Source organism: Paraglaciecola arctica (assembly GCF_018861065.1).
Taxonomy (GTDB): Bacteria; Pseudomonadota; Gammaproteobacteria; order Enterobacterales; family Alteromonadaceae; genus Paraglaciecola; species Paraglaciecola arctica_B.
The window spans coordinates 1-57,671 of record NZ_JAHKQO010000036.1 but is presented as its reverse complement, the minus strand read 5'-3'; the positions used below and the strand labels follow the sequence as shown (position 1 = coordinate 57,671).

Genomic DNA, 57,671 nt, shown 5'->3' with positions numbered 1-57,671 from the left:
TCAGTTGCAGCTAGAGACAGATTAGCGAATAATAGAGTGACGCAGATTAGCAGTGCTCTCATGATATAACCCTCGTTGTTGTTTGATCTAAGCAATTTACTGATTACAACCTACCAACCCACCAATTTTTTGCTGCTGGTTTTACGTATTTCAGTCTCGTCAGCCCATTCAACTAAGCCACTCTCTAAGTCCATTAAGCGCATTGTAAATTTATAATATACGTCTGATTTATCCGAACTGGTTTTGACTATACTGGCTAAATTCCCATACAACATATATTCAGCGCCGACTTGTTTACCAAACTGGAGAGCTTTGTCTGGATTCACTAAGCCACTTTCATTTTGATAATCGATTTGCTCACGCACGGCGTTCACTTTATCCATATCGACAAAGCGAAATTTACCCGAGCGCAGTAATTGAGTCGAGATAGAGTCTGATAACGACTCAGTATCAATATGTTCGCTGGTTTTGTTTTTAATAGAATCAACAAACACAATCGGGCGGGAATGGGTTGTCATGGTTCCTACAACCGGAGATTGTATAAGTGACTCAGTCATTTGCTTGGCAATGGTTTGTAAATCGGTTGAGCCAAAATTAATATCGGTAGTTTCCACTGCTTGGGCATCGCCATAACTTACCACGGTTTTATTGGCACAACCTGCTAATAGACTTATTGATAAACCCACAACGCTTAATAGCAGTAACTTTTTCATTAACTTTTCCTTCTATTCATTTTATTTTGGTCACCTTGTTCGTTTACATAAACAATCTGTATGCAGATGACCTTGCCATAGATGTGGGCACTACAGGGGTTGATATCAATGGCGACATGTTCAATTCTAGTCATATCGGCGCTGTGGCGAAAGTATCAGATAGGACGTTTTTAGTCTTAGTTTCACAACGATGTAAACTTATGACCTTGAAAACTTCCAATAGTTGTCATATTTAATAACCCAATTCGATTAGGTCGGATCTCTACTTCAATTGACTGCGTTTTACCGCCAACACGAACATCAATTTGTTGCTTTCCTGCGGGTAAGGTCAGTCTTAATATTTGCACTTCGTCAGGTAAGGTTAGCCAACTGCGAGTATCTGCTTGTTCGGAAGTTGCGTTGTACAGCACAGCTAGAATATTACCTATCTCTCCACCTTGTTTACTCATGGAGCTGCGAAGCTGCTCTTTGGCAGCAAGTCGCATGGCTTGACGAGTGACTAGGCCTGGCATTTGTTCCTGAAGTTGTTTGGAGGCCAGAGATTGTAATCTGACTATTTGCTCTGATGAATAGTTTTGTCCTCTAACATTGATTTGTAATGGGGGATAGCTAGTCAAAGCACCGGTATAAACCGGTAACGCTAAACTAAAGAGTCGCGGCTGATTAACGCGACTATAAATAGGCAGATTGATTCTCACTTCTTGTTTAGGATTGATCGCGCCATTTTCGACGATAATAACAAGCTCTCCACCGCCAGCAATGTCACTTGATTGGTACGCACCAAATTGACTAGTAAATAATGCTAGATCATCCTTCATTTTGAGTTTACTGGCCAAACGAAGTACATCTTGCTGCAAATAGTGGTTGTTAGGATAAATTTCTAATGCGCGTTTGTAATCGATGTAGGCGTCATTAGGCTGTGAAGCGGCTTCATACAAAATGGCTGATAAATAAAAGGTGTAGGCATTCTGAAAACCATTCTTAATATCACCAATCATGGCAGACATTGATGGGTACGCTTGTTTTAATGAGTTGTTATCAAAGCTTGTTTGTTCGCTTAACAATGCTTGTTGGTTTTGTTTCAGCGCGTTTTCTTGCACTAAATTCGCCCGCCGTACTTCAACTAAGGCACTTTCAAGCTTTCCTAAAAATAGATAATTCAGAGCTTGGTAGCTATGTAACATTGTTTGTTCATACGTTGGCACTTGGTATGTTATGACATTGTCACTACTGACTAAAGCCGCCACGTTTGAGATGCCTTTACTGACTCTAAGCTTAGCCTTATTTGCTTCTTCATCTAATACTTTGGAGACCAACGCAAAATCTTGGCGGCTTTGCTCCCAGTCATTCGCCAGATAATGTAAACGAGCCTTCTCGAGTAGATTTAAGGTGTAGTTATTTTGATTGGTTTTAGGCTCTACTATCATAGCTGCAGCGGTTTTAAAGTCCCCCTTTAATTGTGCTGTTCTGGCATTTCTGAGTTGTTCGGCATAATCAGAAAATAATTCGGTAAACCCCATGCTGCTGCAGCCAGCGATACTCAAAATTACGCAAAAAGTTGCTAGGGCTCTCAATGAGTAGGGCTTGCCCAGAAAAGTAAAGGTTAACGATGACATAAAGGACACAATTTTAGAATCATGTAATAACAGACTTTAATCTTATTCAAATAAAAAAGCCCCGATAATTTTTGCTATCAGGGCTTCTAAATTTCAAAATGACAATTACTCGTCTAAGAAACTTTTAAGTTGCTCAGAACGGCTAGGATGACGCAGCTTACGCAACGCTTTTGCCTCGATCTGACGAATACGCTCTCGGGTAACATCAAACTGTTTTCCTACTTCTTCCAAAGTATGGTCGGTATTCATATCGATACCAAAACGCATTCTAAGAACTTTCGCTTCTCGGGCAGTTAATCCGGCTAATACTTCTTGGGTAGCATCTTTCAAGCTGCCACCTGTCGCCGAATCTAAAGGCTGCACTATAGTGCTATCTTCAATGAAATCGCCTAAATGTGAATCTTCGTCATCACCTATTGGTGTTTCCATTGAAATCGGTTCTTTGGCAATTTTTAAAACCTTACGTACTTTGTCTTCTGGCATTAACATGCGTTCTGACAATTCCTCAGGAGATGGTTCACGACCCATCTCTTGCAACATTTGACGAGAAATACGGTTAAGTTTATTAATCGTTTCAATCATATGCACAGGAATACGAATAGTACGGGCTTGGTCGGCAATTGAGCGGGTGATAGCCTGACGTATCCACCATGTTGCATAAGTCGAGAACTTATAACCACGACGGTACTCAAACTTATCTACCGCTTTCATCAAACCAATATTACCTTCTTGGATAAGATCCAAGAATTGTAATCCACGGTTAGTGTATTTCTTCGCAATGGAGATAACCAAACGCAAGTTGGCTTCGACCATTTCTTTCTTTGCGCGTCGGGCTTTGGCTTCACCAATAGACATACGGCGATTGATATCTTTGATATCAGCAATAATTAATCCAGTTTCATCTTCAACTGAATTCATTTTGCCAATTGCTCGTTCTAGTTCTTCTTGGTGAACTCGCATTTCTACTGCATAAGGCAAAGTTGAGTCTAGTATCTTGAACAACCAGTCAGTCGATGTTTCATTACCAGAAAAGGCTTTAATAAAGTCTTTTTTCGGCATATTCGCTGTGTCTACACAGTGTTTCATCACTATGCGCTCTTGAACACGAATTCGATTCATCATGCTTCGCATGTTTTTAACCATGCGATCAAATTGTTTTGGCGTCAGTCTAAATTCTTTAAATACTTCGCTTAGTTCAAAAATTTGAACTCTGGCTTCTTTGTGTGAACGACCTTTGGCATTGATGACGTCTCGTGCCTTTTCGTATTGAACACGAAGTGCTGTGAATTTTTCACGAGCTAATTCAGGATCTGGACCTGTATCTTCTTCTTCATCTTCATCGTCACTGTCGTCGTCTTCATCTTCTAACTCTTCTTCAGATAATTCAGAACCAATATGTGTGGCGGTTGGCGCAACGTCTTGTTCGTTTGGATCAACAAAACCTATTATAATATCGCTAAGGCGAATTTCTTCAGCCTCAAATAAGTCCCATTGGTCAAGTAAATAAGTAATCGCTTCAGGGTATTCAGCTACAGAACACTGTACTTGATTGATCCCTTCTTCTATACGTTTGGCGATAACAATTTCGCCTTCACGAGTCAGCAATTCAACTGTACCCATTTCTCGCATATACATACGTACTGGGTCAGTCGTTCGACCAATCTCACTTTCTACTGTTGATAGAGCTTGAGCTGCGGCTTCAGCGGCTTCATCATCAGTATCGCTTTCTTGCATCAAAAGCTCATCTTTATCTGGGGCAGTTTCAAATACCTTGATGCCCATGTCATTGATCATACGGATGATATCTTCCATTTGATCTGAATCGACAATATCTTGGGGTAGGTGGTCGTTAACTTCCGCGAAAGTCAAATAGCCTTGTTCTTTACCTTTAGCAATGAGGAGTTTTATCTGCGACTGCTTGCTTTGCACCATATAACTTACGCTTCTCGAATTAGTTGAATATTCATCAAAATCTCTCTGTGAGAGGATTCACGCTCTAACTTGTTTAATATACCCAGTAAATACTTTGTATTTAGTGCGGTGTTAGCGAATTCGCCAGTATAGCAGACTCACTAGGCTTTGGGCTAGATCTTGGGTCATTTTTGTTCTTTTACAAGGCTACTTTTGTTCTTTTATTAATAGGTTGAGTTCTTGTTTTTCTGCATCGGTTAATTTGCTCACCCTAGATTTGGAAAACAGTTCATCCATACGGCTTTGTAAATGCCAATCAAGTAGCTTAGCGAAACTATCTTCAAATACTGCGGCTTGGTTTTGTTCAGCATATTCCCACATCATTAATTTAGCCAATTGTGCACTTTGGGCATGACCTCGAAAATGTTCCAGAACTTGGGCTGTGTTGGCTTGTGGTTTGGCTAAACAATATTGATAAAGTTCAATTAACATGGCCATACCTGGAATGCCTATTGCGGCTAAAGGAGAAGGGTCTGCTGCAATACATTTAGTCGCTAAACCAGGATCATCTAACAATAATCGTATCATCATACGAACCGGTGATATGGTGCTCTTGTTGGGCGTATTAAAATCTAACTTTTTGGGATTGGTTCTTAGATTGGCTTGGGCAATGTCACGCTCTAATCGATGTTTGTTTTGGTCACCCATATGATTGCTTAAATCAGCAAATAAAATTTCCTTTATGTTTTCACCCGCTATTTGCTCAATTAATGGTAATGCTTGAGCTTTTAACGCTGCTTTACCTTCGTGACTGCCAACATGATGGCGTTGTAATAAATTGTCAAAAAAGAACTTCGACAAAGGAACCGCGTCCTTTGTTAGGGTGTTTTCAAAAGCTTCTTTGCCAATTTTACGCACTAAGGTATCTGGGTCTTCACCGTCTGGTAAAAATAGAAATTTCATTTCTACACCGTCTTTTAAGAAAGGCAGTGCATTTTCTAATGCGCGCCAAGCCGCTTCTTTGCCTGCACGATCACCATCGTAACAACACACTACTTCAGAGGTCGCACGGAATAACATTTGAATGTGCTCTGGTGTGGTGGCGGTTCCTAGTGATGCAACAGCGTAGTCGATTCCAAATTGACCAAGGGCAACTACATCCATATAACCCTCAACAATCATCACGCGAGCTAAATTGCGGTGAGCTTGTTTAGCTTGATAGAATCCATATAGCTCATGGCCTTTATGAAATATTCGGGTTTCTGGCGAGTTTAGATATTTTGGCCCGCCGTCTTCCAATACCCGACCGCCAAAACCTATGACTCGCCCGCGTTTATCGCGAATTGGGAACATGATACGGTCGCGGAAAAAGTCGAAACGTCTTCTGTTATCATTTTCTGTTATGAGTTTGAGATCGAGTAATTGTTCTTGGTAAACAGGGCTTTTTCCGAAGGTTTTTAACACCGAATCCCACTCAGGTGGTGCGTAACCCATATCGAAAGCTTTCACTATTTCTCCGCTCAGCCCTCGTTTTTTTAGGTAATTTACTGCTTTGTCTTTGTCGGGATGAACTTTGAGTTGCTGGGCAAAGTATTTAGCGACTTTTTCCATTAGCTCGTAATCGTTTTCTTTTTGTTGTTTTTGCTCTGCTGAAGGAGCAGGTGCACTGCCTTTTTCTCGAGGCACTTCAATACTATGGTATTGGGCTAACTCTTCGATTGCTTCCGGAAATTCTAGGCGATCAAATTCCATTAAAAATGAAATGACATTGCCATGTGCACCGCAACCGAAGCAATGATAAAACTGTTTGTCTTGGCTAACCGTAAATGAAGGACTTTTTTCGTCGTGGAATGGACAGCAGGCTTGGTGGTTGCGACCCGCTTTTTTCAGGCGAACGCGACTATCAATTATTTCAACAATGTCTGTACGAGCAATAATGTCATCAATAAACTCGCGGGGAATACGACCAGACATTATACCTTCTTAAATACTCAAAAACGGGTGAAACATAATGCCATAAAGTTTGAAAACTTTATGCACTTAAACAAATAAACCGCATCTGCGTGCGGTTTATTATTATTGAACTACATATGAGTTTGCTATGAATTAAGCTTGGCTTTTATTTTCCCACTTAATTTGCCCATATCAGCGCGGCCTTGAACTTTAGGTTTTAACAAGCCCATGACTTTACCCATATCCTGCATACCTGACGCACCTGACTCTTGCATCGCTTCCACGATTAACGCATCAAGCTCTTCTTCGCTAAGGGCTTTGGGCATAAACTCTTGTAAAATTACAATTTCTGCTTGTTCAATATCAAGTAAATCTTGTCGACCAGCTGTTTCATATTGGCTGGCTGCATCTTTTCGTTGTTTTACCATCTTGATTAAAATAGCAAGCACACCATCATCATCTAGCGCAACATAATCGGCATTAGTACGCCCATCGATTTCATGTTGCTTTACGGCAGACAAAGCCATACGAATAGTACCAAGACGAATTTTGTCTTTGGCACGCATAGCGTCTTTTTGTGCATTTTTTAAATCATCTAATAATGACATACAATGACTCTGTAAAAACGGAAAAAGGATGTTTGATAAGATATGTGATAAAACGACTTAAAGCGCATTATTTACAACAATAACGCGCTCCAGAAGAGATTTAGTACAATCTAATGCGACGAGCGTTTTCGCGAGATAACTTCTTCAAAAGACGTTTCTTAGCGGCAGCTTTCTTACGCTTACGTTCCCAAGTAGGTTTTTCAAAAAATTCGCGACGACGAACTTCAGAAAGTACACCTGCTTTTTCACATGAACGTTTAAAACGACGCAATGCAACATCAAAAGGTTCGTTTTCTCTAACTTTAACGATTGGCATTCAACTCTCACCTCAAAAAAATAAAAACATATCGGCCGGTATAAGTAATAGCCAGCTCGGTTAAAAATGGTGCGGAATTCTAATCCTATCCTCAAAGGATGTAAAGTCCTGTTGAACTAAAAATCCTAATAATTGTAACAAATGTCAGATTAGATTGGAGGTTTATGCGCTAATCAGTAAAATGCCGTCAGTTTAAAACGTTTGTGTTAGAAATTGAATATGCGTGTATTAGGTATCGAAACCTCATGTGATGAGACTGGTGTTGCCATTTACGACGAACAACAAGGCTTGTTGTCGCACCAATTATATAGTCAAGTAAAATTGCATGCAGATTATGGTGGCGTGGTGCCAGAGCTTGCGTCTAGAGATCATGTTCGTAAACTTGTGCCTCTAATAAAACAGACTTTATTAGAAGCAGACTGCAGCGCTGAGGACATTGATGGAATTGCTTTTACTAAAGGACCAGGTCTAGTAGGGGCTTTATTGGTTGGCTCATCGGTTGCCCGCAGTTTGGCTTATGCTTGGAACAAGCCGGCAGTAGGTGTACATCATATGGAAGGGCATTTGCTTGCTCCAATGTTAGACGAACCAGCGCCAGCGTTTCCTTTTGTCGCTCTTTTGGTTTCTGGTGGTCATTCGATGATGGTGAAGGTTGCGGGTATTGGACAATACCAGGTATTGGGCGAATCAGTCGATGATGCCGCTGGCGAAGCCTTTGATAAAACTGCAAAACTATTGGGATTAGATTATCCAGGAGGCCCCTTATTGGCAAAATTGGCTGAAAAGGGAGAAGCGGGGCACTACGATTTTCCGCGGCCTATGACTACGAAACCTGGCTTGGATTTCAGTTTTAGTGGTTTGAAAACCTTTGCCGCGAATACTATTAGAGCATCAGACGGCTCTGAGCAAACTCAGGCCAATATTGCTTTTGCCTTTCAAGAAGCCGTAGTTGATACCTTAGCTATCAAGTGCAAGCGAGCTTTGAAACATACCGGATTAAAACGTTTGGTTATTGCCGGTGGGGTTAGCGCCAATAAACAACTACGTGAAGACCTAGCCATTATGATGAAAAAAATTAATGGTGAAGTGTTTTATCCACGATTAGAGTTTTGTACTGACAATGGCGCGATGATAGCGTACGCAGGTCTACAAAGGCTCAAAGCAGGTGAAATTGAAGCAATGTCTACTAAGGCAAGACCTCGTTGGTCGTTGGAAGAGTTGCCGCCAATCTAGTGGTTATTTTTCTGAGATATTTTACTTTCTTGCCCGTGTAACAGCCGAATAATATTATCTTTGTGACGTAGCACTATTAAAAGGCTCAATATAGCGACGGGTAAACTGTATTCTGGTTTTAACAACCATGTGAAAAAAGGTGCGAGACTGACAGCTACAATCGCAGCTAAAGAAGAGTAGTGAGTGAGTCGCACTACTATTACCCAAGTCACTATTAATATTGCCGCTAGGTCTAAGCCTAGTGGTAGAATGGCACCAAAAGCGGTAGCCACAGCCTTACCCCCAGAAAAACCAAAGAACAAAGGGTACATATGGCCTAAACACGCCATCACTGCAACAAAGGCTAGATTAATTGGCTCCAATCCCAAATAATAACTTGCCCAAACTGGCACGGTGCCTTTCAGTACATCGAAGATTAACACTAAAATTGCTGGCAGCTTTCCACCTAAGCGCAATACATTTGTTGCTCCAGGATTACCTGAACCTTGTGCTCTAGGGTCACCTAATTTAAAAAGTCTACAAACTAAAATGGCGCTGGAAATAGACCCCACTAAATAGGTGCAAGCAAATATTAAAATTGTAAGTGCTGTCATGTACTTGTATTAAGAATGGGTTACAATTTAGCAGAATATACCAAACACCAATAAAATGCAGCGCGGATCACTAATGGATAAAATTCATATTGAAGGGCTCGAGGTCTTAGCGTTAATTGGCGTATATGACTGGGAAAGAAAACATCAGCAACGTTTAATAGTTGATGTAGAGCTAAGTGCCGACCTTTCAATGGCGGCACAAACAGATGATGTAGAAAAAACACTTAATTACGCCGAAATAGCCCAAGGAATAACTGTTTTTGCAGCCAATAGCCAATTTAAATTAATTGAAGCGTTGGCTAGCCATATGGTCGACTGGTTGTTACAAACTTTTCCTTTGCTGAAAGTTGTGCGATTAAAACTAAGTAAGCCAGATATTTTAGCTAACGCTAAAAACGTTGCAGTCGAATTTACTAAGGAACAAACTTTTTGAGTATTGACGCTGAAACATCACATACTATTTATATCAGTGTCGGTAGTAACGTGGAAAAAGAAAAACATACCAAAGCCGGTCTACAAGGCATGTATCAAGCATTTGGTGAATTAACTCTTTCTTCTGTTTACGAAAGCGAGTCTGTCGGGTTTGAAGGTAACAACTTTTACAATTTGGTGGTGAAGGCCAATACCCAATTGTCTATTTCGGACGTGTGTCGTGTCCTTAAAAAAATAGAGCAAGATAATAAACGCCAGCGTGGCGAACAAAAATTTGCGCCTAGAACCCTCGACTTAGATTTGCTTTTATACGACACTTTAGTCACTTCTCAGCCAATTCTATTACCCCGTCCAGAGATCCTTTTTAACGCATTCGTATTAAAACCACTGGCCGAAATTGCTGCTGAGCAAATTCATCCTGAAGTGAACAAAAACTACAGCAAACTTTGGCAAGAATATGACAAAAGCCAACAGAAACTGTGGGCAATTAAATTTGAATGGAGTCCAAGCAATACATGACGTTAATTGAAATTATTATCTTGGCTATTATACAAGGGGTAACTGAGTTTTTACCCATCTCTAGTTCAGCCCATTTAATTTTACCCTCGCAGGTATTAGGCTGGAATAATCAGGGCATGGCTTTTGATGTGGCCGTTCATGTGGGAAGTCTGCTAGCAATTATTATCTATTTTCGTGACGATATCTGGCGTCTTGCTGGAGCTTGGTTTGGTCACGGCCTTAGTTCACAGCAAACCCCAGACAGTCGCTTGGCATGGTGGGTTATAATTGGCACATTACCCGCTATATTCTTTGGGTTTGTTTTTAAAGACTTTATCGAAATTTATACACGTTCGGCTCTAGTGATTGCTATCACCACCATAGGATTTGGTTTGTTACTTTGGTACGCAGATAGTAAAGCCTCACAGACTAAAACCGTACATCAAATTACTTGGAAAAACGCGATTTTTATCGGTCTTGCGCAAGCCATTGCAATTATACCCGGTACATCACGCTCCGGAATAACGATGACTGCTGGATTGATGATCGGTCTAAACCGTGAAAGTGCCGCCAGATATTCCTTTTTATTGTCTATCCCGGTTATTTTGGGGGCAGGGCTACTGGCTACTTTAGACTTATTACAAAACCCTAATCAGGTTGATTGGAATGCGTTATTGTTTGGAGCACTCTTTTCATTTGTAAGTGCTTATGGATGTATATACTTATTTTTAGCGTGGATCTCTAAAATAGGAATGCTGCCATTTGTAATCTACAGGTTGATATTAGGCTCAGCATTATTATTGTTTATTTTCATTTAGGAAGGAAAAACTATGAGCGCAACGATTTTTACTAAAATAATTAATAAAGAAATTCCTGCTGATATCCTTTATGAAGACGAATTGGCATTGGCATTTAGCGATATTAACCCCCAAGCTCCGATACACTTTTTGGTTATTCCCAAAAAGCCCATCAAAACCATAAATGACATTGAAGACACCGATAAAGCTTTAGTGGGCCACCTTTATTGGGTCGCGGCACAACTAGCGGAAAAAATGGACTTTGCGAAAGACGGATACAGAGCAGTCATGAACTGTAACGAAAACGGTGGGCAGACTGTTTATCACATCCATTTGCATGTATTAGCGGGTAAAGCCATGGGCTGGCCACCCTATCAAGAAACTATAAAGTCAGCTTAAGTATGATGCTTGAAGTAACGGCTTTTTTACAATCGTAGTTTTGGTGAGTTTTGGGTTTTCGCCAATCGAAATCCCAAAACCAAGATGTTGAATGCTCACAAAGTGACTAAAATCCCCGCCAGTCCATTGCCGAATAACAAGTAGCCCAGGTCCTCATAATGGACTTGAGCTGTTGCAGGGGATTTAGTAATCAAATAATTCTTCGTGTTAAAGGATTAAGTTATTTTAATCCTAAGGTGTGTATTCCTTGCTTGAAATCTATATCGACTGGAATATCGGCAGCAGTTAATCGATCAAGGTCTTGCTGCAGTTGTTCCTTGATAATGCCTTTGTCAGCTACTAACTTAGCAACCCCATTATAGTCGCCATCTCCTTGTAGAGTGAGAATGGTATTTGATAAGGCATCAATCGCTTTGCTCATATTCTGCATGTCGACTTGATATAATCCATCATCTCTACGACTAAAAGCTTGATATTCTTGGAAAAAATTGAATCTGATCATGTTGGCTTTGCCATGAGCACTGGACGCACCAAATCGAACCGAACGGAAAATCCCTGCCATAAAGGTCACATAGTAATCTTCTAACATACCCTCATCAATTACCCCTTTGGCTAGCAACTGCTGGACCATATACAGCCCTAAAATATCGGCTTTACCTTCTTCTAAAGCAGAAGCATGTTCTTTAAGTGCCTGTCGAACAGTTTGTTCACTATCTAGCACTGACTTGATGCCTAGTCCATGGGCCACTTCATGAAACATAGTATTGGCGAAAAACGCGTTGAAAGTAATATGTTGGCGTTGCTCTGGCACGATCAACTGTTTCGAAATGGGCACTAAAATATTATCGAACTTTGCTTGCATCGCATTTTTGAGTTGTAGCCGTCGAGTCCCTTTTTTAAGTTGCACTTCTTCATCGTTAGGCAAGTTGATGGCAATAGTTTTACTTCCCGCATTTGAATGCCCGGCATAATAAATGACATCGTAGGCATTTAAATCAGCATTGGCACCGGGCATTTGTGCCTTGTATTTCTCGGCAACGGGCAGGCCTTGCTGCAATTCAGGTAAGTAGGATGCATATTTACTGAGTCGTTCGCTCCATGCCAAGTCTTTTAGTAAAACGTAGGATTCAAATGCGGCTCGATAACCAAATAGTTGATCTTCATAGGTCTCAATGGGTCCGTAAACCAATTCAATAGGGTTGGTTTTCATATCCATCCAAGCATAATCAGACGCTTGGTAATTATTGGTTAATAAGGCTTCGGCGCGTAAATTAAGATAGTCGGCAAAACTCTTATCTTCTGCCAACGTGGCTGCTTTCTTAAGGAGCTGAGCTGCGCGTTTTAGCTCTTCAGCAAAATAGCTTGAATAGGGGATCGCGGTTAATTCACCTTGGTCGTTTCTGCGAACCATCGAATACAAACCATCTTTGTCAGCAAAGTTACTGTTTTCAAATTCTTCCTTGGTCATATCAGCGGGGTAAAATCGGGCACCCAATTGTTTTTCAGGTTCGCCGCTTAAAAATACTTTGTCTCCATTCAATCTGTCCCAAGGACCATAATTTATGTCCGCAAAGTTTTTGACTGCAGGGTCGCTAATGCGTGATAAAAAAGCTGCCTTATCTTCGCCAAATGCTTGTTTCCAAAATAAGTCGTCCATTATTAGCGATGCATCAATTAATACGGCCAACATTTGCTGCTGGTTATCACTTAAATGACTGATGTCTGCAGAAAGAGTAACCGGGAAATAGATATTAAGTCGGTTTTTGTACTCTGGGGTCAATGTCAGTTCTGAGGCGTTTAGGTCAGATTCTTGTACCTCGAGTGAAGTTACAGTTGTGTCATTTTGTGGTTTATTGCAGGACATAGTCAGTGTTGAACAAACTACTAATGCGATAGCTGAAATATATGATTTTGAAAGATTTTTCATTGAGTCACCTTTTTTATTGTTGTATTGCTCTAATTATCTTAATTCGAATGGAATATAACAAATTTTTCGCTTTTATTGCGTTTATCATCTCTAGTTTGCGCTATAAAGTATGCTAGCATTTACATTCTTTTACATTTAGCACTAACCTTGCTGAAATGTTCAGGTGAGACACGAAATATTTTCATCGACTTGTTCTCTAGAGGTCGATTGGTTTTGACAGGATATAGGTAAACACATGGCTACAGAAAACGCACTTCTCACTATCTTGGTAGAAAAAATTAACAACGATACATTGGTTCTACCCACCTTACCTGCGATTGCACTAAAAGTAAGGAAAGCCGCGGATGATCCAGAAATCAATTTAAACGCGATGGCCGATGTAATCAGTCAAGATCCGTCACTAAGTGCTCGAATGATAAAAATATCAAATAGTGCATATCTAGGCAGAACCGTCAAAGTCACCTCAGCGCAGCAAGCCGTTACTCGTATCGGTTTGAGACAGATTAAAAATATTTCTACCGCTTTGGCAATGGAGCAATTATTTGTTTCTAAAAACGAAATAGTAAAACAGTATATGTCGCAAATTTGGTCTGACACTATTGAGATTGTCGCTAATTCAATGGCCGCGCTGCAAGTTCATACAAAGCTCACTAAGAATCGAACTCTTAATCTTGATTCTATGATGTTAGCCGCACTGGTTCATAACATAGGGGTGTTACCTATTTTGACAGAAGCAGAGCGTCACGCAGATGTGTTTGCTAATTCAACATTCTTGGATGTTGCGATGGACAAAATGGCAGGTAAAATTGGCGCTAGCATCATGAAAGAGTGGGGATTTGAGCCAGAATTTGTGCATGTTGCTGAGAATTGGAAAGACCTTTCTGTTACGTCCGACAGTGTCTCTTATTTAGATTTAGTCAGATTAGGTGCGGCACTATGTGGCAAATTTGAGAGTCATAAAGATCAGATATTTGAAGCGTCAATCAAAAAAGGTATCGTAGAAAATTTATCTCAATTACTCACTGATGAGTTCGAAGACTTACGAGAAAGTGCAAAACTCATTTTTCAATAAGATTTAATTCATAAATCGATAAGATGCTGGATCATCCCAGCATCTTAAAATCCAAAACCTCGCTGTTAACTGACTTTTTCATCGTCTAAGTTAAATATCTCTTTCAGTCGTTTGGCAAAACGCACCACTTCACCAGACATCAAAGCAAAATTGGCATCTAATCGAGCTAACATTTGATCTTTGGGTATATCGTCATTTTGTTCTCGTATCACATCAGTGAACTTCAAACGTTTGATGCTTAAGTCTTCTTGAATAATGGCTGTGAGTGTTTCGCTCCATTCTACCGCAAGTTTCTGAACAGACTTCCCTGCTTCCAAATGATGCTTGATTTCGTCACAGTATAAATCTTGGTTTTTACAACGGATAATCGCACCTTCATCTTCTTGCGCTTTAAGTTCCGCTTCTTCTAGTACAACTATATCTGATGGCGCTGAGTCGTCTTTTAACCACGCCGTTAATTCGCCTTGAACAGAATGTCTGGCTAAAGGAACAACAGGTAAGGATCCGATGGCTTTACGTACCATCGCCAAGAAGGCTTCAGCTTTGCCGTCTGCAGAAGAGTCAACGACCACCAAATTATCTTTAGTTGAGATGAAACCATGTGTATAGCTATTTTTGGTGAAGGCCTGAGGCAATAAACGTTGAATGATTTCTTGTTTTAAATCTTGCTGTGCCTTTTTGCCAACAGGAGAGCCAGTTTCAGCTTCAATCAACGCGACTTTGTCAGCCAGCTCTGCATTAACAACCACAGCCGGCAGTATACGCTCTTGTTTCTTTAAGGTTAGCCAGATCCTGCCCGCAGTGGCATGTATTAATGCTTCGCCTTGATTGAAGGGAGAGGCCCATCCCATAGTTGCTAATTCTTGACTACCGCAGGGGCGAAATTTGAATTCACCCAGCTTGTCTTCAAAGTCTTGTTCGTCTAAGTCCATATCTTGGGTAATTGCGTAAAGCTTAAGATTTTTAAACCACATGAAAATAATCCGCTTATAGTTGAGGCTGTTTACATTTCGCGTTAAACGTCAGTATTTTCAAAGCGAAATTGAGTGCTTTGATTGCGAAAAATACACAAGCCATCTGCGCTGAGTGCGCGATTAAAAATGGCTGTAGAGGTTATCAGGAATTAGGCTTTTCTACTATGTGAAAAGGGCAGAAATATACTTAAATAAATAGCGCCCTAACCAATAATGTTGGGTTAAAAAGGGATAGTGATTTTGTACTGCAGGCCTTTGTCAGGTTCGCTGAATACTTCTATTGAGCCGCCTAAGGTTTGGGTGACTAAGTTATACATTATGTGTGTGCCTAAGCCGCTGCCACCTTTACCGCGGCGCGTGGTGAAAAACGCGTCGAAATGTCGCGCCAAAGTGCCTTCATCAAGACCACGACCATCGTCTTTATAATCGATAATCAAGTTGCCGTTTTGATCAGAAATGTCCAGAGTTATGGCGCCTTTAGGTTTATCCTCGAAGCCATGAATTAAAGAATTCATTATCATGTTGGTTAATATTTGCGCCAATACGCCAGGCGCACATTTGATTGAAATATCATCTGGGCAATGAATATCAATAGTATGCTGAGTTTTCTTAAAATTAGGTGCTAACGACTGCACTACTTCAGTCAAATATTCACTGACATTTATTTCTCTCACCGCTTCACTGGTTTGATCAACGGCCACTTGTTTAAAACTGGAAATGAGATCCGAGGCACGATTCAAATTGTTGGTTAGTAGTGTGATAGTTTGTTGAGCCTCAGACAAAAACGATGTCATAGTACTGCCAGTAAGCTTCTTATCATCATAGGCGTTTTGAAGTTTTTGGACTCTGTCTTGCAAAAAGCTGGTGGCAGTGACACTGACGCCTAATGGTGTATTGACATCATGTGCGATGCCAGCCACTAGGCCACCAAGAGACGCCATGCGTTCTGATTCAACTAGCTGATCTTTGGCCATTTGAATGGTTTCCATTGAAGTGGCTAATTCAGTATTTCGCTTACGTAGTTCATCTTCAATAAATTGGCGGTTTTCATTTTCTTGGCGTAATTCACGTTGATTGATTATCAACTCGTCTTTTTGTTGTTCCAAGTCCAACATTATTCTGCTTAATGTGGCGGTTTTTTTAGCCACTTCTTCTTCTAAAGATATATTTTGATCATCTAATCTTTGATTGGCTTGCTGCAATTCATTCTGGGTGCCAGACAACCTCGATTGAAATGCAATAATTTCATCGATTAATTTATTGTATGAGGTCTCTAAAACTTTCAGTTCATTTTCTTCCGTTATACTTAAATCCAGTTTGGAAGACTCTGGATCGTCGAGATTAAAGTCGGCAATTTGTTGGGTTAATTCGTTCAAGGGATTGGTTAACATAGTGCGAAACGCACTCATAAATAGAAAAACTAAAAAAGCGGTTTTGACTATGGCATTGCCTATTAAGAAAAGTATCCCCACTTCAATTCTGCTAAAGATAATGGTGGAACTAGAATACAAAGTCACATCGCCAACCAATGACGTCCTACCAGAGAATTCAAAAATCAATGGGAAACTATAACCAAAGGTTCCGCCAATATGATCTCTCACGACACCTTTAGTAATCGATTCGTTGTGTAGTTTAGTGGTGCGCCCTAAATCAGCGATATAGTTACTGTTCTCATCGCGAATTTGTACACCTTCGACTATGGGGAGTTCCATTAGTCCTACCGCGATGGATTTTGCTTGGATTGTATTCAATTCCCAAATGGCTCGGGTTAAACTAGTGCTGAAAGTATTTTTTAGGGTTTTCAGTTCATCTTCAATGTGGCTTTTGGCATTGAGATATTCAGTGAAAACTTGCCCTGCTGTCACAATAAGAGTTAATACAAAATAAACCGACAGCACCCTTGCTAAAAGTTTTTTGGATAACCCTTGTTTGACGTTTGGCATCGAAATTTTTATTTCCTTAAGTTTGAAGCGCACATTAAAGAACACAAAGAATATGCGGAAAAAAAAAAATAAACAAGGCATGGAGCTAAAAGGTTGATCAACAATGTGTTTTGATACCTTGTTGAAAGTTCGCAACTTAGCTTTGTAAACGAATAAAATGTTGTTTTTATAGACTAAATGTTAGCTAAAATGCCGACCGTAATAAAAGTGTCACACAAAATCTGAATAATCTAGGGCGTTGTTGGTGTAGCAAGGAACATAAAATGGCAAAACGTATTTTACTGGTGGAAGATGAAGCTCCCATCCGTGACATGTTGAAATTTGTATTAGAACAGTCTGGTTATGAAACTGTTGAGGCCGAAGATTTTCAAATAGCGCTTGAAAAAATTGTTGAGCCTTTTCCTGATTTGATTCTATTAGACTGGATGTTGCCAGGTGGAACAGGTGTGCAATTAGCGAAAAAACTTAAACAACACGAATATGCGCGAGACATACCTATCATTATGTTAACTGCTAGAGGTGAGGAAGAAGACAAAATCCGAGGTTTGGAAGCTGGCGCTGATGATTATGTCACTAAGCCGTTTTCACCCAAAGAATTGATAGCCCGAGTCAAAGCTGTGATCAGGCGTGTGTCGCCTACCTCGAGTGAAGACGCCATTGATTATCAAGGTTTGAAACTCGACCCGCTTTCACATCGTGTTACCTCTAACGAGACGCCCATTGATATGGGGCCTACTGAATTTAAACTTCTACATTTCTTTATGACCCATGCAGAGCGTGTTTATAGTCGTGAGCAGCTTCTGGACAATGTGTGGGGCACCAACGTTTATGTCGAAGACCGAACCGTTGACGTGCATATTAGAAGGTTACGTAAAGCCTTGTCTGAGTATGCCCATGATAATATGATTCAAACAGTTCGTGGCGCAGGGTATCGTTTTTCTAGTAAAGTGTAGAAATAGTAGGCTAAGTGGTATGCAGCCGGTTTATGGCTTGGGTTAAATGGATAGGTTAATCATTCAAAGAGGAATAACACCCTAATGCAAAGCTCTTATCCATGGTTGAGAAGTGTTGTTGGAGTCGTGATTTTTCTGACTTCTTGCACCTTGCTTGGCTTATATTTTAATCAGTTACTCCTTGCCTTATTGATTGGCGCGTTTTGTTTGCTAGGCTGGCATTATTGGCGTCTTTACAGACTTAACCATTGGTTATGGCATAGTAAGAAAATTTCTCCTCCTACTGCGAGGGGAATTTGGTCAGATATATATCAAGGAATATACAGCTCTAATTTAAGAAGTCGTGATAAACGTAAAGCATTAGGTGAAATCATTCGCCGTTTTCGGCAGGGTTCAGAAGCGCTGCCTGACGCGGCAATTATAATTGATAAAAACGCTGAGATTACTTGGTGCAATCGACTCGCTCGCATTGAATTAGGCCTAAGTTGGCCTGAGGATATGGGAAAGAAAATTTACGAGCGTATTGATGATAAGCAGTTTATTACCTTTTATCATGCCAACCGTTTCGAGCAACCCATAGAGATTACGTCGCCAATCAATCCAAATAAAGTTTTGGAATTTAGAATGGTGCCTTATGAAGATGATAATTTGATGGTTGTCGTTCGTGATGTAACGCGCCTGACTCAAATAGAAAAAATGCGCAAGAATTTTGTAGCAAACGTCTCACATGAACTAAAAACCCCGCTAACCGTTATCAATGGATACTTAGAAATGTTGCCTGAAAATGGTGACATGCCAGAGCCAATGATGAAAAAAGCCATTTCTGAAATGCGCTCTCAATCGGTACGAATGCAAAGTTTAATTGAAGAATTGTTGGTGTTGTCTCGTATTGAAGCCAGTACCGAAAGAGCATTTGAAAAACTGGTCAATGTCCCGCAATTATTGTGGCAAATTCAGGTTGAGGCAGACGCCCTAAATAGAGAAAAAAAGCACAAAATATTTTTTGATATCTCACCCATTTTGTATGTCTATGGTATTGAAACTGAACTTCGTAGTGCGTTCTCAAATCTTATTTTTAACGCGATTAACTATACCCCCAACGGAGGGGTCATCGAAGTAAAATGGACGCTAGAAGGCAAGCAGGTCAAATTCAGCGTAAAAGATAATGGTTATGGTATTGCCTCAAAACATATTGAACGTTTGACCGAGCGTTTTTATCGCGTAGACAAAGCTCGATCGAGAACTACCGGTGGCTCAGGTTTAGGTTTGTCCATCGTGAAACATGTACTGTCACACCATAATTCTTTATTAACTATCCAAAGTAAGTTGGGTAAAGGCTCCACTTTCTCGTGTAGTTTTTCACCTGAGCAAACTTATATAGTTGAAAAAAACTCGAGTTCTTAAACATCCTCTAAACATCAAATCTGCTTAATCTCTCACTTTTGATGGGTCGTCTTTCTTTCACAACGTTTGTGATCCTATAGTTGTGACTTTTGACCTATTCATTTTTTAAATTTATATGCCATGATTGTTAAAACATCTCTTAGGCTTTTGTTTTAAGAGGCAGAGTTGGCAATATAAATACTAAATTATGCAGAGGTTAGGGTGACGGATAAAAGTGAGTTATTGCAGCAGCTTAAACTAGACAGAAATCAAACACAGCAAAACACTGGTACAAAGGTGTGGAAAATAGCGCTGCTATTGCTTGTTTGCTGTGCATTGTCAATTTGGATCACCCTTAGCTATTTTGTGCCAGAGCAATCAGGTTTACAACAGAATAAGCCAGAGGTTCAAATCAATAAGGTTCAAGCTGAGTATACAAAAGTGACAGAGACTGCTTCCTCAGAAATACAACCAAGTGACACGATTTTAAATTCCTCCGGTTATATTACCGCAAGGCGAATGGCAACCGTTTCTTCTGAAGTCATGGGGCTTATTACTCAAGTTAATGTCGAAGAGGGTATGAATGTTGAAGAAGGGCAAATACTGGCGACGTTAGATAGCAATTTGGCTAAAGTCAATTTTGACTACGCTCGAGCGCAATTAGATGTGTTACAAGCAAGGCGTAAAGCGATTCTCGTTAATCTCGAAGAAGCAAAAATCAATTATCAGCGAATTCTTAAAAACCCTTATTCAAGTGAAGCGGAGCGCACCAGGGGATTCGCTAATCAACAAAGTTTGATGGCCAATTTAGAAAGCGCTGAAGCGGACCTTCAAGTCGCTAAAGTGGAAATTCGCAGGCAACAAGAGCGACTAGAAGACCATACCATCAGAGCGCCCTTTAGCGGCGTAGTGACACAAAAAAATGCACAACCTGGAGAAATAGTCGCGCCGTCATCTGCGGGAGGTGGATTCACCCGCACAGGTATTTGCACCATAGTGGATATGAATTCATTGGAAATAGAAGTGGATGTCAACGAATCCTTTATTGGACGTGTGTATCCCGGTCAAAAGGTTAATGCCACTTTAGACGCTTACCCTGACTGGCTGATACCTGCCTCTGTTATCGCAACTATTCCCACCGCAGACAGGGCGAAAGCCACAGTGCAAGTTAGAATCAAAATAGAATTAACAGACTCCAGAATACTCCCAGAAATGGGCGTCAAAGTTGGGTTTATGAAAGACAATTAGTTTGCCAATTGCGCCGCAAATTAAAGGATAATCAAAGGATAAGAAAATGAGTAATCAAAATTTATTTGAATTAAATCAAGTAGCAAAGCGATTCACTAAAGGTAAGGAAACCATCAGCATTTTTCAGGATTTGAATATGCAAATTAAAGACGGAGACTTTTTAGCCATTATGGGGCCTTCGGGATCCGGAAAAACGACTCTGCTTAATTTACTCGGTGGCGTAGACCAACCCACAGAAGGGCAAATTACCTTCGATGGACAGCGTATCGACAACCTTAGTGAAAGCCAATTGGCAAAATGGCGTGCCAATAATATTGGGTTTATTTTTCAATTCTACAATTTAATGCCGATGTTAAATGCTGCACGAAATGTTGAGTTACCTTTGCTACTGACTAACCTAAGCCGCAGCGAAAGACAAAAACAAGTGAAAATAGCCTTAGAGTTAGTTGGGCTAAGTGATAGAGCGGATCACATGCCGAGCGAAATGTCAGGTGGTCAGCAGCAACGCGTAGCTATAGCGAGAGCGGTAGTGTCTGATCCTAAGTTTTTACTTTGTGATGAGCCAACGGGCGACTTAGACAGACAAACCGCGGATGAAATTTTACAAACACTTCAGCTATTGAATGAAAAGTTTGGCAAAACCATTGTTATGGTGACCCATGACCCTTCGGCTGCCAAATTTGCGAAACAAACCGTGCACCTCAATAAAGGCGAGTTCGTTAAAGCCGAGGAGTTATCGGCATGAAAGATTTGTATTTAGTCTACAAAAACTTAACCCGAAAAAAGATGCGCTTGTTTCTAACTACCTTTGCCATCTTTATCGCGTTTCTTATTTTTGGGGCCATTATGACACTTCGTGGCGCCTTAAACTCTGGAGTTGAAATGTCCGCTGACAATCGTTTGGTGGTGGTACATAAAACCAACTTTACCAATCCTTTACCCTATTCCTATGTGAATAAAACCCAGGCAATTGAAGGCGTTAAACAAGTGACTCACGCAAACTGGTTTGGCGGTTACTACCAAGAGCCCGCAAATCAAGTGGTGACCTTTGCAGTTGAGCCAGAAAGTTACTTGGCTGTGTATCCTGAGCTAGTGATTGAGCCCGAACAACGTAAAGCATGGCTGAATAATCAAGCAAGCATATTGGTTGGAGAGCGTATTGCTTTAGCCAATGGTTGGAAAGTAGGCGACCGCATTCCGCTTTCATCGAATATTTTTTCTCACAAAGAAGGCGGGCAAACTTGGGATTTTGTCATCGAAGGTATATTTAGAGGAGCAGAACAAAAAACCGATACCAGTTATCTGTTGTTTCATTATAAATATTTCAAAGAAACCCAATCTTGGGGAGGCGACAGCATTGGTTGGCTAATTCTAACCACAGAAGACGCAGCAATGAACGAAAGCGTAGCCAAGGCCATAGACAATAATTTCGCTAATTCCAATGCCGAAACTGATACCAGCACCGAGCAAGCGTTTAATAAAGCCTTCATAGAACAAATAGGCAACATTGGACTGATTATCTTTGGCGTTGTGTTTATGGCATTTTTTACGATTTTAATAGTGGTAGGCAACACTATGGTTTTGGCCATTAGAGAGCGAACTGCCGAGATTGCAGTGTTAAAAACACTGGGTTTTGCATCGATACGTATATTTAAAATGGTTTTAATTGAGTCTTGCTTGTTGGCCTTTTTAGGTGGGCTACTAGGATTAGGCGGGGCTTATTTATTGATACAAGGTGCGTCAGAAAACTTAGCGAGGTTTTTGCCCAATTTAGTGTTGGACCAAAATATTCTGCTTCAAGCTTTAGGGTACATGCTGCTGCTAGGTTTAATTACTGGAATTGCACCGGCAATAAGCGCCTTGAAACTCAATATTATTACTGCATTTAATAGGGGCTAATTATGAGTAATCTAATGTCACAAAGTACCGCTGTCATAGTGATGAATATTCGTAGCTTGCCTAGACGGTTATGGATGTCACTGGCGATGGTTTTTGCCAGCGCAGTGGTGGTCGCGATTTTATTAGCCTTTTTAGCTATGGCTAAAGGCTTTGAAGCCACCATGCAAAGTGCTGGATCTGATGATGTCGCCTTTTTTATGCGCACCGGGTCTGCCGCAGAGTTAAACAGTTCTGCCTCAAGGGAACAGGTCAATTTAATCGAAAATGCGCCAGGTATTCTCAAAGATGAACAGGGGCCGTTAGTCTCGCCCGAGTTATATGTGATAGTGGACGGGGTAAAGAAAAGCACGCAACAGGAAGCGAATATTCCTCTTCGAGGCTTAAGTCAGCGAGGCGTGGACATGCGCAATGGCTTTACTTTAACTGCAGGGCGAATGTTTACACCCGGCACAGATGAGTTAATTGTTGGCGCGGGCATATTACGTGAGTTCGATGGTTTTGACTTAGGTCAGGAGATTCGATTTGGTAAATATACGTGGAAAGTAGTCGGGGTGTTTTCAACAGGTGGCAATGTGTTTGAAAGCGAGTTATGGGCAGATGCTAAGGTGATTCAAAATTTGTACAACCGTGGTAGCTCCTATCAGACGGTGAGAGCAAGAATTGGTTCATCTGATGATCTAACGGCCATAAATGAATATTTAGAATCAGAACCCAGGCTGACACATGAAGTGCAAACTGAATCCGCTTATTTTGCCACTCAAGGTAAAAGCCTCGAATACATGGCAATTTTTGGCTGGGTGATCAGCTCAATTATGGCGTTGGGAGCCTTAGCAGGCGCGCTCAATACTATGTATACCTCAGTCTCTGATAGGTCTATGGAAATCGCCACATTACGTGCCATTGGTTTTAGTTCTTTGTCGGCCTTTATCGGCACTATGGTTGAGGCTATGACGTTAGCTGTAATTGGTAGTTTAGTGGGGGCGTTAGCCGCGTTTATATTTTTTGACGGTATGAATGCGTCCACGCTAGGAGGCAGTTTTACCCAAGTGGTGTTTAGTTTTCAGCTTACCTCAGAGCTGTTTATTCAAGGTATCACTTTGGCCTTAATTATTGGATTTGTTAGTGGTTTTTTCCCCGCTTGGCGAGCTGCCAGAGTGCCAGTGATAGTGGCGTTTCAATCTGCAAGGTAAGTGATGTTAACTTGCTAAAACTAGGCCTTAATAAAAAGCCGAGCATTCAATACTCGGCTTTTTTGGTTTTGTGCACTCTTCGATGGTTTTTTATCTAAGTCTCATTTAAGGTGATAGCCTAAAGCTGTATTTTGGCGCTGTACAAATGGGAAGAAAAAATGATAAAAAAACTAAGTGTAAAAGGCATCGGTCTTGGCTTTTTGATTGTAGTGTTAGTGTTATTGGTTATCTATCAAAAAAACCTTATTCGTTTGTATACAGCCGTGACCTTATACGATGAAGATAAAATAGCCGCTAATTTTTTATCTATGTATGAGTCATTTAATTCAACTGTTATTCCAGCCAGCACCAATGCTTTTGAATTCCCCGAAGAGCCTAAACCGCTCCCCAAAGTATTTACTTATAAAGGACAGCCCAAGTCTTTAACTGAATTTCTAGATGAAACGCAAACAACGGGATTCTTAGTATTAAAAGAAGGCAAGATCGTTTACGAAAATTACTGGTTAGGTCATGGGAAAGACAAACAACATATCTCATTTTCGGTGGCTAAATCTTTCGTTTCGGCCTTAATGGGGATTGCAATTGAAGAAGGCTATGTCTCCAGTATTGAAGAGGCGGTCACTGATTATGTGCCAGAATTAGTGGGCAGTGGCTACGAAGGCGTGAGTATTAAAGATGTTTTACAAATGTCTTCTGGTGTGCGTTTTAATGAAGACTATGGTGATTTTAATTCTGATATTAATCGGTTTTCTCGTGCCACAGCATTTGGTACTTCTTTGGATGAGTTTTCAGCATCGCTTGTTCGCGAACGAACTCCAGGCACCTATCATCACTACGTAAGCATAGATACCCAAGTCTTAGGTATGCTGTTAACTCGTGCCACAGGGCAAAGCTTAACTCAATATTTGACTGACAAAATTTGGGAGCCCCTTGGCATGGAATACCCTGCATATTGGTTAGCAGATGACAATAATATGGAGCTCGCCTTAGGTGGCTTAAACGTGACACTCCGTGACTACGCGAAGTTAGGTTGGTTGTACCTTAATCAAGGTGCCTGGACTGATCAGCAAAATACTACACAGCAAATAGTACCCAAACAATGGGTGGTGGATTCAACCACAGCCGATGCGCCGCATTTACTTCCGGGCGAAAATAATCCCGACTCATCGTCTTCGTTTGGTTATGGGTATCAATGGTGGTTGCCACTTGGCGCAAAAGACGAATTTGCGGCTCAGGGTATTTATGATCAATATATCTATATTGATCCTGATCAAAAGTTGGTCGTAGTAAAGAATTCAGCTAATTATCGTTTCACAGATAAAAGTTTAAATTGGAAAGCCAAACACTATGCTATGTTTAGGACCATCAGTGAGCATTTTTCTGAGGGGCGATGAAAACTGCAGAGAAATGCAGAGGAGGGCAGAGGAAAGCTGAGAAGGGCAGAAAAAGCAGTGAATTGAAGTTAGTAGATAGTAGCTAGTAGGTAGGGGTAGCATCAAATCATCAATACTTTTTATAGAAGGAATTTAAACGTGAAGGTATTTTTAAAATTAAGTGTAGGAATCGTTATTTTGTCTTTGTTATCCGCATGCAGTAGTACAAAAAAATCTGAGTCATTCCCCCGTTTATCACAATTAGATGTCGCGGCACCTAAGGCTCAAGTAAAACCTCATCAAGCTCAGTATCATGGGCTAACCCTAACCGATAATTATCATTGGCTTAGAGATCAAGATTACCCCGAAGTAAACGATAAGCCAGTGCTTGATTATCTTAACGCTGAAAACGACTACTACGGAAAATTTGTAGCGCAGCACAAACCATTGATTGAGACGCTATTTGAGGAATTTAAAGGTCGAGTGGACGAAACTGATACCTCAGTGCCTTGGCAAAAAAACGGCTATGAATATCGCTGGTACTTTCAGCCTGGAAAAGAATACAGAACGTGGGTTAGGCGCAAATTAGATAGCGACGTTGAAGAGGTATTTTTAGATGAGAACCAGCTAGCACAAGGGCATGAATACTTTTCCTTAGGTGATTAGGATATTAGCCAAGACAATACACTCCTCGCCTACTCGATTGACACTGACGGTAGCGAACGAAGTATCATCAAAATCAAAAATTTAACGACCAATGAATATTTTGCCGATGAGTTAACTGATACAACTGGTGATGTTCAGTTTAGCCAAGATAGTCAAAGTCTTATTTATTCGTTATTACGACAAGAAAAATGGCTACCACTGAGCGTGAACCTGCACACTCTAGGAACGCAACAAAGTACCGATAAAGTCTTAGTGACTGAACAAGACGAATCCTTTTACTTGGGATTTGAAGTTACCAGTAGCGAGCAATATTTACTATTGCGCACGGGTGACTCTGATAGAACAGAAGTGTCAGTTGTGCCTATGGCCGATTTAACCCAACCCCCAAAAATGCTCAATACCCGAGAACAAAACTTTAAATTAGACGTTGATCATGGCAACGGCTATTTTTATATGTTGCTCAATGATACCCACGTTAATTTCAGAATTGCCAAGACGCCAGAAAAGCAAATGCAATACGAACACTGGCAGACAGTTTTTGCCGGTTCAGACAGCCGATATTTTAAAGGCCTCCAAGTATTTAAAGACTTTGTGGCTATTAGTCAAAGTATTCAAGGGTTAGAGTCAATCAGTATTTTACCTAATCAAGGTAAGGGTTATGAAATCGAATTGCCTGAAAAAGTAGCGAGTGTCAGTTTGGGGAATAATCCTGAGTTTTCACAAAAACAACTGCGTATAAACTACGAATCCATGATTACTCCTGATAGCACCTATGATTACGACGTGACCAGTAAAACGCTAAATTTACGCAAAGCTAAAACTATCCCTTCTGGTTACGATAAAAGTTTATACACCACAGAGCGTATAATGGCTGACGCTCGGGATGGCGTTAAAGTACCTGTTAGCATAGTGTACAAAAAAGGCTTTAAAAAAGACGGATCTCAACCTTTGTTCCTATATGCGTATGGTGGTTATGGTATTGGCATGCCCCCAAGTTTTTCTACGATTCGTTTAAGTCTGCTCGACCGAGGTTTTGCATTTGCAATTGCTCATGTGCGTGGTGGCGATGAAATGGGTTACCAATGGTATTTAGATGGTAAATTGGATAAAAGAACCAATACCTTTAATGACTTTGTTGATGTGGCACAACACCTAATCAATAAGAAATATGTTGCTAAAGGTAACATATCTATCAAGGGAGGTAGCGCTGGTGGTAAGTTAATGGGCGTGGTAATCAATCAAGCGCCAGAGTTATGGCGTTCGGTCACCCTTGCCGTGCCATTTGTTGATGTACTCAATACCATGCTAGATGAAACCTTACCATTAACACCTCCCGAATGGGGTCAATGGGGTAACCCTCTGGCAAGCAAAGAAGTGTTTGAATATATGCAAAGTTACTCCCCCTATGACAACATTCAAGCCAAAGAATATCCACCTATGTTAGTGACTGGTGGTCTGAACGACCCTCGCGTAACCTATTGGGAGCCCGCAAAATGGACCGCCAAAATGCGCGCCACCAAAACCGATAATAATTTACTGCTAATGCGCATGAATATGGGAGCAGGGCATTATTCGAATACCGGCCGATATGGGCGTTTAAAAGATTATGCCGAAGAATATGCTTTTGCTCTTGCTGCACATGGGGTTGATAAGTAAATCGTTAACTAGCCAGATGGATGTTCTTTTAGTTTGCGCAGTGTTCCATTAAATGAGGTTATGCTATGCAAGAATGTTACTCTGGCTTTTTGGTAAGTGTCTTAAAAAATCGGGTTGTTTTGTAGTAGCAAATCACAAAAAAGTAACAACGTACATTGCTTTTATTAAAGAATTAGTAAATTGATTTACAAAAAGAAAGTTATGATTTTAGATTGCTGGGTGATGAACAAAGCAAAACGATAGTTTCTGTATAAATTGCGTGTTTATTAGTGATTCAATACGGTACAATTTTGCTCAGTGTATCAAAAAATCAAAGGCATTCAGACATAACTGTCAACGAGGTCTTTTGAGTTAGGCGTGAAGTAGTGGACGAACAAAAAATTAGACAGGAAGTCGCAATTCGAAAGTTGCTGGACAGAATGCCCCAACATGTTGCGCAAAGTTTTACTGAAGAACAATTATTGCACTTAAAAGTAGCATTAGGTGCAAGGAAATGGGGCCGACACAAGGTTGATGTGCGTGGTACCCTTAAAGTGCCTTTTATCCCGCAACAACTGTATTACGTTTTTTTAATTGGGCGTAATTATCGATCCCTTTCTCGCCGCGAAAAACGTATATCTGCATTTATGGTCACCCTCATAGCCAGTTTATGGCTTTGTTTTTGCATCTTATTTGGTTTGCTAGTGTTGTATTTAGTTAAATCAGCGCTGGGGATAAACTTATTTGAGGGATTTTCATTGGGTATTTGGGGATGGTTTAAGGAATTGATTAAATGAATCTTCGATTAGCATACCTGGTCATCTTGAGTCTGTGTGCCAAATTTGCAACTTCTCAAGAAGTTGGGCTTACGCCAATGGTTGATTTAAGTGTCCATCAAGATAGCAATATTTATCGTACTTCAGCCGAAGTCGACGACACTATTATCAAAGTTGCTCCTGAATTTGCCTATGCCACTCAATACGGTAAACACGATTTTCAAGCTCTCTACAAAGGAAATTACGCCAAGTACCAAGACAACAGTAGCCTAGATTATTTTGAACATGAGATGTTTGTTAAAGCAAAATTAGATCTGAGCCATAAGTTTGCCAGTGATCTTGGTTTTGCTTATCAAGATAGTATCGAGCAACCCGGCAGTACTAATGCGTTGTCGCAGAAGTTAGACGAATTAAATCAACGCACTACCAAAGGTATATCTGCTTCATTGTTTTATGGCACTAAACAAAGTACTGGGCAGTTAGTGGGGAAATATGCCTACAAACAACTGGAATACACAAATAATGGTCAAGAATTTCGTGATTACAATAGTGATACGGTCACAGGTACTTTCTTTTATCGCGTTGCACCTAAAACTAGGTTGTTGTTAGAAGCCAGCGCTGTACAACTTGACTATCAAAATACCCAGTTTGTTGATAATTCTAGTCGCCAAACATCTTATCTTGTTGGGGTTGAATGGAACGCTACTGCTATTACCTCGAGTACATTTAAAATCGGCTATCAAGATGTAGATTATGACGTGGAAAACTTAGCTGATCTCTCAGGTTTGTCATATTTCTTAGATATGGTGTGGAAACCAAACACCTATTCCATTTTAAAAATAGGCGCTAGCAGAGCTGCTAGAGAAAGCGCAGAGCAATCCTTAGGTGGTTATATCAGTAGTGAATATGACATTAATCTAGCGCATGAATTTACCAGTAACACTCAATTTAGTATTGGTTATCGGTATACCGACTTTGATTATAATAATAACCAAAGCCGCAAAGATGAATTGAAAAATTTAACGGCAAAACTAAGCTATCAATCAAAATATTGGTTACAGCTCTACGTCGAATATAAAAACAAAAAAAGAGACTCTGAATTGGAGTTTTACAACTATGACGCAAGTATTGTAACCCTAGGTGCCAATGCATCGTTTTAAAGTATTTAAGAATAAGTTGTTTCAAAAGGAGTCGTAATGAGGAACATATGTAAACTATTGCTAGGAATACTGTTTTTACAGTCTTTTGTGGTGTTAGCGCAAGAAGGAAAGGTGTATCGATTGTCGACCGGTGACGTGATTTCGGTCACTGTTTTTAATGAACCAGAACTGGGCTTAAAAGAAGCCAAAATATCTGACGACGGCAACATTTCGGTACCACTGTTAGGTCAAGTGCAAGTTAAAGGTAAAACAGTTATCGAAGTAGAAGCCCTTTTGACGAAATTGTTTGGTGATGACTATTTAAAAAAGCCTAGCGTAACCGTTGCAGTATCTGAATATCGCCCGTTTTATATTAACGGCGAAATAAAAAAACCTGGTAGTTATTCCTATAGAACCAATATGACAGTGCAGATGGCGATAACAATTGCAGGGGGATTTACTGAAAGAGCCTCTAAAAAAGAGATTTATCTGCTACCAGAAGGTAATGAGTCACAAAGACGAAAAGTCACTTTAGGGGACGAAGTGCAACCTGGTGACGTGATCACCATAGATGAAAGTTTCTTTTAGAATTGAGTCAGTAGATAAGGGCGCAGTAAATGGCATTTCAACAAACTAGTAATATGGAAATGGATAAACTTATCAATCAAGAAGAACAAGTGATTGATTTTAGTCAATATTGGCGAATTATTAAACGAGCTAAATGGGGGATACTATTTGTTACCTTATGTTGTTTGTTAGTGGGTGTGTATATTGCGAGTACAGCCACTCCTATTTATCAAGCTACCACTAAAATATTGGCCGATCCACAACAACCTAATGCGGCTCGTGAGGAACAGTACATCGCTTCGGCGCTAGTTTTTTTATTTTACGAAACCCAATACGAAATAATTCAGTCTCGCTCTATTGCTGAAACGGTAGTGAATAAATTGGATTTAGTTGAAAAATACAAAAAACAACAACAAGAAAATAAATCCAAAGAAAAGTCGCTTATCAGCGAAATCAAAGCAGAAGTATCCGCTTTATTTGGTAATGCCGAAAAGAAGGAAGCCCCCAAACCTTTATCAGATATCGAAATTAAAGTGATGTTAGCCGCAGAAATTCAATCGGGGTTAGCGGTAAGCGGCGGCAAACAAAGCCAAGTGATTAATCTAAGTTATCAATCGGATGACCCGCAATTAGCGACCGAGATAGTAAATGCGCTTAGCCAAGCTTATATTCAATTTGGTTTAGAAGCCCGACTAGGTGAGGTAAAAAATACCGAAGCGTGGTTAAGCGAACAATCAGCCGATTTAAAAAATCAACTTACCGCCTCAGAAAACAAGTTGCGAGACTTTAGACTTAAACAAGGCATGGTTGATACTAATCTGCAGCAACAAGATGCTAATTCACGTATGCAGAGCCTGAATAATCAACTGATCAATGCCCAAACAAAATTGGGCAGTGCCGAAGAGTCATATATGCAAGTTAAAGATCTACCTGCAGGCTCACCGGTATTTTATTCTCTTAATGCGGTATTACAAAATGGTACAGCCAGCGCCTTAGTGAAACAGCAAGCTAGCGCTCAAAGTAAAGTGAATGAGTTAGACGAACGATACAAAGCCAAACACCCTAAAATGATCGCAGCGGTGAGCGAATTAAAAAGTGTTAAAGCTAGTTTAAATGCTGAAATTGCTAAAATAGTCGAAGGTATCAAAAGTGACTTTAATCTAGCGCGCCAACAAGTGAGCAATATAGAAAACCTAATTGATAAGGAAAGGGCGAGCATACAATCATTGCAAGGCTCTAATTTCACGTTAACAGCATTAGAGCGTGAAGTAGAAAACAATAGGCGTATTTATGAGTCTTTTATTGGGCGCTTGATGGAAACCAATATTCGCGGGGACTTTAATGCCTCAAATGTACAGGTTATCGATTCAGCGACTGTGCCCAAGTTACCCATTAAACCTAACGTAAAACTGATCATATTACTGTCTGGATTATTTGGTATTTTTTTTGGTGTGGTACTTGCGTTTGTACGTGAGACAATGCACAACACCTATCGCACCACAGACGCGGTAGAAGAAAACCTTAAAGTACCCGCATTAGGCGTTACTATGGTTCTGAAGAAAAAAGATGCCCATGGTATTCCTGAGATGGAATACATAAACGATACTCGCAGTGTATTTGCTGAGAGCATCAATACTATTCGCACTGGTCTGCAGTTTTCTAATATCGATAACCCCCCTAAAACCATACTAGTGACTTCGGCGACTGGTTCTGAAGGTAAATCGACATTAGCTATGAATCTAGCTGCTGCTTATAGCCAAGTGGGTAAAACCCTGTTACTGGAAGTGGACTTACGTAAACCCAGTGTTATTAAAAATCTTAAACTAGAAAATAAACTGGGATTAACTGACTTATTGGCGGGTACCGCTAATTTTGGTGATTGTATTGTTAACCCAACAGGCAAAAAAGAGTTTAACGTGATGCCTTGCGGCACAATACCTCACAATCCAATTGAGTTATTAACCTCTGAAAAATTCACTAGTGCCTTAATGTCTTTGAAGAAACATTTTGACCACATCATTTTAGATGGCCCGCCAACCCTACCAGTGAGCGACGCCTGTGTTATCGCTAATAGTGTCGACGGAGTAATCGTTGCCGTTAAGGCAGAAGAAACCAAAATCAAAGTCTCAAAAGAAGCGGTATCTCGCCTGCGCAGACTAAACGCCAACGTAATTGGCGCAGTACTCACCCAAGCCGAACCCCAAAAAATGAGTTATTACGGCGATCATTATTACTCAGGCGAATATTATGGCACTGAAAAAGACTAAAATAAGAGTTTTACCACAGAGTGCACAGAGCACACAGAGGTTTAGAAAGGTAAAACAAGTTGCGATATGACAGTAATTAGATTGGTTACAAGCGCAAGCGTTTCAATCCATTGGTTAGTTTTGTTGAATTGAAGTTGATAATTAGCCCAGTTTTAATTTTACTAAGTTTTAAATAGGTTAGGGTTTGTGCAATATGAATGGGTGAAATTTTATCTGTCGCTTTTAACTCAATGATAAGGGTGTTTGGAATTAAAATATCGATACGATAACCATTATCTATATTTATTCCTTTATATTGAAGTGGCAGAAGAACTTGCCGCTGAGCAGGTATTTTGTGATTAGTTAACTCGTAAACTAAACAAGACTCATAACTTGACTCAAGTAAACCGGGTCCCAAAGTTTTGTGAACTTCAATTGCTAAGCCAATCACCTTTTCAGTAAGCGTATTTATATCCATTTTTTGTATTTTGAATACGATTTAACTTTGAGTGTAGTGCAACTTTGCTGTCTAAAGGAATTATGAATATTTTGGAATTAAAGTTTTTGTCTTTATTGAATAGAGCAGCTTTAGGTGAGGAGTTGCTTTCCTCAGCAGGCTTGATGTTCTATCTGGTAAATTATTGCTGTGTTCTTAATAAGGGAAATCTCTGTGAGCTCGGTGTTCTCTGTGGTTCAGATGTTGTTTCTACTTTTTCCTTCGGAAAAAATCATGATTGATATCCATAGCCATATTTTACCCGGTGTCGACGACGGGGCGCGCAACGAAGCCGAAGCCCTTGATATGCTTAAAATGGCAGTTGACCAAGGGGTGACAACACAAGTGCTAACGCCGCATATTCACCTAGGTCGGTTTAATAATACCAAGGCAGAATTAACCGCAAGTTTTGTGAAATTTCGTGATCTTGTCGACTCCCAAAATATATCAATTAGATTGCTACTAGGCGCTGAGTTAAGAATTGGCCCAGAATTGATGACTTTGGTACAACAAGATCAAATACCTTGGTTAGGTGAATACCAAGGCAAAAAGGCATTTCTATTAGAATTCCCACGAATAGACGTGCCTCACGGTAGTGACAATTTGGTGCGTTGGTTATTACAAAAAAATATCCAACCCATTATTGTGCACCCAGAACGGAATAAGTCGTTTATGAAAAACCGTTCAAAGCTACAAACCTTTATTAATTTAGGGTGCCCATTGCAAGTTACGGGTAGCAGTTTAACTGGAAAATTTGGGGTGGAGGCGCAGAATATGGCTGTTGAATTGATTGCTAATGAACAAGTATTTGCGATTGCTTCTGATTGTCACAATTTAAAGGGAAGATCACCTGATTTGCTTCAAGCCTTTGATAAGATCGATGACTTGCATGGTCAAGAGTTGGCAATGATGTTATGTAAAACTCAGCCTGAAAATGTCACTCAATTTAATGATTATTCCGTGTCAAATAATTCATAATAAATGGCGGCTCATACTAAGCAAATACAGGAGTTATGCGGTTTTGGTTAAGCAAAGAATATTGCAAAGCTTACTAAGTGTTTTATTACTTATTGGTAGTGGTTTTTGTTTAAAATTATGCTTAGCAAATATCATTGCAGCAAGACCACTTATGTCGATTGTCGATTTAGAACGAACAGCTAATGTTGACAACGTTAAAGAACTTACAAAGCATTTTAACCGAATGCAAACAGCGATTAAATTATTTCCATCAAACGCTAATTTCTATACTTTGGCAGGCAGGTATCACTTATTATTAAATCAAAGCAAACAGGCCGAATACTCTCTAGCTAGTACAGCCCAATTTTTTGCAAAAGCTATAGAATTAGAACCCACTGCATTTCAACATCAAGCATGGCAAACCCATTATTTGTATCAGCATTTTGGTTGGTCTAAAGATATTGATATCAAGCTAAGCCGTGCCCTTGAAGTAGGGAAATATGAAAAACTTTCACAACAAAAACTACTTCCTATTGCCTTTGAAAATTGGCAAAAATTATCTAAAACCAATCAGCTTAACACTCACAAAATGTTAGATAATATGTTTAATACTTACATTAACTTCTTTAGGCAAGCGGTGCGGGTTGCAGAAAAATACTGTGTATTAGATTTATTAGTTACTCATGCTATTAACGCACAACAAGTCAATGAAATTGAAGCGAAAAAAGCAAACCAGCGAAGGTGCAAATGAACTCTGTAGTGCAGCCTAACCTTGATAATTTTCGAACACCAATGATTTCAAACTGTTTTCTAATAATGTTAGGGCTTATCCCTTGGATGCATGGTGCTGAGTTAGATTGGGAGGTAATGCTGTTTTCTACTTTGTTTATGCTGACGTTTGGTCTAGCACTACTGTCAAAACAAGTTAATGTGTTTACTGCGTTTTCTAAAGTGAAATTACCCTTGTGTCTGCTGATTCTCTGGTTTGGGTACGGTTGTATTTTTCTAATACCTTTGCCAGTTGAAGTAGTGCAATGGCTATCACCTAATACTTCCCTATTAATGAAAGGTAGTGGGGTAGTACCGACACATATTACTTTGACTATATCTAAAGCACTAACACTGATTGAGTTAGCAAAAATAGCCAGTGTTGTTTGTGTATTTTGCCTCTGCTACTTGTTTGCAAAACACAAAAAACAGCAAAATAGAATAATAAAAACATTATTCTACAGCAGTGCAGTAATGGCTATTTATTCGCAGATTAATTATTTCACTGAGGGACAATACGAGTTTATTAAAGCTATCCCACCTTTTAATTTACCGTGGTCAATTTCTTTGACAGGGACCTTTAGCTATAAAAATCAATATGCAATCTATCTCGCTATGACCATTGCTATTGGGTTTGGTGTGTTAATAGATGAATTGAATGAAAGGCGACAAACGTTAGATGATATTAATGTAGAAATTTCTATCCGCCATCTATTGTTCGAAAAATACATGGTTACTATCATTTTATTACTTGTTATGTTGGTTACTTTTACTGGAACCAACTCTCGCGGAGGAGGCTTAGTATTTGGAGTAGCTATTGTAATTACGCTATTGAATTATAGTTTGCGTCAAAGAAATAAGTTCTGGTTTAAGAAAAAAGCGGTTTTAGTCTTTGGGATTTCAACAGTTGTTGTTGCTATTTTTTTAACTTCTAATTCATTTGAACGATTTGAAACTCTGGGGTTAAAGGATAACAACAGAGGCCTGTCGTATAAAACTGCCCTTTCAATACTAAAAGACTACCCAATGTTTGGGACTGGCCCCGGTACATATTCCGCAATTCAACAGAAGTACAAAGACGTAAATTTAGGTAACACAGAGATGTGGAATCATGTGCACAATGACTATCTCGAGTTGTTAGCTACCCAAGGTATGTTTGGAGCGTTATTCATTGCTTGCGCATTATTATTAATACTACATAAAATTTTAACCTATGTTCCTGTCAAAAATGTAGGTACCGTACTGGGAGGGCAAGTTGCAATAGTATGTATACTTGTGCATTCCGCAATTGATTTTAATTTTGGGACGTTAGCCTTGTCAGTGTATTTCTTTGTGATAGTCGCCTTGTTGTTAAGAATGACTGAACAAGAAAAAATAACTAGGCAACGATATGGACAGTAATGTAAAAACTGAATGTTTTTGTCTATTAGCCGACATGTGCAATGGCATTACTAAAGCTAAAAGTAATTTTGAATATTGTCATATTGACGAGTTAACTCTATTCAACTTAGCTGTGCAACATGGTGTTACCGCTCTGGTGAAACAAAATAAAGCTATATTGGAATCTAATCGGTTTATCGCTTTTTATCAAAAAGTCGATGCTTTTAACAAACATAAAACAATAGCGACTAATTTTTTCGATGCTGAAGCAGCAAAGCTTCTCAGGCTCTTAGTTCAACAAGGCACCCCATTTGTTGTACTTAAAGGTTTTGCTTTAGCCAGAACCATTTACCCCAATTCAAATATGCGAACAAAAGCTGATATCGACTTACTCATTTCAGAAAAGGATGTCGATAAAGTTAAACAAATATTCAAACAGCAAGACTATTTTAATCCCAGAGGCTGGGAACCTAAGGTCATTATTAATCAATTTTCACAGCGTAAAACACTCAGTGAAAAATTGAACGTTGATTTTGATATACACCTAAAAATCAGCACCAACAAACGTTTGGAGAATGTACTTTCTTTGGAGCAGTTGTTGGAACATAGTGTTACAGACAATGAAACAAAAGCACAATTCGTCGGTTTTGCCCCTGCATTGTTACACGCCATTTTTCATCTGATGAATCACAGAGCACGTGGCGACTTGATTAAGTTGATTTGGTATTACGATATCTTTCTGCTATGTGAAAAACTGTATGATCAAGATCCTAATGAGTTTTTGCAACTTGTTAATGAAGTGGGATTGGGGAAAGTGACAATCAAAACCCTTGAACTCACAACCGAATATTTTGATTCGCCGGCAATAAATAACATTATTGATACGCTTGAATCATCACAAGCAGCGCCAGAATTTGATTCGTTGTTAACAATTAATAGCAAAAGTGCACTTTTACTTGAGAGTTTTAGCAATCAACCCTCGTTAAAAGAAAAGTGGTTATTCCTGAAAGAAACTGTTTTTCCACCACAGGCAGAAATTTACGCTAAGTACGGAGTTAATAATAAACAACCACTTATATGGTTATATATCCGGCGGATATTCAATGGCCTAATTGAAACGATCCATAGTTAAATATGAAGAATAAGAAAATGCGTATCAGTAGAGAGGGAGTAATGAAAAATAGAGTAGATTGGATCGATTATGCGAAGGGCATAGGTATTATTTTAGTTGTTTATGGGCATGTCGCACGAGGATTGTATAGTGCAGGTTTAGGCTTGCCAACTAATATACAGAAGCTCATAGATAGTATTGTTTACAGTTTTCACATGCCACTTTTTTTCTTTTTATCGGGACTTTTTTTTTATGACTCATTATTAAAAAGGGGTTCTAGAAACTTAGTATTCAATAAAATTGATACCATAATTTATCCCTACTTGATTTGGTCTCTCTTACAAGGAGTTACAGAAGTTTTTCTATCAAATTATACGAATGGAAATGTAACACTTTCTGTAGTGCTTGCAGTATGGGAGCCGAGAGCACAATTTTGGTTTCTTTATATTTTATTCATTGTGTTTATAGTTTGCACGTTAATGTATTCTTTAATAAACGAGAAGATGCATTTTATTATTTTGATATTTGCAATATTTATTTATGTGCAAAAGTCGATACTTCCTAATTATTTAATTCTTAATTTTCTTTATGATAACTTGATATTTTTCGTTTTTGGCATCGTATTTACGAGATATAAGATGTGTGAGAAGTTAATTTACCAGAAATCACTATATTTAACATTAGTACTTTTTATTACAGGGCAATATTTGTTTCATGGTCACCTAGATGCAGTCTACACTCAAAAAGGTATAGAATCGCTAATACTTGCTCTCATTTCAATTCTGTTTATTGTTTCATTATCAATTTCTTTTTCTAAAAGCTCTCATCGTTACATTGCTTTATTAGGGGCATCTTCAATGGCTATTTATCTTATGCATATTTTAGCTGGTGCAGGTACTAGGGTGCTTTTAAGTAAAGTGTTTAATATTGAATCAGTAACAATTCACTTAATGGTCGGCTGTATTGCAGGATTGATATTACCGTTATTAGCGTTAAAAATAATAGGGGGGTTACGAATTCCTTATGTTTTTAGGGCTCCAATTTCTAATTCACTTGATATTCTTGCTGAAGTATTATCAAAACGGATCTCTAAATAACTATAATATTTCTCAAAGTTGGGGGGAATAACAGGATAATTTTAAATTTCTTTTAGAAACATTTCCTATTGAAAGAAGAGGTAGCTGTAAAATACGGTCGAACCTCAAAATGTCCAATTTTGTTGTTATATATCTGAAGAATATTGAGTGGTATTCGACGTTTTTTTTAATAGTAGTTATGACATAGACTGATGGATTAAGGATTATTATCCTTTTATAATTTTCATCAAAATTAGTGTTAAAACTTACTAAGTAATCAATGGATATCGCTCTTAAGTTAGATTTAGTGGATATTTTTGTAAAGAATTAAAGGAAACATCAAATGGAGAGCGTTAGGTGAAAATAGCAGTGTTAACTTACAATTTGGGATTGAATTATGGTGGAATACTACAATCTTACGCATTAATGGAAACATTAAAAAAGTTAGACCACGAACCGGAATTGTTATATATCAAAACTAAGTATCAACCCAGCTGGAAAGGTGTGGTTAAGAAAAGCCTACTTTCCGTTTTTTCTCGTAAATATAAAAATTTGTATGATGGGCGAGTCTATAAAAACACATTTCATTTCGTTGATAAATATATTCATCCTAAAACTCATCCACTTGAAAATGCTGATGACTTCTCAAATATTGAAAAGAATAATTACGACGCATATGTGGTAGGTAGCGACCAAGTTTGGAGAGCTAGGATGTTTAGGCATATTGATCGTGCCTTTTTTGGATTTGTAAAAAGTGACAAGCCAATCCTGTTATCATATGCCCCATCTTTTGGTGTTGAAAGTTGGGATTACACAGAAGAAGAAACAGTAAAGTATCAAAAGCAAATTCAAAGATTTAGTGGTGTTTCTGTTAGAGAGGATAGCGGCGTAGAGCTATGTAAAACACACTTAAACAAAGATGCGGTGCATGTCCTTGACCCCACCATGTTATTGAGTGCTGATGATTATAGGCAGTTGATTATCGCGGCGAATGAGCCTAATCATAGCGGGGGATTGTTAACTTATATACTCGATGAAACCATCGAAAAATTATCCTCAGTCGATATGATTCTTGACGAATTGAAAATATCCTCATTTAAAATAAATGCTAAAGCACATCTTGCTGAAAATATTGACGATATGGTGTACCCAACAGTCACCTCATGGCTTAAAGGGTTTGATGATGCACAATATGTCATCACTGACTCATTCCATGGTTGTGTGTTTGCTATTTTGTTTAATAAACCATTTATTGCGTACGGCAATAAAAATAGGGGGATGGCAAGGTTTAAATCTTTACTAAAAATGTTTGGATTAGAAGATCGGTTAGTGGTTCAGAAATCTGATTTAACTAAAGTTAAAATCAATGAGAAAATAGACTGGAAAAGTGTAAATGATAAACTTAAAGTTCATAGGTCTAGATCACAAAATTTTCTTATTGAGACTCTAGCAATACAAAAATAGCAACCATTAAATATAATCAATATCTAACAATAGAAGATTAAGAATTATAGTGGTCAAGTAATATTGGCCACTACATGTGAAATCTAAAAGTTATTTATAATATTGATAGAAGTTGTTTAAAGATTTCCTCGGTGATTTTGCAAATAAGATTGTATTTAGTGGCCGACCAAATGCTATGAACATAATAACAGACTCTTTATTTTCTAATATATTAAATTTATAAAGCGCTTTATCATTTTTGATGTTTGCAGACCAATTTAACGGGCATGCGACAAAACCTTTGTTCTGCATGGAATATAAAAGACTCATGGCAAACATGCCGCCGTCAACAAACGCTTGATTTCTTTCTTCTGGTTTTACAAAAAATGAAATGTCACTCGTCACTATCGCTAAAGCAGGTATGTCTTCGGTAAAACCTCTATTACCGTTCTGTAGCTTTAATAAATCGAGTACAAGGTTTCTTTCAGTAATTATTTTAACTTTACAATGCTGTCGGTTGCATACCGATGGGGTTTTTATGACCGGCTTTATAAGCGCTTCTAATTCTTCTTTTGAAATATTTTTACTTAGATCGAACTGTCGTACGCTGGCCCGATCGAAACATAAATCATCAAATTTATAATCACCGAAGTACTCATTTATATCTTTAGATACATGCTCAGAATTGCTACTGATGGCATTTTTTTTATTCTCCAGCGATTGGAATGCTTCAACAAGTTTAGGGGCAATCAAATCTAAAGAGTCTTTGTGATAGTCGAAGTATAAATCTAATGCAAAAATAGCGTAGTCAACAGATTCTGACATAAGGTTTTTGTCGAAATTTTTAGCCAACTGTATATTTTTGAATATGCGAACTAAAACATCCTTGCCAAATCCTTTTTTTGGATTTCTTAAACTTAATCCTTTTTCTATTCGATGCGAATCTTGCATTAACCAGGTAATAATGGCGTCTTCATTGTATGCATTTATAGAAGAATATTTTATGAACCTACCTAGATCATATAAGGCATGATTAATCAATACTAGGTGATTTTTGATTTTCACTAGGTGTTTCGAAGCTGCCTTTGGAATTACCTGTTTTAGTTTCAAGCGTTACTCCTTTAATATTAATTTTGTTGTGTTTTTTAGGTTGATTAATTTCCCTTTGAACCGAAGGGCTAACAATTTTTCTAACATGCAACTATTACATTTTAAGTAACATGTACTTATTGTTCGTTTTTAAGAAAGTGAATTAGCGTAATTAACTCTTCATTTGTAAGTGGGGATATATACATTCTTGTTTCTGGAATTAAACCGTTTTGGTCATTTAAAAACGTTACTAGTTTTTGTTCGTCCCATACAAAGTTGGCAGTTTGTAAATTCTTAGAATAGTTATAATTTGGGTACTTCCCTGCAGGCCTCATAAATATTCCTTTTAAACTAGGACCAACATAGTTCCCATCGTTTAACTTATGACAAAGGCTACATTTATCATCATATATTTGTTTACCTAAAGTTAAACTATATTGAGTTTTAGCTAAATTAGTTTTGCCTTGAATATTGCGTTTTACAATTGTCGAAGTAAAAAAAGCTAAAGTAATTAAAGGTAATAAGACCATAATCCAGTGTGTTTTTATTTTAAGTTGTGTTTTGTCTCCCGTATATTTTTGGAATGTTAGATATAAAACCAAAGTGACAAGAGCCAAATAAATAACAATACCTAATGATACCGATCTTTCTAGAAAAAAATAAATTGCACACCACCAAATCGTTAATGAGAGTAGTGATAAAAATATTTTGTTCGAATACCTTAAAAGCAAAATAGGTGGAAGAAAAAAGCATAATAAAATTTTTATCATTTTTTAGGTCCGTATAAAAAATCGTTACTTAGGTGGTTTGCTAAGCGAATACTCATTGCTATTATCATCATCGTGGGGCCTGAATATCCCGCTGTAGGAAAAGTTGAACTACCAGCAACATATAAGTTATTTACATTGTGAACTTTGCAGTTTTTATCTACAACTCCATCCTCTTCCAAATTACTCATACGTGTAGTGCCAATATGATGATAATGACCTTTAATTCTTTCCCTTATTAAATCAGGTGTTAATTCTTCCAGCTCAAACCTTCCGGCGCCCATTGCACTTAGTTCTTTTACTATTTTAGCTTGCCCAAGTTTAAATGATCTATAATCGTGATCAGTTAGTTTCCATTGGATATCAGCTAGTGGCATGCCAAAGAGATCTTTGTCATTTGATAATATAATTCTTGAATCAGGGTTAGGTGCTTGCTCTATTCTATGATCCAATTGATAGTATTTAGGTGCAGGGTTATAAAAACCAAATTGCGATATTAAGAAATTTTTAACATCGTTAAAATTATTTACTAAATTTTTAATATCATTATATAGTTCATATTTATAAGGCTCATTTATGTTACGTTTAATATTTCTTAGTGAGTCTTTTTCTTTATCCTCTACATATACTGGATAGAAACGGCAATAATATTGCAGTAATTGGTTTTCTCGAGTGTAGTTATCCGAAAAACTCAAATTAGCATTTAATTTCGAATCTCTCAATTCTTTAAAATCATACAATTTTGGAAAACTATCTGAAGGTATTAATTTGGAAGCTTTTAGATAAATATGCTCCATAAAGTACCTCCCCAAATGGTCATATGTATTTCCAATTCCTGTTTTTGCAACATCATTTGACTTGAGCAACAACCTAGCATTTTCAATTGCATGACACGATAGAATAAATTTTTTTGCTTTAATTAGTATTTTTTTGCCTTTGATTGTTTTGAATATGATTTCTTTAACGTTATCTCCTTGTTCATTAAGTTGTATATGTATTGCATTTAAATTTAATAGAACTTGTAAATTTGTTTGTTTTTGCAATTCATGTTTATAGATTTCCCTGAATCGACGTTTTTTTGTAATTTGAAATACTTTTGTTTGGAAATCGGGGTGATGGTTTTCTAATAATTGCTCTTTCGAAATCTTTTTATCTTTTAGTAATTCTGTGTTTTCGAAAAAATCATATTTTAAATCAAGCTCTGTTTTAGCTAAATTAATATAAGGGGTTAGTTCATCCTTCGATATAGGCCATTTGGGTAAACCTAGCTCTGCTCTGCCTTCGTAATCAATAGGATCATTAGACCTACAATATCCGCCCCAGTGATTTGTAGTACCCCCCATATATCGTAATCTGCATTTTAACAGGTCGTAGTACTTGAGAGCTAAATTTTTACCTTTATATAGGGATTGACTAGCGCCTGACATCTCGAAGTTGCCAGACTCAACAAGTATAATATCTTTTACAGTCTTAAGGTTTCTAGCTAATGTGATACCTGCTGCGCCTGCCCCTATAATGCATATATCTGTTTTTAACTCCTCAGGGATAAGATTATCGTTCGCATCAATAAATGGCATTTAAAGTTCCTCAAAAAAGTGACTAAACTTTGGATCATTAACAATTACCAACAAAACAACTTCTTTTATAGAAAAGTATATCCCTTGAATTATTATGGTTTTATCAGCAATAAAATCTGAGGAAATTTGCTCGCTTACTTCTTGAAATGTCAACAAAGGAATTGTATTAATAAATTCTAAATTCGATTGAATTAAAGCTATTGTTTCTGAGTTTGATAAATTACCCACAATCCAATGACTAATTGATGCTTGGCTAAATTGCTTTTTTATTTTTAACAAATTTGAATTAGGTGATGGATTTAAAATTGCCGCTGTTGAAAGTGTCAACATTCCAGTAAATAGATATGACAAATTTTTTAAAAATTCTCTTCGAGTATGTTGCATAACTATATTTTAAAACTCCATTTTAGTTATTTTACAAATTTAATTGATGGTATTAGAGCAATCAAAACTTTAGCGACTTGGATAATCCAATCAAATTTGCATTACCTTAAAACCTATATTTAGTAGGTGTTTTTTTTAATATAACTATTAAAGAAGGTTCCACCCCTAATTTTTTTACTAACAAAAATCTACTTGCTATAGCTATGAAGCACATTGCTATAAAATTTGCACTTGCACATCCAATTGGACCTGCCCACGGAATAAGTACTATGTTTAGCAATACCTGTATTAAAAGTGAAGATAATACTATTCGAGAGGCGGTACCTTCATTCTCTGTCATTGCTAACATGGCATTTCCTGGCCCAAAAAGTAATGTAACTAAAACCCCCGCGATATATATACGCATCGCCCAAGCACCTGCAATAAATTCTGACCCAAAAACCATCATTACTTCTTCAGCGAAAATCCAAAAGCCCAGAGTTATAGGGATTCCTGATATGGTAAATAACTTGACCATTATGGTTGCGTGCTGTTGTAGCTTCTTTTTATCAGAATTACCATAAGCTTCGGCAATTTGTGGCCTATATTGTAATAAAATAATTGCGCGAATTAATCCTGCCATTTCTGCTACCCGGGCTGCAATTCGCACTAATGCCACGTTTTCTGGGGTTGACAGCACTCCCATCATCAGTACGTCAATATGTTGGCCTAATACAAAACCAAGTGATACGAGGGAGAAATGTAAGCCACTTTTGAATAAGGCTTTTTCTCCAGGACTTTCTAACAGATCTGCATTTTCGGATCTTTCTTTGTCTATCTTTTGTGTTTTAGATCGTATCTCTTTTAAGGTAGCTGTAATTAATAGAACTGAAGCTATGAGGCTGCCTATTGCAGCAAAAGCATAAGTGAAAGAGACTGAAGTCGCATCAGGTTTTATACCTGCATACCATATATAAAATCCGGCTAGAATCATTAATATAGGATAAATAATCTGGCTGCCAGTAATGGAAAGCACTACTTGTTTAGTGCCTAAACAAATGGATTCAATGTACTTGCGAAAAAGTATAATCGGTAGTAACAAAAAAGTTGCTAACAAAGTTAGTTGGTAAGGTCCTGCAAATGAAGTAGTGGTTACTAAGATAGCCCCAACAATTGTCACTACAAGTGTAATGGGCAGGACTCTTTTGATGATTAATCGCCATAGATCCTGCCAGCGTTGTGAAAATACCACACGAGATTTTCCTATTCGGGCAATTTCACGCATCAATACTTGATCAAGGCCAAAAGATAAAAGTAACACGGCCAATGCAGATATAGATAGGGCAATTGATAGTAAACCGAATACCTCGCTACCAAACACACGGGTCATAACAATTGTTTGAACAAAAGTTAAGCCTATAGCGAGCATACGCATACTCATTAATTTGCCCAGTTTTAGTAAGATAGATTTCATTGTTTTTTAGGTTTTTTCAGCTAAAACGTGTTGGTAAAAGGCTATGGTTTGTTCAGCAATGAGATCCCATTCAAACTTAGATAAATCAGGTGATGCTTTGGATTTTTTAAGTGTTTTTGCGTGTTTAATGGCTAAAGATAGCTGAGGTGCGTCGAGTTCGTTATTAATGAGTTGGACCCACTCGCTGCCTACTTGTTGTTGTAACTCACGAAACAGTGGAGTGTCACTAGCCAAAATAGGTCTACCGACTGACAAAGCAAATATAGCTGCCCCTGAATTTAAAACGTCAGAGTATGGGAATATAATAATTTCACTTTCCTGTATTGATTGAATCAGCTCTTCATCACTTAGAAAGCGATTATCGAAGTTCACTTCAGATTTACGATTACATGGCAATTTTTCCAATTTTTGTAATAGCAGCGTATCTGGACTCATGCTGCTCATTTTTCCCTTTATATTTAATATAGCGTTACCTTCAGGGAGATTTAAAAAAGCGCTTAATAGCTTGTTTGCATTTTTATATTTAGTGATAGAACCAAAAAATAGAAGTTTAGGTTTGTCATCACTATTCGTGTGCGGTTTTAGGTGATGAGTATCTATTATTGGACCATAATGACCGTGTGGAATTATCACGTTGGGAATATCTCGCCAATTTGGGAATAATTCCTCTCCATTGCGTTTAGATGATGCTGTCATATAGATAATTCCGTCTATCCGTTTAGAAAACCAAGGCCAAAAAACGCTATCCAATATATCTGAGTTTCGTTGCCCCGGTCGCTTTAGATTATGTGCAGTCCAAATTATAGGTGTTTTAAGTATTCGGGCTATCCAGAATAACACGCGTAAATAGGCAATTTTGGTCCAAAATTTCCATCCTTTCGCTGTGGCCAAAAATACATCAGGCCAATGAATATGAAGAACTTTTTGTCCTTTAGTAGTGAGAACAATGAAGGGATTAAATTCTTTAACTAGCAACAACTCTCGCTTTTCAATAGCTTCATAGAGTAAATGTTGAAATGGATTGTTTTTCTTATTTTTTTCTTTAGGCCATGCAATAATTGTAAGAGTCAAAAGGAGTTCTCCATTGCAGTATGCCAATCAAAATTTGTAGTCTTTTTTAATAACTCTGATAATTCAGGCCGATTTAATGCTGTTCTTTTTTCAACAATTGGTCGTGAATGTCGAACTTTATCAACGGAATATATTAAATTATCAGTAGAGTGTCGTACTACACCCATAAATTGGTCTATCTTCGAAAGCCCAAGTTCCGATTCCGCGATTAATCTTTCATAACTCATTAATAAAACTTGATTAGGTGTTTGAGCAGCGGTTTTCTGCCAAAAGCTATAATAGGCATCCCACTCTTTTAAGTAGGCAATATGTAGATTTTGAGCAAAAAATTCATCTTCATTTTTAAACCATTTACTTTCAAGTCCCCATCGATATATTGAATTCAACCATTTTTCTGGGGTACGGAATAATACAATATGTTTAAGATCAGGTTTATATCCACATATTTTATTTATGTCCTGTAAAGAATTAACGTATCTATTGTTTTGATAACGCGCATCCATCACGATTGAATGCTTGTTTTTTTGCCAGCGAAAATGTTTATGACTAGGATTACTACGTTTTGGATCTATCTTGTTGATAATCCTATAGTCTGATTGTGTTAGAAGGGTTGTTAGATAATTAGTTCCAGATCTTTGTATCCCTTGAATTACGATTGGATAATGGCCTGTCGGTTTATCGGCATATAGTTCCCAAGTCGACCTAACTTGTTCATAGACTGGACGAAACAAGTTTTTGAGTACCCTATAATTGCTCATGAGAGTCTATCCGTTTTAAATTTTTGAGGCTAACGTAAAGTTGTGTTAAGTGAGATAAAGTAGAGCTGCAAGTGTAAATTTTTCTCTCTTTTTCTCTAAATAATGGTGTATCGGTTTTTCTAGAGATACTCATTTTTAAATTAATCATTTACGTATGCCTGTTACTAAAATATGTCTATGCTTTTTCATAAATTGCATGATAAAAAATGCCAAAAATGCTGTAGCAAATTGGGGGGCTACACCATTCAGTGCGCCTCGTAAAATAATAACGATAAAGCCCATAAATATAGCGTAAATAAAAAATGAAGAGGCTAGAGGAGTGCTATTTTTATAAGGTTTTGCTTGACATTCTATTTTTGAAATATAAAAAGCTAGTAAGTAAAATATAAGAGCGGGCCCAATAATACCAAACCCCATTAACGCTTCTGCTTGTAAAGGGCTGGATACATTTATGTATTGGTAGTCTAAACCTGCAGATACTATTACACCTGTAGGTATAGGTTTTTCGGTCCAAAGGGCACTTGGTATAAAAAAAAGTGCTACGCCAATAAAGTTTTCACCATACCGAAGTGGGCTTGGACTTTGAATATAATACTGGATAGTCGATGCAATCTGCATATACGCATCGAAATCTACTCGCAATAAATATGTGGTAATTGCTGAACTGTCAGCTCGCTGTGAAAAACTAGTTACATCAAACTCACCAGTTCCCAATGATTTGATCGTTGGGAATATAATAAATAAGGCGGCTATTGAAACCATTGCAACTAAGGCCTTGTTTTTAGGGCGAAAATAATTGAAAAAAACAGTACTTAAAGCAAGGAACATTCCAAAAAGTAAAAAGCGAGGTAGTGCGGGTAAGTAATTGATACACAGGAAAGGCACCAAAAATATGAGAGTAGCATAGATGTTTTGACGTCTTAATCCGAAATGGGGTGTATATTTCACTAAAAATAAAAGTATAACCATAGCTAATAAACTAAGTGATCTGCACATGAATAAGAATTGCTGTGTTAAACCGCTAAAGCTGACCTCTCCTCGTTCAAATCTTGCGACAAATAGGTTCGAAGGGCCAGCAGCTAAAGCAAAAATAACAGCAAGTAATGCTAGGCTCCAAGCCCATTTTGAATAGAAAAGGGAGTTTCCAATAGTAAGTTCAAACTTATTAGGCGGGTCAATTCTATTCTGGTTTTTATATTCTTGAAATGCTATTCCCGATTGATAAGCCATTTGTGAAAGAGCTAATATTCCAAACGCCCAGCAAAGGTAAACTGGTTGAAATATTGCAAACCATGGAAATTTGTTTAATGAAATCTGTACGGTTGCAGGCAGTGCAATAAAAAATAACATGAAAAACTCAAACATGTACGAAATACCACCACGGCGGTTGTCGAGGATCATGGCTAAAAATAATAATATAGATGAGAGTAAAAAAGACTGGGCCAGTAGCAGCGCCATTTTCCAAGAATAAGAAAAGGGCGCAATAAAAAAAATCCCAATCAGAATAACGAAAGCAAAACATCTTATTAAAAATGCAAATTTATTCATGATTGCTAAATTACCTTTTGCCACATCGTTTTTAACGTAAACATTGAATATAGGGAAGCAACCCTTTGATGCTCTCTAAGCTCTTGTAGTTGGGTTCTATTATTCTGCATATTTTCTAATGCTGTGTACACGCCAGCAAGATCTGCTTGGTCGTATAAACCAGCATTAATGTGGTTATTAAATATTTCCTTGGGTCCAATATGATCTGAGGCGATCACAGCGCATCCGGCTGCAATTGCTTCAATAATAACAATGCCAAATAGTTCTTCCCATGTAGCTGTTTTTTGCGATAAAAGCATTAACACATCATGTTTGGCCATAATCTTCGCAAGTTTTGCTCTATCGAATATTGGCCCGATATAGGTGACGTTTTCTGGGCCGTTTTCAACCAAACTAACTAGAGAGCCATTACCTACAACCGTTAATGTGACATCATTGTCTTTAAGTTGATTCATTAGGGTAATCAACACCTTAATTCCTTTTTTCTCTGAAATTTCACCTACATAAAGTAGCTTTAACGGGCCATTTTCGCGATGTAAGCGACTTTCGCCTGCTTCAAAAAACACATCAGGCACAGCATGAGGTATCACTGCTGCTGTGATACCGGTTTCTTGTTTTAAGGTTTTGGCAACGAGAGAGGTAACCGCAACCACTTTGACATTAGGATGGTGCACAAATGTTTGCCATTGCTTTTGCATATAGCCTTTGAACCACGGTAATTTAGGTTGACGCGGGGTTTTATCCAAACGCCAATCATGCCAAGAGGTGTGGTATATAATTTGGTTATACTTAGCTAGGCTTCGATAAATCAGTAAGCGCCAATCCCATGGAGCAAAGCCAATAACTATAGTTTCACCTTTTATAAAAGGGATACGCAATCGAAATAGAAAGTCGCTAAATGCATTTCGGTTGCGCTGCATAAATGATGTACGGTCACGTAACCACGCACGTATCCATTCTTTAACCACGCTATAACGATGGGTGCCTACTAACTCAACCTGTGCAGACTGTGCCAGTTCAAACAATACCGGAAAATACTTCTGTGGATTGGTTTCGTGAATGATTCGTAGTTTAGTTTTAGTCATGAAGCAAACTTACTTAGTCTCAGCAAAGTTTCAGTTTGTCTGAGCCAAGAGTATTCAGCTGCTTTTTTACGGCCAGCATCTGCTAATTTTTGCCAGAGTTCATTTGATTCCATTAACGTGTTAACTGCTTTATTAATGCTCGCCATATCATGAGGATCGCAATATAACGCTGCGTCTGTACAACGTTCTGTCAAGCTTGGTATGTTTGATACTATTACTGGGCAACCAAATGTCATGGCTTCTATAGGTGGCAGAGGACTCGCTTCATAAAATGATGGAAATAGTAAAAAGCGTGCATGGGCGAATGCATCATAGATTTTTTGTGGCTCGTTGACTTGGCCACACATTTCTAACCTTGGCTTGATTTTATCTGGAATTTCAATATTAAATGAATCAAACACGCCTGAACTGGCCCCAATAACCACAAAATGCATATCAGGATAAGTTTCTAAAAATTGTATTGCTGCTTTTAATACGCCTTCGGCATTTTTTCGTTTACTTAAAGACCCAACATAAATTCCGTAGTTTCTGTCTGATAATTCGGGTAATGTTTCTTTTTGTGCCTGCTGGGCAGAATCATCAGGAATGCCGCCGTTTTGAGCCATATGAAAACGAGGAGAGTTTGTTAGTTTAGGATAATGTTGTGCCATGGCTCGTTTCTCGGCGTCCGAAACTGTCACTATTGCATTGCTTTTAGATATTTCAATTGGAATAAGGCTTGAGTATACCGCTCTAAACTTCCAACTATATGCTGATGGAAAATATTTGTAAGAAAGGTCGTGGATCATGGTCAGTACCTTGGTATTTGAGAAAAACAAACTCAATACGGGGGAGGTATTCCCAAGACACCATAAGATTTTTGATTTGCAGTATTTAGGCAGCTCTAATTGCTCCCATAGATGACCTGTTAATCGCCCTTTTCGTGTTAATTTAATTACCTGTAGATCAGGCATTGAAATAATGTCGCCTTTTTCTGGAAGTAATACTTCTGGTGCTTTTATTATCCCTTGTAAGGCCAATTTATCAAGCGCAACAAGAATTTCTCGTTCAACTCTCTGCACTCCTGTGATGTTTTGCAAAAGAAAGCGACCATTGAGTACCAAATTAAGACTTCTCACAAACACACTCTCCGATATTCTTTTCTATTCCTTCATGCACAAAATTCGCTCTAAACTTAGAATGACTATGGGAGTTGAAATATGACGGACTACTTGTTCTCAAAAGACTATCCAATATTTATTTTTTAAGTTTATTTAATCAGCTAACAGGTTAGGGTTTTCTGTATCGAAACCATTTGCCATACCGTGTCCAATAAAGTCTGTAATTTCATTACAAAACCTTTGGTTCCCAAAAAACTCTGCATTTTTTCGACATTCTATTTCCGAAAATTGATCTATATTTTTTTCAAATTTATCTACGGCTTCTAAGATATGATCTGCATCTTGTTTGATGAACCATACGCCTGTTGGTTTGTCTACTTGTCCTAGCGGTTTGACTGTTTCTGAGGTGCCACCAAACCCAAAACAAATAACAGGGGTACCGCATGCTTGTGCTTCAACCGGTAAAATCCCAAAGTCTTCAAATGCTGCAAATACAAATGCTTTAGCTAATTGAATGATTTTTATCATGTCGTCTAACTCTTGGTATCCGACAAATTCAATATTTGGTGTCGCGATTCGTTTCAAATTAGCTAACTCTGGTCCGTCACCAATTACTATTAACTTTTGATCTTGTTTTTTTGTAAACGCCTTTACTATTAAGTCTATTTTTTTGTAGGCGACTAGTCTGGAAGCTGTAACGTAGTAGTTTTCTCTGGTAGCCGTACTTAAACTAAATTTGTCGATATTTACAGGAGGGTAAATGACTTTTGATTTACGTTTATATACTTTGTAAATTCGTCTTTGGATAAAGTTAGAATTGGCTAAAATTGTGTCTACGGTATTTATACTGCGGGCATCCCAAGCTCTGAATCTGTATATAAGCTCTTTGGCAATTGCTCTTTTAAAAAAGGTGAACTTTCCTTGAATATCATTTATGTATTCATGGCTGAGATCCCATGCATAACGAGCTGGACTGTGTATATAGGAAATATGTGGTTGATCTACACTCGTTAATACCCCTTTCGCTAAAGCTGCTGAGGAGCTCAAAACAATATCGTGTTTGGAAACGTCAAATTGCTCAATATGCCTTGTGCACATAAGCAACATGTTTCGATAATAATGTTCAACAAATGGGAGTTTATTTAGTTTACTTACGTTAATTTTTTTTGCGTTTAAAAATGCTTCATCTTCGTCATTTAAAAAATTGAATAATGTGTATATCTCACTGTCCGGAAATACATGGACAAATTGACGCACTACTTTTTCAGCACCGCCTAAAAGAGGGAGCCAATCGTGTACAATTCCTACATCAACTCCGCTTACATCGTAACTCATTATTAATTCCAATCATTGTTGTTGTAATTGTTCAAAACGCAAAATATATATAGTTTCAGTGCAAAAGTGTTTTAGTGTAATTATTAAAAAATGATTTACCCTTCAAATTGAATAAGAAAACAAAATGTTCGTGATATAAGTTATTAAACATCGAGGGGACAGAGGCCACAGTGAAGCTATATTTAAAGTTTCGTTGCAGGTTAGAATTTAAGAGAGTAAAGGGGGCAATATCATTGATGTTTTTACCTCGGGTACGGTGTAAATAATGAAACAGTCTCCCATTTATATTTCTTAAAAAAAACTGATTTATCATTATTTTAATCATGCTACATTTACTGCTACTAATAAGGAAACTGTCTACAGCAAAGACTCTACTATTCTTGTCTTCACAAATTTTATTCGACTACATAGATAAAAATTAATAAGCATTCTTGTCATTAAACCCACGAAACATCGTAATCATTACGATCTTAAAATCTAACCACAATGACCAATTTCGAATGTATTCTAAATCGTACTCTACGCGTGTTTTCATTTTGTCGACGGTTTCGGTTTCGCCCCTTGCCCCATTTACTTGAGCCCAGCCGGTTATGCCGGGTTTGACTTTGTGACGTAGCATGTAGAAGTCGACTATTTTTCGGTATTCTTCGTTGTGGGCTATTGCGTGAGGGCGAGGGCCGATTACCGACATGTCGCCTTTTAATACGTTGATAAATTGCGGCAGTTCGTCTAAAGATGTTTTACGTAAAAAAGCGCCTACTTTAGTAATGCGGGAGTCACCTTTTGTTGCTTGAGTGACTACGTCATCATTTTCGGTGACTGTCATTGAGCGAAACTTCCACATTTTTATTCTACGGCCGTTTAGGCCGTATCTGTCTTGTTTAAAGATAATAGGGCCTTTTGAGGTAAATTTGACCGCTAAAGCAATGGCTAACATGGGGAGCGCAATAACAGATAAAATGCAAATTGAGAGGAATAAATCTTCTAAGCGCTTCAACACACCTAAACTGCCTTGCATGGGGTTATCGTAAACGCTGATGGTTTGCACTTCTCCTACATGTGACATTTCTCCGTGCATTAAACAATACATAAACAAGTCGGGTACCACATGTACATTGGCGGTTGAGTCGCCTAAAGCATATAACATTTCTTCAATACGCACTTTGGCTTGAATAGGTAGGGTGATGTAAATAACGTCGTATTTGTTGTTCTTGGCGTTTTTAATGCCTTCAGCAATGCTGCCTCGAAGATAATAGTGATAATCTTCGTCTAAACGGCTTTTGTCTCTATCATCATAAAAAGCAGCCATGCGGTAACCCGTATCAGGGTGGTCCATCACTTCTTTTGCTAAACGAATTCCCTTTTCTGACATACCAAATATAGCGATGCTACGGGTGTTGTAGCCTTTGCGGCGCATGCTCGATAAAAATATTTGAAAACAAAAGCGCCAAGCGATTAAGCTGAAAAGTGTGGAACACATCCACAAACCTAGTGCTACACGGGAAAAGTCTGTGGCAGTTTTTGAGAAAAACAAGTAACCAAACACTACAACTGAGGAGAATGCCCAGCAAGTGAGGGTATAGAAAATGATTTGGGTAAAAAAGCCAGCTCGCCAGGAGCGGTACAGCGCAAAAGATTCAGAAATTAAGGCAAATGCCACCGAGCCAATAAGCGATATTGTGAAGTAATGCTCGTTGTATGCTTGGTTGTAAGACATTACACAGATATACAGGATCACTTGGATCAAAACGATATCAACTAGTCGGTATAAGGCCGCCATTTTATTGGTATTGTTTTTAACCATGCCATGTTGTTGTTTAGTCATCTTATTCCGTTCCCTTGCATTCTATATTTAACGGGTTATCTAGCTAAATCTTCAAGAATGTATTTGCGTACAATATTTAAATTGTGACTTCCATTACAATAAGTGATTTCTTTTACACTTATGTTATCTAGCAACTTACTTAATGTTGCTATTCTGTTTATTTCTATGCCTAACGCCGTGTAGGCGTCGCCTAAAATGCTGTTTTGTAGCAGCAGTATTAATGCTCTACTACCTGTTACCGTTTTAACTTCGCAGCTTGTTTTTGCGTCTGTTACTCGGTTTAGTATGTATATAGTCTTGAGTACTTGGCCGCTATTGCTAGTACTTATTTGACCTTGCAAATTCACAACGCGTTTACTAAATCCGTCGTGCACCTTTTCTAGCGATTCGTGACTAACTTTAAGCTCACTCTCTACCGAGTCAGGCCACATTCTCGCTATTGGCCAACTGGGATAAACCCTAAATTGTTCGCCGTTATTTTCTGGATGTAACGCCATCATGTCGTCTGTCATCCATGAAAATCCACTTTCGCATAATTTTGCGCTAAGCGTGGACTTGCCAGTGCCACTTGGCGCCACCAATCCTATTGTTTGCCCTTTGTATTCAAGTGCATTGCCATGAATACATAACACTTGGTTTAGCTCTAACCAAACGGCTAATCCAACCGTCTGAAAATAATGTGCAGAGCCTGTACCGAGTTTCTGCCAATCTATAGTTAATTGGTTGCCAGTAAATTTAAAAACACCATGGCCTTCGCAATTCACTTGTAAACTACAACTTGTGGCGCTTCTGAACAGGTTGAGTTCGGTGCGGTACCTCTCGCCCTTATCAACCAAAGACCAAATTTTATCGCCTAACGTACCTTCTATTATTGAGTCGAAATTCAAAGACAGATTGTAAGGTAGGCTTTTTTTTGAGCCCAAAGCGCCACATGCTACGCCATGTAAAGGCATAGAATAAAAATCTTTTAACATTAGTTTCTGTCAGAAGTATCAGGCTCAAAAGTTAGTCCTTAGAGCCTGAAAAAACAGTCTATCCCTGGAAAGGGTTGCGCTTAGTATGACCACCGTTTTCGTCTGGAACACTTCCAGAGAAACCTTGAGTCAACTCAGCTAAGCTGCCTACTTTTGTAAGTTCAGGCTTTACGTATTCACGTTTTTCGCTTGAATTAATAGTTGAATCAGTCATGTGAACTCCCCTTAAGCCTGTTTGCGACGTGAACTCATTACTAAACCAAGTAATGAAAGCAATAATATTGAAACTGTTGATGGAGCAGACGCAGAAACGAGATCTGTATCAATTACAAACTGGGTTTCGCCATCTGAGATATTGTCTAGTGTTAAACCTGTATATAACTCATCTTGCACTAAACCACTAAATGCATAGCCAATTGGCGTGGCAGGAACAAATTCACGTCCATTTCCCGAACCATTTGCTGAAGCATCACCGTATGCGGTATCAAATACGAAACTTGCCGGTAATAAATTGATAAACAACGATACCAAGTCCGAATTACCTTTAAAAATTGTCCATGCCCCAACTACGCCCAATGGACCTAACTCACCAAAGGAATCACCTACTTGACTTAGAGACCAATCAGTTCCTGATACACCACCAGAGTCAGCACTTTGTGCTTCCCATACAATAGTTTCAGTAGTTGAATTGCTAAATGTGGCTGTTACTTCTATACCCGCCATATCTGCACCGTTAACAATGCTAATAAACCCAGCGTGCGCTTGAGTACCTACAAACATTGATAGAAAACCCAATAGTAAAAGCTTTTTCATATCCGTCTCCAAAAGTTAGCAATTGTAATCAACTACCCGTTAGTTGATTAAGTTTTTACTTCTATTTTTGCAAAGCAATAATTGAACCATTTATTTTATGTCGTTATAAATCAGTGTTTTATTTATGGTTGCTTTTGTTTTTGTATAATAAAGCAGCTTTGGGGGCTAAATTTATATTAAATATGTAAAAAAGTCTGACACCGCCTAATTTTTGATCCCAAATTGTCTATTATTTGGCTATAAAAATTTAAATTGGTTATAGTTATCTCTTGATATCATTGCGATTGTGTCGATTAAGGTTATAAAAACGTATGTTTGTATGTATTTTCAAAGAAGCTTCACAAAACGTTAACAAAAATGTCATGTTTGATGGTTCTGATAGCTTTCGCAAAAAATTGAGAACACATTATCCGCAGCGCTTTGCTGGCCTCATTTCTATTGAGAAAGAAAATAACCTAATTTTATACTGTGATGATTCTGCAAAGTTCGAACCAATATTTGGTTTTGCTGACTTTAATAGAAAAATTGTTAATAAAAGCATATTGTTAGGCGAATCTGCGGGGGCTAAAATATCTTTCTCATCGTCTCTAAACGGCGATGATTGCACCAGTCTGGATAATTCTGCACATAAATTAAGCAAAATGTTCGCCCAAGATAAAAGTGAAATATTTTCGAAATTGGAAAATAGTTTTTTACTTGTGGCCATAGCAGCTGACCAAAATAGTATCCATATCGCAACAAACCCTCTTAGTTCTCGTTCAATTTATTGGGTAGAGGATACAGATTGCAGAATTGTTTCTACCGATCTGCAATTTATACAAACCATGATGGGTAAAGAATTGACGCTTTCTGAGCGGGGTTTATCGAGTTGGTTGAGTGGTTATCCTAACCCTGCAATATCACTTTTTGAGCAGGTAAATGTGTTGCCCATTGGTTACAGGCTTGAATTGCCGATGGCTAATAAAGCTAAAATCGTCAAATTTTGGGACATTGAACCTGATAACAAACTCATATTAAACAACCAAACCGAATATTCGCAGCGTTTTACGGAGTTGTTAAATAGCAGTGTTGTTTCTGCTTGTGATTCGCAACAGCAAATAGTTGCGTCACAAATGAGTGGCGGTTTAGATTCAACAAGTGTGACAGCTTTGGCTAATGCCCACCTTAAGGCCGTCGGTAAAAAGGTGTTGCCGTTGTCTCATTTGTATACTCAGTCGAAAAAATCCGATGAAAGTCAATTAGTTAAGGATATGTTGAGTTTCCTAGAAATAGACCAAAGTATTCAAATGCCAGTAGACGAAGGCGAAAACCGGGATTTTCTAGCCTTGTATCCATCAGATATTGAAAGCCCAGGAACAGTGCTATCACCGCGATATAAGCAAGAGTTAGCTCTAGTTAAGGCAGCTGGGGCAGACGTGTTACTTACGGGGAACGGCGGTGATGAAATGTGCTGGGGACATAGCGCCGCCTATACACAAAGATTTAAAGACGGTGATTGGGGCGTGGTATCAGAGGTATTAAAAGCGAGTAGTGCAGTAGGTGTGTCGAAACGGCAAGCCCTAAAGAACTTATTTGTGAAACCATTTATCCCAGAATTACTGTTAAAAATCCTGACACTTAATAGTAAAAACAACGATACCGATAGTGTGCCGATATGGTTAACTGCAAAAGCTAAAGCTTTGGCGCTTGAAGAAACTCGAATCAATAATCCATTTGATATAAATAAAGATCCCGTTGGCTATAATAGATACACGAGTTTAAAAACCACCTCTACTTACAATTCAGTTCATTCCTACGGCAAAGTGGCTCAACAGTTTGGAATAGATGTTAGGCATCCATTTTTTGATACTAAACTCGCTGAATTTACTTTCGCTATTCCTGCCAAACAACTTATCCAAGGAGCTTACCCTAAGTGGCTACTACGCCAAAGCATGGACAGTTACCTTCCTAAAAGTGTGTGTTGGAACGTACAAAAAACCGTTTTTGACCAACATTTTGGCAATCTGGTACGTGAAAATGCCCCTGCGCTAAGAGAGATATTGCAAGACACCAGACTGGCCGACATGGGACTGATCAACCAAACCCTACTATTAGCCGAATTCGACCGGATAGTTGGTGATCCAAACATACCGCTACAGGTTGATTTACTCTATGTCATATTGACATTTACATGGTTACAAACCCACTTTCCAGAGTGATGGTAGTGGTTGGTGGGAATCTAGTATCTGTCATTCCTGCATGTTGTTAGCAGGAATCTACTATCTGTCATTCCAGCATGCTGTTAGCAGGAATCTATTATCTGTCATTCCAGCATGCTGTTAGCAGGAATCTACTTTCTGTCATTCCCGCATGTTGTTAGCAGGAATCTACTATCAGTCATTCCTGCATGCTGTTAGCAGGAATCTACTATCTGCCATTCCCGCGTGCTGTTTGCGGGAATCCATTCTTTTGTTTTACCCTTTGAAAAAACTGATTCCGGCTTAAAAGACTGCCGGAATGACAGAGGTGTGGTTGCGGTCGGACCGGAATGACAGAGGTGTGGCTTCGGTTGGACCGGAATTACAGGCTAAGAACTAACTCCCGTCATTCCTGCATGTTGTT

Annotated in this window: 52 protein-coding genes and 1 pseudogene (1 of these 53 running past the window's edge); 26 read left to right on the top strand and 27 right to left on the bottom strand. The window is 38.5% G+C overall.

Features of this window, described 5'->3' with window-relative positions; all coding sequences use genetic code 11:
* The 7 genes from KO534_RS13565 to rpsU all read right to left on the bottom strand — a co-directional run.
* A protein-coding gene (locus KO534_RS13565; protein ID WP_215930209.1) for a glycine zipper 2TM domain-containing protein crosses the window boundary here: on the bottom strand, window positions 1-62 show its beginning. Its footprint begins 406 nt before the window's first position; the window shows 62 of its 468 coding nt (coding positions 1-62); its start codon is at window positions 60-62; its stop codon lies beyond the left edge, outside the window.
* Between the two features lie 48 nt (window positions 63-110).
* The gene (lpoB, locus tag KO534_RS13560; protein ID WP_215930208.1) at window positions 111-713 is read right to left on the bottom strand and encodes a penicillin-binding protein activator LpoB; all 603 of its coding nucleotides are present in this window, start codon (window positions 711-713) and stop codon (window positions 111-113) included.
* A 182-nt stretch (window positions 714-895) separates the two neighbouring features.
* A complete protein-coding gene (locus tag KO534_RS13555) occupies window positions 896-2,329 on the bottom strand; it encodes a COG3014 family protein (protein WP_252732148.1) in 1,434 nt (477 codons plus the stop codon).
* A 105-nt stretch (window positions 2,330-2,434) separates the two neighbouring features.
* Window positions 2,435-4,318 carry an RNA polymerase sigma factor RpoD gene (rpoD, locus tag KO534_RS13550; RefSeq protein WP_354667951.1) on the bottom strand — a complete coding sequence of 628 codons (1,884 nt, stop codon included), beginning with the start codon at window positions 4,316-4,318 and terminating at the stop codon, window positions 2,435-2,437.
* Between the two features lie 129 nt (window positions 4,319-4,447).
* A complete protein-coding gene (gene dnaG, locus KO534_RS13545) occupies window positions 4,448-6,214 on the bottom strand; it encodes a DNA primase (RefSeq protein ID WP_215930206.1) in 1,767 nt (588 codons plus the stop codon).
* 125 nt (window positions 6,215-6,339) lie between these two features.
* Complete coding sequence (locus tag KO534_RS13540) at window positions 6,340-6,801, bottom strand: GatB/YqeY domain-containing protein (RefSeq protein WP_215930205.1); 462 nt, start codon at window positions 6,799-6,801, stop codon at window positions 6,340-6,342.
* A 100-nt stretch (window positions 6,802-6,901) separates the two neighbouring features.
* Window positions 6,902-7,117, bottom strand: coding sequence for a 30S ribosomal protein S21 (rpsU, locus tag KO534_RS13535; RefSeq protein WP_006991319.1), 216 nt, complete (start codon window positions 7,115-7,117; stop codon window positions 6,902-6,904).
* A gap of 219 nt (window positions 7,118-7,336) precedes the next feature.
* On the opposite strand from rpsU, the gene tsaD reads away from it, so the two are divergent.
* Window positions 7,337-8,350, top strand: a complete 1,014-nt coding sequence (gene tsaD / locus KO534_RS13530; RefSeq protein ID WP_215930204.1) for a tRNA (adenosine(37)-N6)-threonylcarbamoyltransferase complex transferase subunit TsaD — start codon at window positions 7,337-7,339, stop codon at window positions 8,348-8,350.
* On the opposite strand, the gene plsY is transcribed toward tsaD, so the two are convergent.
* On the bottom strand, window positions 8,347-8,943 hold the full coding sequence (gene plsY / locus KO534_RS13525) for a glycerol-3-phosphate 1-O-acyltransferase PlsY (protein WP_215930203.1): 597 nt from the start codon (window positions 8,941-8,943) through the stop codon (window positions 8,347-8,349). The genes tsaD and plsY overlap by 4 nt on opposite strands.
* Before the next feature lie 73 nt (window positions 8,944-9,016).
* Here plsY and folB point away from each other — a divergent pair, with 73 nt between their 5' ends.
* The 4 genes from folB to KO534_RS13505 are packed head-to-tail and all read left to right on the top strand — an operon-like array spanning window position 9,017 to window position 11,069.
* Window positions 9,017-9,376: a dihydroneopterin aldolase gene (folB, locus tag KO534_RS13520; RefSeq protein ID WP_215930202.1), complete on the top strand. Its 360-nt coding sequence runs from the start codon at window positions 9,017-9,019 to the stop codon at window positions 9,374-9,376.
* Entirely contained in the window at window positions 9,373-9,894 is a 522-nt protein-coding gene (folK, locus tag KO534_RS13515; protein WP_215930201.1) for a 2-amino-4-hydroxy-6-hydroxymethyldihydropteridine diphosphokinase, read from the top strand. Before folB ends, folK begins: the two co-directional genes overlap by 4 nt.
* A complete protein-coding gene (locus KO534_RS13510; RefSeq protein WP_215930200.1) occupies window positions 9,891-10,691 on the top strand; it encodes an undecaprenyl-diphosphate phosphatase in 801 nt (266 codons plus the stop codon). Before folK ends, KO534_RS13510 begins: the two co-directional genes overlap by 4 nt.
* A gap of 12 nt (window positions 10,692-10,703) precedes the next feature.
* Complete coding sequence (locus tag KO534_RS13505) at window positions 10,704-11,069, top strand: histidine triad nucleotide-binding protein (RefSeq protein ID WP_215930199.1); 366 nt, start codon at window positions 10,704-10,706, stop codon at window positions 11,067-11,069.
* 220 nt (window positions 11,070-11,289) lie between these two features.
* Here the strand turns inward: KO534_RS13505 and KO534_RS13500 are convergent, their stop codons facing one another.
* Window positions 11,290-12,996, bottom strand: a complete 1,707-nt coding sequence (locus KO534_RS13500) for a dipeptidyl-peptidase 3 family protein (protein WP_215930198.1) — start codon at window positions 12,994-12,996, stop codon at window positions 11,290-11,292.
* 235 nt (window positions 12,997-13,231) lie between these two features.
* Between KO534_RS13500 and KO534_RS13495 the strand changes: the two genes are divergently transcribed.
* Window positions 13,232-14,068, top strand: a complete 837-nt coding sequence (locus KO534_RS13495; RefSeq protein WP_215930197.1) for an HDOD domain-containing protein — start codon at window positions 13,232-13,234, stop codon at window positions 14,066-14,068.
* A 65-nt stretch (window positions 14,069-14,133) separates the two neighbouring features.
* Here KO534_RS13495 and rdgC read toward each other — a convergent pair whose 3' ends face one another.
* Window positions 14,134-15,042: a recombination-associated protein RdgC gene (gene rdgC / locus KO534_RS13490; RefSeq protein ID WP_215930196.1), complete on the bottom strand. Its 909-nt coding sequence runs from the start codon at window positions 15,040-15,042 to the stop codon at window positions 14,134-14,136.
* A gap of 221 nt (window positions 15,043-15,263) precedes the next feature.
* Window positions 15,264-16,985, bottom strand: coding sequence for a sensor histidine kinase (locus KO534_RS13485; RefSeq protein WP_215930195.1), 1,722 nt, complete (start codon window positions 16,983-16,985; stop codon window positions 15,264-15,266).
* Window positions 16,986-17,248: 263 nt separating this feature from the next.
* On the opposite strand from KO534_RS13485, the gene phoB reads away from it, so the two are divergent.
* From phoB to KO534_RS13425, 13 genes and pseudogenes are all read left to right on the top strand, one after another.
* Complete coding sequence (phoB, locus tag KO534_RS13480) at window positions 17,249-17,938, top strand: phosphate regulon transcriptional regulator PhoB (protein ID WP_215930194.1); 690 nt, start codon at window positions 17,249-17,251, stop codon at window positions 17,936-17,938.
* Window positions 17,939-18,022: 84 nt separating this feature from the next.
* Window positions 18,023-19,342, top strand: a complete 1,320-nt coding sequence (phoR, locus tag KO534_RS13475) for a phosphate regulon sensor histidine kinase PhoR (RefSeq protein ID WP_215930193.1) — start codon at window positions 18,023-18,025, stop codon at window positions 19,340-19,342.
* A 201-nt stretch (window positions 19,343-19,543) separates the two neighbouring features.
* A complete protein-coding gene (locus KO534_RS13470; protein ID WP_215930192.1) occupies window positions 19,544-20,569 on the top strand; it encodes an efflux RND transporter periplasmic adaptor subunit in 1,026 nt (341 codons plus the stop codon).
* Window positions 20,570-20,615: 46 nt separating this feature from the next.
* On the top strand, window positions 20,616-21,314 hold the full coding sequence (locus KO534_RS13465) for an ABC transporter ATP-binding protein (RefSeq protein ID WP_215930191.1): 699 nt from the start codon (window positions 20,616-20,618) through the stop codon (window positions 21,312-21,314).
* Window positions 21,311-22,468, top strand: a complete 1,158-nt coding sequence (locus KO534_RS13460) for an ABC transporter permease (RefSeq protein WP_215930190.1) — start codon at window positions 21,311-21,313, stop codon at window positions 22,466-22,468. Before KO534_RS13465 ends, KO534_RS13460 begins: the two co-directional genes overlap by 4 nt.
* A 2-nt stretch (window positions 22,469-22,470) precedes the next feature.
* The gene (locus KO534_RS13455) at window positions 22,471-23,658 is read left to right on the top strand and encodes an ABC transporter permease (protein ID WP_215930189.1); all 1,188 of its coding nucleotides are present in this window, start codon (window positions 22,471-22,473) and stop codon (window positions 23,656-23,658) included.
* Between the two features lie 158 nt (window positions 23,659-23,816).
* Entirely contained in the window at window positions 23,817-25,052 is a 1,236-nt protein-coding gene (locus KO534_RS13450; RefSeq protein ID WP_215930188.1) for a serine hydrolase domain-containing protein, read from the top strand.
* Window positions 25,053-25,190: 138 nt separating this feature from the next.
* Window positions 25,191-26,501: pseudogene (locus KO534_RS23760) on the top strand (S9 family peptidase); the annotation flags it as partial.
* Window positions 26,502-26,564: 63 nt separating this feature from the next.
* Window positions 26,565-27,353: a prolyl oligopeptidase family serine peptidase gene (locus KO534_RS23755; protein WP_354667950.1), complete on the top strand. Its 789-nt coding sequence runs from the start codon at window positions 26,565-26,567 to the stop codon at window positions 27,351-27,353.
* Between the two features lie 365 nt (window positions 27,354-27,718).
* Entirely contained in the window at window positions 27,719-28,129 is a 411-nt protein-coding gene (locus KO534_RS13440; RefSeq protein ID WP_215930187.1) for a 3-phosphoshikimate 1-carboxyvinyltransferase, read from the top strand.
* Window positions 28,126-29,268, top strand: coding sequence for an outer membrane beta-barrel protein (locus tag KO534_RS13435; RefSeq protein ID WP_215930186.1), 1,143 nt, complete (start codon window positions 28,126-28,128; stop codon window positions 29,266-29,268). The genes KO534_RS13440 and KO534_RS13435 overlap by 4 nt, the downstream gene beginning before the upstream one ends.
* A gap of 36 nt (window positions 29,269-29,304) precedes the next feature.
* A complete protein-coding gene (locus tag KO534_RS13430; RefSeq protein ID WP_215930185.1) occupies window positions 29,305-29,835 on the top strand; it encodes a polysaccharide biosynthesis/export family protein in 531 nt (176 codons plus the stop codon).
* A gap of 29 nt (window positions 29,836-29,864) precedes the next feature.
* Entirely contained in the window at window positions 29,865-32,081 is a 2,217-nt protein-coding gene (locus KO534_RS13425) for a GumC family protein (protein WP_215930184.1), read from the top strand.
* 85 nt (window positions 32,082-32,166) lie between these two features.
* On the opposite strand, the gene KO534_RS13420 is transcribed toward KO534_RS13425, so the two are convergent.
* Window positions 32,167-32,538 carry a GxxExxY protein gene (locus tag KO534_RS13420; RefSeq protein WP_215930183.1) on the bottom strand — a complete coding sequence of 124 codons (372 nt, stop codon included), beginning with the start codon at window positions 32,536-32,538 and terminating at the stop codon, window positions 32,167-32,169.
* A 192-nt stretch (window positions 32,539-32,730) separates the two neighbouring features.
* Between KO534_RS13420 and KO534_RS13415 the strand changes: the two genes are divergently transcribed.
* From KO534_RS13415 to KO534_RS13390, 6 genes are all read left to right on the top strand, one after another.
* Window positions 32,731-33,534 carry a tyrosine-protein phosphatase gene (locus tag KO534_RS13415; RefSeq protein ID WP_215930182.1) on the top strand — a complete coding sequence of 268 codons (804 nt, stop codon included), beginning with the start codon at window positions 32,731-32,733 and terminating at the stop codon, window positions 33,532-33,534.
* Between the two features lie 43 nt (window positions 33,535-33,577).
* A complete protein-coding gene (locus tag KO534_RS13410; protein WP_215930181.1) occupies window positions 33,578-34,264 on the top strand; it encodes a hypothetical protein in 687 nt (228 codons plus the stop codon).
* A gap of 116 nt (window positions 34,265-34,380) precedes the next feature.
* Complete coding sequence (locus tag KO534_RS13405; protein WP_215930180.1) at window positions 34,381-35,682, top strand: O-antigen ligase family protein; 1,302 nt, start codon at window positions 34,381-34,383, stop codon at window positions 35,680-35,682.
* Window positions 35,672-36,793, top strand: a complete 1,122-nt coding sequence (locus tag KO534_RS13400) for a nucleotidyltransferase family protein (protein ID WP_215930179.1) — start codon at window positions 35,672-35,674, stop codon at window positions 36,791-36,793. Before KO534_RS13405 ends, KO534_RS13400 begins: the two co-directional genes overlap by 11 nt.
* Before the next feature lie 41 nt (window positions 36,794-36,834).
* Window positions 36,835-37,869: an acyltransferase family protein gene (locus tag KO534_RS13395; RefSeq protein WP_215930178.1), complete on the top strand. Its 1,035-nt coding sequence runs from the start codon at window positions 36,835-36,837 to the stop codon at window positions 37,867-37,869.
* Between the two features lie 336 nt (window positions 37,870-38,205).
* Window positions 38,206-39,312, top strand: a complete 1,107-nt coding sequence (locus tag KO534_RS13390) for a polysaccharide pyruvyl transferase family protein (protein ID WP_215930177.1) — start codon at window positions 38,206-38,208, stop codon at window positions 39,310-39,312.
* A 90-nt stretch (window positions 39,313-39,402) separates the two neighbouring features.
* Here the strand turns inward: KO534_RS13390 and KO534_RS13385 are convergent, their stop codons facing one another.
* The 15 genes from KO534_RS13385 to KO534_RS13315 form a co-directional block, all read right to left on the bottom strand.
* Complete coding sequence (locus KO534_RS13385; protein WP_215930176.1) at window positions 39,403-40,401, bottom strand: nitroreductase family protein; 999 nt, start codon at window positions 40,399-40,401, stop codon at window positions 39,403-39,405.
* Window positions 40,402-40,517: 116 nt separating this feature from the next.
* The gene (locus KO534_RS13380; RefSeq protein ID WP_215930175.1) at window positions 40,518-41,150 is read right to left on the bottom strand and encodes a c-type cytochrome; all 633 of its coding nucleotides are present in this window, start codon (window positions 41,148-41,150) and stop codon (window positions 40,518-40,520) included.
* The gene (locus tag KO534_RS13375; RefSeq protein WP_215930174.1) at window positions 41,147-42,724 is read right to left on the bottom strand and encodes a GMC oxidoreductase; all 1,578 of its coding nucleotides are present in this window, start codon (window positions 42,722-42,724) and stop codon (window positions 41,147-41,149) included. The genes KO534_RS13380 and KO534_RS13375 overlap by 4 nt, the downstream gene beginning before the upstream one ends.
* Window positions 42,725-43,108, bottom strand: coding sequence for a hypothetical protein (locus KO534_RS13370; RefSeq protein WP_215930173.1), 384 nt, complete (start codon window positions 43,106-43,108; stop codon window positions 42,725-42,727).
* 106 nt (window positions 43,109-43,214) lie between these two features.
* Window positions 43,215-44,528 carry an oligosaccharide flippase family protein gene (locus KO534_RS13365; protein WP_215930172.1) on the bottom strand — a complete coding sequence of 438 codons (1,314 nt, stop codon included), beginning with the start codon at window positions 44,526-44,528 and terminating at the stop codon, window positions 43,215-43,217.
* A 39-nt stretch (window positions 44,529-44,567) separates the two neighbouring features.
* On the bottom strand, window positions 44,568-45,632 hold the full coding sequence (locus KO534_RS13360) for a hypothetical protein (protein ID WP_215930171.1): 1,065 nt from the start codon (window positions 45,630-45,632) through the stop codon (window positions 44,568-44,570).
* Window positions 45,629-46,390 (bottom strand): sulfotransferase domain-containing protein, encoded by a 762-nt coding sequence (locus KO534_RS13355; protein ID WP_215930170.1) that lies wholly within the window; start codon window positions 46,388-46,390, stop codon window positions 45,629-45,631. The genes KO534_RS13360 and KO534_RS13355 overlap by 4 nt, the downstream gene beginning before the upstream one ends.
* A gap of 144 nt (window positions 46,391-46,534) precedes the next feature.
* A complete protein-coding gene (locus KO534_RS13350; protein ID WP_215930169.1) occupies window positions 46,535-47,938 on the bottom strand; it encodes a hypothetical protein in 1,404 nt (467 codons plus the stop codon).
* 5 nt (window positions 47,939-47,943) lie between these two features.
* Complete coding sequence (locus KO534_RS13345; protein ID WP_215930168.1) at window positions 47,944-49,023, bottom strand: glycosyltransferase family 4 protein; 1,080 nt, start codon at window positions 49,021-49,023, stop codon at window positions 47,944-47,946.
* The gene (locus tag KO534_RS23750) at window positions 49,020-50,141 is read right to left on the bottom strand and encodes a glycosyltransferase family 4 protein (protein WP_215930167.1); all 1,122 of its coding nucleotides are present in this window, start codon (window positions 50,139-50,141) and stop codon (window positions 49,020-49,022) included. Before KO534_RS23750 ends, KO534_RS13345 begins: the two co-directional genes overlap by 4 nt.
* 135 nt (window positions 50,142-50,276) lie before the next feature.
* Window positions 50,277-51,458, bottom strand: a complete 1,182-nt coding sequence (locus tag KO534_RS13335; RefSeq protein WP_215930166.1) for a glycosyltransferase — start codon at window positions 51,456-51,458, stop codon at window positions 50,277-50,279.
* Between the two features lie 418 nt (window positions 51,459-51,876).
* Window positions 51,877-53,283 (bottom strand): undecaprenyl-phosphate glucose phosphotransferase, encoded by a 1,407-nt coding sequence (locus KO534_RS13330; RefSeq protein WP_215930165.1) that lies wholly within the window; start codon window positions 53,281-53,283, stop codon window positions 51,877-51,879.
* A gap of 35 nt (window positions 53,284-53,318) precedes the next feature.
* Window positions 53,319-54,257: a hypothetical protein gene (locus tag KO534_RS13325; RefSeq protein WP_215930164.1), complete on the bottom strand. Its 939-nt coding sequence runs from the start codon at window positions 54,255-54,257 to the stop codon at window positions 53,319-53,321.
* Window positions 54,258-54,315: 58 nt separating this feature from the next.
* Window positions 54,316-54,471 (bottom strand): lasso RiPP family leader peptide-containing protein, encoded by a 156-nt coding sequence (locus KO534_RS13320; protein WP_215930163.1) that lies wholly within the window; start codon window positions 54,469-54,471, stop codon window positions 54,316-54,318.
* An 11-nt stretch (window positions 54,472-54,482) separates the two neighbouring features.
* Complete coding sequence (locus tag KO534_RS13315; protein WP_215930162.1) at window positions 54,483-55,070, bottom strand: hypothetical protein; 588 nt, start codon at window positions 55,068-55,070, stop codon at window positions 54,483-54,485.
* A 311-nt stretch (window positions 55,071-55,381) separates the two neighbouring features.
* On the opposite strand from KO534_RS13315, the gene KO534_RS13310 reads away from it, so the two are divergent.
* Window positions 55,382-57,268: an asparagine synthase-related protein gene (locus tag KO534_RS13310; protein WP_215930161.1), complete on the top strand. Its 1,887-nt coding sequence runs from the start codon at window positions 55,382-55,384 to the stop codon at window positions 57,266-57,268.
* The last annotated feature ends 403 nt before the right edge of the window (window positions 57,269-57,671 follow it).

Excerpts from the sequence above, each read along its gene's own strand:
- lpoB (WP_215930208.1), bottom strand. The coding sequence starts at position 713 with ATGAAAAAGTTACTGCTATTAAGCGTTGTGGGTTTATCAATAAGTCTA.
- KO534_RS13555 (WP_252732148.1), bottom strand. The coding sequence starts at position 2,329 with ATGTCATCGTTAACCTTTACTTTTCTGGGCAAGCCCTACTCATTGAGA.
- dnaG (WP_215930206.1), bottom strand. The coding sequence starts at position 6,214 with ATGTCTGGTCGTATTCCCCGCGAGTTTATTGATGACATTATTGCTCGT.
- KO534_RS13540 (WP_215930205.1), bottom strand. The coding sequence starts at position 6,801 with ATGTCATTATTAGATGATTTAAAAAATGCACAAAAAGACGCTATGCGT.
- rpsU (WP_006991319.1), bottom strand. The coding sequence starts at position 7,117 with ATGCCAATCGTTAAAGTTAGAGAAAACGAACCTTTTGATGTTGCATTG.
- tsaD (WP_215930204.1), top strand. The coding sequence starts at position 7,337 with ATGCGTGTATTAGGTATCGAAACCTCATGTGATGAGACTGGTGTTGCC.
- plsY (WP_215930203.1), bottom strand. The coding sequence starts at position 8,943 with ATGACAGCACTTACAATTTTAATATTTGCTTGCACCTATTTAGTGGGG.
- folB (WP_215930202.1), top strand. The coding sequence starts at position 9,017 with ATGGATAAAATTCATATTGAAGGGCTCGAGGTCTTAGCGTTAATTGGC.
- KO534_RS13510 (WP_215930200.1), top strand. The coding sequence starts at position 9,891 with ATGACGTTAATTGAAATTATTATCTTGGCTATTATACAAGGGGTAACT.
- KO534_RS13505 (WP_215930199.1), top strand. The coding sequence starts at position 10,704 with ATGAGCGCAACGATTTTTACTAAAATAATTAATAAAGAAATTCCTGCT.
- KO534_RS13500 (WP_215930198.1), bottom strand. The coding sequence starts at position 12,996 with ATGAAAAATCTTTCAAAATCATATATTTCAGCTATCGCATTAGTAGTT.
- KO534_RS13495 (WP_215930197.1), top strand. The coding sequence starts at position 13,232 with ATGGCTACAGAAAACGCACTTCTCACTATCTTGGTAGAAAAAATTAAC.
- rdgC (WP_215930196.1), bottom strand. The coding sequence starts at position 15,042 with ATGTGGTTTAAAAATCTTAAGCTTTACGCAATTACCCAAGATATGGAC.
- KO534_RS13485 (WP_215930195.1), bottom strand. The coding sequence starts at position 16,985 with ATGCCAAACGTCAAACAAGGGTTATCCAAAAAACTTTTAGCAAGGGTG.
- phoB (WP_215930194.1), top strand. The coding sequence starts at position 17,249 with ATGGCAAAACGTATTTTACTGGTGGAAGATGAAGCTCCCATCCGTGAC.
- phoR (WP_215930193.1), top strand. The coding sequence starts at position 18,023 with ATGCAAAGCTCTTATCCATGGTTGAGAAGTGTTGTTGGAGTCGTGATT.
- KO534_RS13465 (WP_215930191.1), top strand. The coding sequence starts at position 20,616 with ATGAGTAATCAAAATTTATTTGAATTAAATCAAGTAGCAAAGCGATTC.
- KO534_RS13460 (WP_215930190.1), top strand. The coding sequence starts at position 21,311 with ATGAAAGATTTGTATTTAGTCTACAAAAACTTAACCCGAAAAAAGATG.
- KO534_RS13455 (WP_215930189.1), top strand. The coding sequence starts at position 22,471 with ATGAGTAATCTAATGTCACAAAGTACCGCTGTCATAGTGATGAATATT.
- KO534_RS13450 (WP_215930188.1), top strand. The coding sequence starts at position 23,817 with ATGATAAAAAAACTAAGTGTAAAAGGCATCGGTCTTGGCTTTTTGATT.
- KO534_RS23755 (WP_354667950.1), top strand. The coding sequence starts at position 26,565 with ATGGCTGACGCTCGGGATGGCGTTAAAGTACCTGTTAGCATAGTGTAC.
- KO534_RS13435 (WP_215930186.1), top strand. The coding sequence starts at position 28,126 with ATGAATCTTCGATTAGCATACCTGGTCATCTTGAGTCTGTGTGCCAAA.
- KO534_RS13430 (WP_215930185.1), top strand. The coding sequence starts at position 29,305 with ATGAGGAACATATGTAAACTATTGCTAGGAATACTGTTTTTACAGTCT.
- KO534_RS13425 (WP_215930184.1), top strand. The coding sequence starts at position 29,865 with ATGGCATTTCAACAAACTAGTAATATGGAAATGGATAAACTTATCAAT.
- KO534_RS13420 (WP_215930183.1), bottom strand. The coding sequence starts at position 32,538 with ATGGATATAAATACGCTTACTGAAAAGGTGATTGGCTTAGCAATTGAA.
- KO534_RS13405 (WP_215930180.1), top strand. The coding sequence starts at position 34,381 with ATGCTGTTTTCTACTTTGTTTATGCTGACGTTTGGTCTAGCACTACTG.
- KO534_RS13400 (WP_215930179.1), top strand. The coding sequence starts at position 35,672 with ATGGACAGTAATGTAAAAACTGAATGTTTTTGTCTATTAGCCGACATG.
- KO534_RS13395 (WP_215930178.1), top strand. The coding sequence starts at position 36,835 with ATGAAAAATAGAGTAGATTGGATCGATTATGCGAAGGGCATAGGTATT.
- KO534_RS13380 (WP_215930175.1), bottom strand. The coding sequence starts at position 41,150 with ATGATAAAAATTTTATTATGCTTTTTTCTTCCACCTATTTTGCTTTTA.
- KO534_RS13375 (WP_215930174.1), bottom strand. The coding sequence starts at position 42,724 with ATGCCATTTATTGATGCGAACGATAATCTTATCCCTGAGGAGTTAAAA.
- KO534_RS13370 (WP_215930173.1), bottom strand. The coding sequence starts at position 43,108 with ATGCAACATACTCGAAGAGAATTTTTAAAAAATTTGTCATATCTATTT.
- KO534_RS13365 (WP_215930172.1), bottom strand. The coding sequence starts at position 44,528 with ATGAGTATGCGTATGCTCGCTATAGGCTTAACTTTTGTTCAAACAATT.
- KO534_RS13355 (WP_215930170.1), bottom strand. The coding sequence starts at position 46,390 with ATGAGCAATTATAGGGTACTCAAAAACTTGTTTCGTCCAGTCTATGAA.
- KO534_RS13350 (WP_215930169.1), bottom strand. The coding sequence starts at position 47,938 with ATGAATAAATTTGCATTTTTAATAAGATGTTTTGCTTTCGTTATTCTG.
- KO534_RS13345 (WP_215930168.1), bottom strand. The coding sequence starts at position 49,023 with ATGACTAAAACTAAACTACGAATCATTCACGAAACCAATCCACAGAAG.
- KO534_RS13335 (WP_215930166.1), bottom strand. The coding sequence starts at position 51,458 with ATGAGTTACGATGTAAGCGGAGTTGATGTAGGAATTGTACACGATTGG.
- KO534_RS13330 (WP_215930165.1), bottom strand. The coding sequence starts at position 53,283 with ATGACTAAACAACAACATGGCATGGTTAAAAACAATACCAATAAAATG.
- KO534_RS13325 (WP_215930164.1), bottom strand. The coding sequence starts at position 54,257 with ATGTTAAAAGATTTTTATTCTATGCCTTTACATGGCGTAGCATGTGGC.
- KO534_RS13320 (WP_215930163.1), bottom strand. The coding sequence starts at position 54,471 with ATGACTGATTCAACTATTAATTCAAGCGAAAAACGTGAATACGTAAAG.
- KO534_RS13315 (WP_215930162.1), bottom strand. The coding sequence starts at position 55,070 with ATGAAAAAGCTTTTACTATTGGGTTTTCTATCAATGTTTGTAGGTACT.
- KO534_RS13310 (WP_215930161.1), top strand. The coding sequence starts at position 55,382 with ATGTTTGTATGTATTTTCAAAGAAGCTTCACAAAACGTTAACAAAAAT.